Raw genomic sequence first — 55158 nt, forward strand, 5'->3', positions numbered from 1 at the left:
CCTGTGGCCCGCGATGACCCGGCGGGAGCGGGAGCTGGCGGGCCCGTACATCCCGCGCCTGATCTTCGCGTTCCTGGAGCCCGACTACACCAGCGCCGCCCTGGGCCTGCGGGCCTCCGGCCTGACGGGCCAGGAGGTCGAGGAGGTCATGACCGACGTGTACGCGCGCGACGGGATCGTGGCCGACGTGCGCCGGGGCGCCGCGCCCACCCTCCAGTACTTCCTCGAAGCGGGCGCGCTGGAGCACGGCGCGACCCTGGAGGCCTTCCAGGAATCGGGGCTGATCGCATGAGGACGGCCATGGTCCGGTCGGCGCACGCCCTGACGCCGACGGTCAGCCGGTACCTGCTCACCCACCCGTACGGCGGCGAACCGCTCCCGGCCGCCGAGCCCGGCCAGCACGTCACGCTGCGCGTCGGGCCGCGCGTCAAGACCTTCACGGTCGTGGCCACCGGGCCCGAGGGCTACGAACTGGCGGTCCGCAACCGCCACCGGGGCGACCGGCGCGACCACCTCTCGCCCCGCCTGTACGCCGGGGCGACCGTCAAGGTCTCCGCCCCGGCCGGCCGGTTCACCGCCGGACACCCGGCCGCCTTCACGCACTTCCTGGCCGCCGGCGTGGGCGTCAACCCCGTCCTGGCGGTCCTGTCCGGGGGACGGCTGCGCGGCTGGACGCTCGTGTACGTCGACCGGGGCGCGGACGAGTTCCCCTTCCTCGACCGCCTCCGGGAACTGGCCCGGGAGCAGGACGGCACCGTCGTCACCCACGACACCGCGACCGGCGGCCGCCCCGACTGGGCCGCGGTCGTCGCCGGGGTCCCGGCGGGCGGCGTCGTCGGCGTGTGCGGCCCGCCCGCCATGGTCGCGGCCGTGCGCACGGCCGCCGAAGAGGCGCCCGGAGAAAGGCAGTTGATTGCCGACGGGCCCGCCTCCGGCACGGCGGAGGTCGCGGAGACCGTGGAGGTGGAGTGCGTGAAGTCCGGCGTCACCTTCGAGGCCACCCGGCACCAGCCGCTCCTCGACGCGCTCCACCGCAACGGCGTCGCCGTCCCCTCCTCCTGCCGCCAGGGCATCTGCGGCACGTGCGAGATCGGGGTCCGCTCCGGCCGGATCGACCACCGCGACGAGGTGCTGACCGACGAGGAGAAGGCCGAGTCCGGCTACATGCTCCCGTGCGTCAGCAGGTCGATCGACCGCCGGCTCGTCCTCGACGTCTGACGCCGTCCCCGTACGCGCGAGCCCGACGCCTCCGTACGCGTACGCCCGGCACCGCCCTCCGTACGCACCCGCACCCGCACCCGCACCCGCACCCGCACCCGACGGGAAAGACCCCATGAACGCCCCCATGAACGACCTCATGAGCACCCCCACGAACGACCTCATCACCCGCTACACGGACCGGATCGGATACGACGGACCGCTGGAGCCGACCCTCGCCCACCTGCGGCGGATCCACGAGGCGCACCTCTACCGCGTCCCCTTCGAGAACTTCTCCATGCACCGCAACGCCGAGCGCGGCCTCACCGGCGAGGTCCTCCACGAGGTGATCGTGGAGGACCGCCGGGGCGGCATCTGCTTCGAGACGGGGCGGATGATGGAGCGGCTGCTCGACGCGTGCGGATTCGCGTACGGGATCCGGCTCGGCAGCGGCTGCGACCCGCACCCGACCCCGGCCACCCACCAGGTCTTCGTCGTCGAACTCGACGGCGAGCGCCTGCTCTTCGACATCGGCTACGGCGCCAGGGGCCCCCGCGGCGTCCTGCCGCTCGTGGACGGCGCGGAGCTGGCGCACCCCGCCCTCTCCACCCGGGTCCGCCTCGACCGCGCCTCCGGCGCCCCGGTCTGGACGGTCTCGGTCAAGGAGCACGCGGTCGGAGCCGCCGACTGGCAGGACATCTACCGGTTCGCCGACGTCCCCGCCGGCGAACTCGACCTGGAGATGGCGCACTTCTACACCACGTCCTCCCCCCACAGCCTGCTCAACCGGTACAAGGTGGCGAGCATCCCCACCGCCGACGGCCGCGTGAGCGTACGGGACGGACACCTGACGGTCGTCGCGGACGGCCGGAGCACCACCACCCCCATCACCGAGGCCGCGGAGCTCCAGGAGGCGGTGGGCCGTCACTTCGGCCTCGCCGTCTCCCCGCGGGACCTCGGCCTCGAAAGGTAAGGACCATGCACTTCCTGACCGTGCCGGGCTACACCGGCTCCGGACCGGACCACTGGCAGACCCATCTGGAGAACGCCTACGAGGGCTTCTCCCGGGTGGTCCAGGACGACTGGGAGGCCGTCGACCGCGACCGCTGGGTCGCCCGGCTCGACGAGGCCGTGCGCGCCGTCGACGGCGAGGTCTTCCTCGTCGGCCACAGCTGCGGCGCCGTCACCGTCGCCCAGTGGGCCGCGACCCGCTACGACGAGCGGGTCGTCGGCGCCCTCCTGGTCGCCCCGGCCGACGTCGAGGCGCCCGACGCCCCGGACGCCATCCGTCCGCAGGCCCCGCTGCCCGCCTCCGCGCTGCCGCTGCGGACCCACCTCGTGGTCTCCGACGACGACCCGTTCCTGTCCCCGGACCGGGGCGCGGCGCTCGCGGCGGCGTGGGGCGCCACCGTCGAGGTCGTCCCCGGCGGCGGCCACCTGGCCACCCGGGACGGCTACGGGCCGTGGGACCACGTGGCGACCCTGATCGCACGCCACTCGGGAGCCGTACCGAAGCGGCGTCCGGCCGCCCCGGGCACGGCGCCGGAGACGACCGAGGGACGTGTTCCCCTTGCGTAGCAAGCTCGCGGCGGTGCCCCGGCCCGTCTACTTCTACCTGGCCGCCTCGTTCTTCATGGGGCTCGCCAACACCATCTTCGACGTGGTGTTCAACTTCTACCTCGCCGAGCGCGGCATCAGCGAGGGCGACGCGGGCGTGATCTACGCCGTCGCCACCGGCGCCATGGCGGTCGCGGTCGTCCCGCTCCTCCTCCTGGGCCGGTACGTCTCGCAACGGGCCCTGCTCATCGGCGCGTCGGTGCTCTACACCGTGCCCTTCGCGGGCCTGCCGTTCGTGTCCTCGATCGTCACCGCCTCGCTCGTCCTGAGCGCGATCCTCGCGGGGATGCTGGGCCTGCTCTCGGTGGGCAACGCGATCGCCGGCGCGCAGGTCCCCGCGTCCGGCCGCACCCGCCTGTTCAGCACCTTCTTCATCTGCTACCTGGGCGCGGGCGTCATCGGCTCCGCCCTGGTGTCGGGGATCAGCGACCGGCTCGACATGAGCGACCTCGACAAGTACCGCTTCTTCCTGCTGCTGTCCTTCGTCGCGGCCTGCCTGATGCTGCTCCTGCGCCTGCCGTCGGCGCGCGAGGTCCCGCGCCCGGCGGCGAAGTCCGCGCAGGACCCGGCCGGGGCGGCGGGCGAGAAGCGCAACTTCGTCACCCTCTTCGTCGCCTCGGGCTTCCTGGGCGCGTCGATCGCGCTGTTCTTCCGCTTCGCGAACGTCCTGTTCGCCCAGATCTACGACATCTCGGTGAGCGACATCTCGCTGATCCTGGGCACCGACAAGATCGTCAGCATCTTCGGCGCCATCTTCGCGCCGGTCCTGGTCAAGAAGTTCTCGCTGCGCCCGAGCGCGGCCTTCTTCGGCATGTTGGCCGTCGTCGGCCTGGTCCTGCAGACGTTCACGGTCCCGCTGGTCGTCTTCACCGTCCTGTACCTGCTGCGGCTGCTGTTCAACTACTGCCTGATGCCGCTGCTCGACACGGTCGCCATGTCCGGCTTCGCGCCGGCCCGCCAGATCGTCTCGATCGCCCTGCGGCAGTCCTCGTTCTACCTGGGCGGGGCCGTCGCGGCCGCCGTCTACGGCAGCCTCCTCGACGACGGACGCTGGCAGGCGGCCCTGTGGGTCTCGGCGGGCTGCGCCCTGGTCGGCTCCCTGGCGATGACCCTGGTCCGGAACGCGGAACCGGCCCCGAAGACCGAGCGCGAGGGAAAGGTCCTGGAGAATGCCTGAGAACCCGAACTCCGCGCCGGGGGCCCGGGAAACCGGGCCCGGGAACCCGGCAACCGTGCCCGGGACCCCGGTCCTCGTCGTGGTGGATCCGTACTCCAGCGGCTCGGTCTTCGCCCGCCGGGCGAAGGAGCGCTACGGCCTGGACGCGGTCGCCGTCCTCACCTCGGAGACCCTCCCGCCGGCCCTCCTGGCGACGTACCCGCGCGAGGACTTCGCCGCGGAGCTCCGCTTCTCGACCGCCGGGGAGACGGCGGCGGAGGTCGAGCGGCTGTGCGGCGGGCGCCGCCCGGACTTCCTCGTCTGCGGCTCGGAGCCGGGCGTGGAGGCGTACGACGCGCTGGCCGCCCACTGGGGGATGCGCCCCAACGCGGGCCCGTCGGACGTGCGCCGGGACAAGTTCCTGATGCAGGAGCGGCTGCGGGAGGCGGGCGTCCCGCACATCCCGCACCACAAGGCGTCCGACACGGAGTCGGCGGTCGCGTGGGCCGGGGACAGCGGCCTGGCGGAGTTCGTCGTGAAGCCGATGCGGTCCTTCGCCACCGACGGCGTGTTCTTCTGCGCCACGCCGGACGAGGTGCGGGCCGCCTGCGACCGCCTCTTCGGCCGCGTCGACCTGGCCGGCGAGGTCATCACCGAACTCCTCGTCCAGGAACGGCTGGTCGGCCCGGAGTACGTGGTCGACTCGGTGTCCCTGGACGGGTCGCCGTTCGTCGTGAACATGTTCCGCTACACGAAGGAGACGATCGACGGGACCCCGGTCTACCGCGCGATGACGGCGGTGGAGGTCGGCGACCACCCGGAGATCACGGACTACGTGGCGCGGGCCCTCGCCGCCCTCGGCATCGAGAACGGCCCCGCGCACAGCGAGCTCGTCCTCACCGACCGGGGCCCGGTCCTCATCGAGACGGGCGCCCGGATGCACGGCGGCCTGGGCCCGGCCCTGGTCGAGCACGCCTCCACCCACTCCCTGACCGACCTGGCCCTGGCCTCCCGGGTGGCCCCGGAGGAGTTCCTGGAGAGGACCCGGACGGCGCCCGCCCTCCACCGGGGCGTGGTCGAGTGCTTCCTCTCCTCCCCGGCGACGGGCACGGTGACGGCGAACCGCGTCAGGGAGGCCTGCGGGGAACTGGACAGCTACCTGTTCGACACCTGCGCCCAGGCCCCCGGCGACCCCGTGGCGAAGACCACCGACCTGATCACCTCGTACGGCCGCGTGGTCCTCTCCCACGAAGACCCGGACACCCTCTCCCGCGACACGACCCACGTCCTGTCCCTGGACCGCAAGGGCGAACTCCTGGACGTACGACCGCCGGACTGACCCCGGCCGCCGCTGGACTGACCCCGGCCGCCGTCGGCCGGATCGCGCCGTCCCACGGGCCGTTGTCAGTGCGCACCGCCAGTATTTCTCTCCCGGCCCCGTCCGAAGCGGACGGAGGAGCCGAGGGCAAAAGGAGAGGAGACGGACGATGGCGGGCCTTCTGAACGCCCTTGTACAAGCGCGGCGCTCCGGCCGGGCGACGGCGTCGGCGGCGGTGCCGCCGCAGTGGAGCGGGCCCGGAACGGGCGGGCCCGACCCCGGCCCGCCCGACGGCGGCGGCACCCCGGCGAACGGGGCGACCACCGCCGCCACCCAGCGCGTCCGGCTGATCGTCGAGGGGCCGGACGACCCGGACGAGACGGAGCGCGCGGTCGAGGCCCTGGGCTCCCGGCCCGGCTGGAAGACACGGCCCGCGCGGCCGCACGACAGGGTGGCGACGGCGGACGGCCGCGTCGTCCTGGTGGTGGACGCCCTCGCGTACGGGCAGCGCAGGACGGCGGTCGACGCGGTCCGCGCGCAGGTGACCGACCTGCTCGGGAAACCGCCGGTCGACTTCCGGATCCGCGAGGCCAGGCTCGTCCGGCACGAGGAGGAGCGGGGCACCACGCTGGTCCGGGTGGTACGGCGCACCCCGCCGGGCTCGGGAGGGTTCCGCCGCTGGCTCGGACGCCACCTGGAGGCCCTGGGCGGAGCCGACACGGGTCACGTGCTGACCGTTCCGTTCCTCCCCGGCGAGGACGCCGAGCAGCTGAAGGCCCGGGTGAAGGAGCGGTGGGCGGAACTCACCCAGGGGGCCGAGGCCTTCGACGACGACTTCCACGACCTCCGCCTGTCCGTCGGACCGAAGCCGAGGCCGAGGCCGGAGGCGGAGGAGCCGCCGTCGCCGCGCACCGGCCTGCGACGCCTCTGGCCGGTGGCGTCGGCGTTCCTCGCCTTCCCCGTTCCCCTGGCGTGCGCCTGGGTGCTCGCCTCGTTCTCCTCGCCGTGGCGCTTCCTGGCGCTGCTCGCGCCCCTCGCGGCCTTCGGTCCGGTGGGCTACTGGATCACGTCGAACGAGCCCCGGCCCCGGCTGCTGCGCCTCGCGTGCGGGGCGATCGTCGTGGGCGGCTTCACCTGGGTGACGTACGCGTGGCTGGCGAACAGCCCCGCGGGGTTCGGATCCCAGCTCTGGGGGATGGGCCAGGCCCTGCTGATACTGGCGACCGCCGTCGGCTGCTGGCACGCCTTCTCCCGCTCCTGGCTGAGCCGCAACCTGCTGCTGCTCCTGCCCCTGCTCCTCGCCCCGCTCCCGTTCGTCCTCCCCTGGGTCGGCTCCTTCCTCCACACCGCCTACCTGGAAGAGGTGCTGGGGATCCCCGAATCCGCCGTGCACGTCTCCTTCTACTGGCGCTACTTCGTGGCCCTCAAGCCGGTGGCGCTGGCCCTCGCGATCACCCTGGTCTTCGTGGCCCTCTACGGCTGGATCAAGTACTTCAACCCGCACATCGCGCAGAGCGCCATGGTGATCGGCATGTTCCCCCTCCTCGTCCTGGTCGCCGTCCTCAGCACGGCGGACCTGACCCTGAAGGAGGTCCAGGCCGCCGCCGAGCGCACGTACCTGGCCGCGACCAGGGGGGAGCGGCCCCCGTCCTACTTCGGCATCGACGGGCGACTGGTGTGCGTGCGGCCGGTCGAGCCGGACAAACCGTTCTCCGTCCACCCCGGCCCGCCCCCGACGGGCCGACCGGTCCTGGTCTTCCCCCGGGAAGGCGACGACCTGTGGGTCTGGGACCCCTCTCCCGCACGGGGCCGTCTCTCCAGCGATCACGCCGTCCGCATGAGGGCCGAGGACGTCTCCCTCCACCCGGCGACCGGCACGACGTGCCCGTGACGACGGACACCGTTCCTACTGCGTCGCGTCGCAGCTCTCGCACCGGCTCACGGCCACCCGCTCGACGTTCCCCCCGGTGGCGCGGAGCGGATGCGAGGACGCGAGACGACGCCACGCCCCGGGGGACGGCGCGGCCACCCAGCCGTAACGGGGCGCCCGGACGTCGGCCGGCTCGATGTGCCCGCAGCCGGGGAGGTGCGCCTTGCCGCTGGGGTGGATGATGATCGTGGCCGCCGGCCAGTCGCCCCATTCACCGGTGACGGACCCGCCACCACGCGGCGCGCGCGGAGCGCAGTCCGCGCAGTTGTGCATCTCGTGTCGCTCGCAGTACCGCATGGCCCCACCCTGTCAGGCGCCGAGCCGCCGCTCGACACGATCGAGCCAACTCCGGCACCCGGCCGCCTCAATCCCCCCCGGGCGGCATCCCGGTGCGGTCCCGCCACGACCAGCGGCGACGCGCGGCTCCTCGTGACACACCCTCCGGGCCGCGTACGCACGGTGGCCCGGACCCCTCGTCAGGCCGCTTCCCAACCCGAGCAGTCGTGTACGGAGAGCTCGGCCACGGCGGTGCCCCGCACCTGTTCGAGGGCGGCGACGTAGGGCGGGGTGTCCGGCCGGGGCGTGCAGAACGTGACGTAGGCGGTCAGGAGGTCTTCGTCGAGACCGCCGGGCGACAGCGAGACGTACGCCCGCACCGCGTCGTCGCGGAAACGGTCCCGTGCCGCGCACAGACAGGCGGCGGCGTACGCCAGGCACCGGCGCAGCAACGCGTCCGCCCGTTCGTCCGCGGCGGCGGGCCCGGTGGGGAGGTCGTGGTCCGTCATTCCGCGACCGTTGACCGTGGTCTCCTCCGCCAGGCGGTCGAAGGCGGCCACGGCCGGGACGAGGAGCAGAGCGGTCAGCACCCGCGCACCACTCCCCGTCACCGACCAGCCCCGCTCCACGACCTCCCGGAACATCGGGGGAACGTCCGACGGGGAGAGACCGGCCGGGTCCACGCCCTCCAAGAGCTTCCTCATCTGCTGGTTGGTGCGCACGTCCACCCTTCACCGAGTACGGCGAGACCCTTCCCGACGCCCGTGACGAATCCCGGACCGATCGCACCCGGCGCCGCTGTCAGTGTCTCCTCCTAGGGTCACCGCATGACGACATTCCGTTCCGGTTTCACGCTCTGGAAGATGGTCCACGAGGCACGTGAACTCACCGAACACCCGAGCGTGACGGAACGCGTCGACGCGGTGCTGGACATCATGGGCCCCGCCTGGGGTGATCACCGCAGGCGACCTGATCATCAATCGCGCCGAGGCGACATGGCTGTCCTCCTGCCTCGCCGCCTCCCGCCACCTGCGTGAGAAGCGCGGCTGACGCGTCGCCCCGAGGAGGGACGACGAAGAAGGACCGGGCCGGTGACCCGGCAAACGCCTCCGGTGACCTCGTGCGCGCTCGAACCGGTGGTGTCGGACGCGCGTCACGAGGCGACCCCCCGGACCCCGCCGCCGTCGTCGAGCCGGGTGACGCGGCGCTGTGCGGCGAAGGCGGCGGCCGGGTAGCGGGGGTCGGGGTGGAGGGCGTACTCGCGCAGGCAGGCCTCGGTGAACTTGATGACGTGCTCGTCGCCGTGCTCGGCGGCGCGGGCGCCCAGTTCGTCCAGCGGCGGAAGGTCCGGTGAATCCGACCGCCAGGCGTCCGTGCCCTCGTCGCGCCGGTCCGAGGTGAAGACGAGCAGGAACGCCGACTGCACCTGCCAGAGCCGGGCCAGCGTCGGCTCGTGCAGCGCGGGCGGCAGGTGCGGGAGGACGAGGCGGACGGCGGCGGGGGCCGTGACGCCGTGGATCAGCGGGACGGGGTACACCTCGGGGTGGCCGAGGTAGACGTCGGCGAACTGGACCGTCATCTCGCTCAGCAGCCGGGACGCCTGCCGTGGCGCCAGCGCCTCCAAGGAGTCCCCGTAGCCGGGGAGTTCGGCGAGCGTGTCCAGGCGGTGGCGGCCGGTGTCCGGTCCCGCCGGGCCGTCGAGCGGTACGCGGGGCAGCGCGGCGACCGCCTCGGACAGCTCGTGGGTGCCGCGCAGCCGCGGCCGGCCGGGGAGTTCGCGGTAGCGGGCCGCCCAGTAGGCCAGGCCCCGGGCCAGCTCCCCCCGCTGGAGCGCCGTGGCTCCGTCGCCGGCCACGTCCAGGCCGCGTACGGCGTGCGCGGTGCGGATGACCCCGTGCGTCAGGCCCGCGAAGAGCCCCGGGAGCAGGCGGGGCCACCAGCGCGCGAGCACCTCGCGCCAGGGGTCCCCGGCCAGTTCGCGGAGGAAGAGCCGCTCCCAGTCCCCGGCCCGCCGGAAGGCGCCGAGGGCGGGACGCCACGAGGACTCGTCCGCGGGATCCAGGGCGAAGCGGGCGGCGGGGGGCTCGTGGTGCTCCATCGCCTTCCGGTAGCGCCCCACCCACCGGGCGACCTCGTCCGTCTGCCCGAGCAGGGCGAGCGCCTCGGCGCCCATCGGGCCGTGGTTGGCGAGGTCCACCCCCTGCCCCCGCTCGTACCCCAGGTCGTCCAGGCGTTCCAGTGCGTCGTTGAGCGCATCGCTGTAGCTGATCGACGGCATGAGCAAACCCTTCGGAGATACAAACGGTTTGGATATCCGAACCATATACACTTATAGAATGCCGCAGAGTGGGAACGCCGGGAAGATGGCCCCGGAACAGCTTGAAGTCGCCGGTCTCGTACCGCTGTTGGAGCCGTTCTTCCGGGGCTCGGTCGTACGTGACCTGATGCCGGAGCCGCTGCGGGACGCCATGGAGGCGCACGGCCTGACGCCGCGTCACGGCGCCGTACTGCCCCAACTCCTCGCGGGCCGGCCCCTGGTCGTCAGCGAGATCGCCCGCCGGCTCCAGGTGTCTCTCCCCACCGCCAGCGAACTGGTCGGAGCCCTGAGCCGCGCCGGCATCGTCGAGCGCACCGAGGACCCGACGAACCGCCGCCGCGTCCTGGTCACCCTGTCCGAGGAGTACCGCCCACCCCTCGAAACCTTCGTCGTCCGCCGCGTCGCCCCCCTCCTGCGCGCTCTGGAGGGCCTGACCCCCGAGGAGAGGGCGGGCTTCCTGGCGGGACTCACGGCCTGGGTTGGCGAAGTACAGAAGTGACCGCGGCCCCCTCGGCCACCGTCGTACGGGCCACCGGGACCGGGTAACGTCTCCGGCATGTTCTTCCGGACGCCGACGTACGGGGGAGAGCGTGAGGGGCCCCGCCGGCGCCCCGCACCGATGGATCCGCAGATCACCTCACCTCACCACCGGGAGAACCCGTGACCGACAGCAAGAACATCAACAACCCCGTGGGCCAGGGCGGCGGCCAGCGCAAGAAGCTGTCCCGCGCCGAACGCCAGAACAACGGCCCCCACCGCAACCTCGACCGCAAGGGCGCCGCCGACCGCAAGGCGGAGCTGGCACGCAAGATGCGCGAGAAGACCCACGGCACCGAGACCGCCGCCCGGACGGACGACGACACCACCCAGGACTGACGCCCACCGGCGGACTTCCACCTTGGCGGCCCCGGACCGGCCCGAGCAACCCCGACCGACTCCGGCAACGACGAAGCCCCAGGTCGCTGACCTGGGGCTTCGTAGAAGAGCGGATGACGGGAATCGAACCCGCGCTATAAGCTTGGGAAGCTCATGTTCTACCATTAAACTACATCCGCACAGCGGCCCAATGATCCCTGCCGCATCGTTGCACACTGTACCCCATGCGCCACTTGAGGCGAAGCCGCAGGCCCCCCGGGCGTGTGCGGAGTGCCGTCGCGGGAAGAGGGGGGTCGGTCCCCTAGGGTGGCGGTCTCGTTCACCGCATCGGTAGGGGAAGGGACTTGATGGGTTCCGTGGAGCGCACCGTCGTCCGTTGTGCCGAGGGGCACGTGTTCAGTACCGCCTCGTTCCCGCTCCAGCAGCTCGGGGCCGGGCGGATCGGGCCCGGGCGGCTCATCCGGTGTCCGCGGTGTGCGCGGCTGCGGCACGCGGTGCCGGTGGAGCTCGAACGGCGCTGAGCCGGGAGCGCCGGGGCGCGGGCCCCGCCGATTGGGGCAGGTCCGCGCCCCCTGCGTATCGTGGGGGCGTGCTTCTCTCAGACAAGGACATCCGGGCCGAGATCGATGCCGGACGGGTGCGCATCGACCCGTACGACGAATCCATGGTGCAGCCCTCGAGCATCGACGTGAGGCTTGACCGCTTCTTCCGGGTGTTCGAGAACCACCGCCACCCGCACATCGACCCCGCCATCGAGCAGCTCGACCTGACGCGCGAGGTCGAGCCGGAGGGCGACGAGGCGTTCATCCTCCACCCGGGCGAGTTCGTGCTCGCCTCCACCTACGAGGTCATCACCCTCCCGGACGACATCGCGTCCCGCCTCGAGGGGAAGAGTTCCCTCGGGCGGCTCGGGCTCGTGACGCACTCGACCGCCGGGTTCATCGACCCCGGCTTCTCCGGGCACGTGACCCTGGAGCTGTCGAACCTCGCGACCCTGCCGATCAAGCTCTGGCCGGGGATGAAGATCGGCCAGCTGTGCATGTTCCGGCTGAGCTCGCCCGCCGAGTTCCCCTACGGGAGCGAGCGGTACGGCTCGCGGTACCAGGGCCAGCGGGGGCCGACGGCCTCCCGGTCCTTCATGAACTTCCATCGGACCCAGGTGTGAGGCGGTCGCAGGCATGAGTGAAGTACGCGAGAACCTGACGTACGAGGGGTTCGGGCAGGCCGTCCGCGAGCTGGCGCAGACCATCGCCGACGACGGCTACGAGCCCGACGTCGTGCTCTCCATCGCCCGCGGCGGCGTCTTCGTCGCCGGCGGTCTGGCCTACGCCCTCGACTGCAAGAACATCCACCTCGTGAACGTGGAGTTCTACACCGGCGTCGGGACCACCCTGGAGATGCCGGTCATGCTGGCGCCCGTCCCCAACGCGATCGACTTCAGCGACAAGAAGGTGCTCATCGCCGACGACGTCGCGGACACCGGCAAGACCCTGAAGCTCGTCCACGACTTCTGCGTCGACCACGTCGCCGAGGTCCGCTCGGCCGTCATCTACGAGAAGTCCCACTCCCTCGTGAAGTGCGAGTACGTGTGGAAGAAGACCGACGAGTGGATCAACTTCCCCTGGTCGGTCGAGCCGCCCGTCGTCCGCCGCGAGGGTCAGGTGCTCGACGCCTGAGCCGGCAGTGAGCGAACGCGAGAAGGCCCCCGCCGACAACCCGGCGGGGGCCTTCTCCGTGTTCGTACGCGTTACAGCGTGCCCAGCTTGATCAGGCTCAGCAGTGCCGCCAGCTGGATCGCCGAGGCGCCCAGGGCCTTCGGCCAGGGCAGGTCGTGGGAGCGGCTCACCATGAGGGTGAAGAGGGCGCCCGCCGCCAGCCAGGTCAGCCAGCCGACGACCTGGACCAGGCCGTTCTCGCCGCCGAGGAAGAGGGCGAAGACGAGCCGGGGCGCGTCCGTGATCGACATGATCAGCATCGACAGGCCGACGGTCGGCTGCCAGGCGCCGTCGCCGCCCAGCTGGCGGGCCAGGGTGTGGGTGACCGCGCCCAGGATCAGGCCGCCGAGGACGAAGCCGAGGGCGGTCATCAGGACGTACGGGATCGCCGTCGACAGGGTCGCGTTGATCGCCTCGTCGCGGGCCTTGTCGAAGCCGAAGATCGCGAGCAGGCCGTAGAGGAAGGTGACGACCAGCGCCGGGCCCCAGACGGCGTGGTCCCGCGTCCGCAGGAACGTGTCCGCGGGGCGCAGCACGATGCCGCTCAGGAGGGCCTTCCAGTGGAGCCGGGGGCCCGTCGGGACGGGCGCCGCGCCGGAGTGGTGGTCCGTGGCGGGGCCGTACGGGTCGTCCACGCTGAACATCTGGGTGTGGCCCGGGTTGTTCGCCGTGGCGGCGTGCGGGTGCTGGGGCTGCTGCCCGTAGGGGTCGCCGAAGTACTCCGGCTCCCCGTAGGGCTGCTGGCCCTGCTGGCCGCCGCCCTGCTGCCCGTACGGCGGCTGCCCCTGGCCCTGCTGGGGCCACTGCTGCCGTGCGTGGGGCGGCGGGGCCGCGTTGTACCCGTACGGCGCCTGCTGCGGTCGTTGTTGCGGGGGGCGGTTGTCCCGGCCGCGTCCGTTCCTGAATCCAGCCACGTCAATGAACGTACCCGCTTCCGCCGGTCGGGCGCGCCTTTGCGGCTGACCTGTGACATCCCCTAAGGGACGGTACGTACGGGAAAGGCCGCCCCGCGCGGAGGCGGGACGGCCGTTCTCGTGATCGGGTGCTTACGCGGCGGGCTCGGGCTCCGGCGCGGTCTCCTCCGCCGGCTCCGGGTCGACCGGGGTCTTCACCGAGTCCAGGAGGAGCTGGGCGACGTCCACGACGGTCACGGACTCCTTGGCCTTGCCGTCGTTCTTCTTGCCGTTGACCGAGTCGGTCAGCATGACGAGGCAGAAGGGGCAGGCGGTGGAGACGATGTCCGGGTTGAGGGACAGGGCCTCCTCGACGCGCTCGTTGTTGATGCGCTTGCCGATCCGCTCCTCCATCCACATCCGGGCGCCGCCGGCGCCGCAGCAGAAGCCGCGCTCCTTGTGGCGGTGCATCTCCTGCTGGCGCAGGCCGGGGACGGCGGACATGATCTCGCGCGGAGGCGTGTAGACCTTGTTGTGCCGGCCCAGGTAGCAGGGGTCGTGGTAGGTGATGAGGCCCTCGACCGGGGTCACCGGGATCAGCTTGCCCTCGTCGATGAGGTGCTGGAGCAGCTGGGTGTGGTGGATGACCTCGTAGTCGCCGCCGAGCTGCGGGTACTCGTTGGCGATGGTGTTGAAGCAGTGCGGGCAGGTCGAGACGATCTTCTTCGCCGACTTCGGCTTCTTCGTCGACTCGTCCTCGTCGTCCTCGCCGAACGCCATGTTCAGCATGGCGACGTTCTCCTGGCCGAGCTGCTGGAACAGCGGCTCGTTGCCCAGGCGGCGGGGGGAGTCGCCGGTGCACTTCTCCTCGCCGCCCATGATCGCGAACTTGACGCCCGCGATGTGGAGGAGCTCGGCGAAGGCCTTCGTCGTCTTCTTGGCGCGGTCTTCCAGGGCGCCGGCGCAGCCGACCCAGTACAGGTAGTCGACCTCGGAGAGGTCCTCGACGTCCTTGCCGACGATCGGGACCTCGAAGTCGACCTCCTTGGTCCACTCGACGCGCTGCTTCTTCGCCAGGCCCCAGGGGTTGCCCTTCTTCTCCAGGTTCTTGAGCATCGTGCCCGCCTCGGACGGGAACGCGGACTCGATCATCACCTGGTAGCGGCGCATGTCGACGATGTGGTCGATGTGCTCGATGTCGACCGGGCACTGCTCGACGCAGGCGCCGCAGGTGGTGCAGGACCACAGGACGTCCGGGTCGATGACGCCGTTCTCCTCGGCGGTGCCGATGAGGGGGCGCTCGGCCTCGGCCAGGGCGGCCGCGGGGACGTCCTTCAGCTGCTCCTCGGTGGCCTTCTCGTCGCCCTCCACGGTCTTGCCGCCGCCCGCGAGCAGGTAGGGCGCCTTGGCGTGCGCGTGGTCGCGCAGCGACATGATGAGGAGCTTGGGGGAGAGGGGCTTGCCGGTGTTCCAGGCGGGGCACTGCGACTGGCAGCGGCCGCACTCGGTGCAGGTGGAGAAGTCGAGCAGGCCCTTCCAGGAGAACTGCTCGACCTGGGAGACGCCGAAGACGGCGTCCTCGGCCGGGTCCTCCCAGTCGATCTCCTTGCCGGCGGTGGTCATCGGCTGGAGGGCGCCGAGGGCGGTGGAGCCGTCGGCCTTGCGCTTGAACCAGATGTTCGGGAAGCCGAGGAAGCGGTGCCAGGCCACACCCATGTTGGTGTTGAGCGAGACGACGATCATCCAGACGAACGAGGTGCTGATCTTCACCATGGCGGTGAAGTAGATGAGGTTCTGCAGCACCGGCAGGCTCAGGCCCTTGAAGGCCAGGACGAGCGGGTACGAGGCGAAGTACGCGGCCTCGTAGTGCTCGACGTGGTGGATCGCGCCCTCCAGGCCGCGCAGCACGTAGATCGCGAGGCCGATGGTGAGGATGACGTACTCGACGAAGTACGCCTGGCCCGCCTTGGAGCCGGCGAAGCGCGACTTGCGGCCGGCCCGGCCCGGGAGGCTGAGGAGGCGGATCACGATCAGGGCCGCGATGCCGAGGATCGTCATGACGCCGATGAACTCGATGTAGAGCTCGAACGGCAGGAAGCCGCCGATCACCGGCAGCGTCCAGTCGGCCTGGAAGAGCTGGCCGAAGGCCTGCGCCAGGGTCGGCGGCAGGGTCAGGAAGCCGACCGCGACGAACCAGTGGGCGAAGCCGACGATGCCCCAGCGGTTCATGCGCGTGTGGCCGAGGAACTCCCTGACCAGGGTGACGCTGCGCTGGTACGGGTTGTCGGTACGGGTTCCGGCCGGGACGGGCTGGCCCAGCTTGAAGTACCGGACGAACTGGCCGATGGCGCGGGCCAGCAGGGCAACGCCGACCACGGTCAGCGTCAGCGACACGATGATCGCGGCGAGTTGCATGTCGGGCTCCTCGGGCGGGCCCGCTCAGTGCCTGAGCTGAGGCCTACTAAGCGGTAACTTATTTAGTCCGTGCTGAGATTACCCGTTCGGGGCCGGGTGATGCAGGGGCCCTCGCGGTGATCTGTGTCGCTCAGGCAACCCTTGCCGGGCGGCTCGCCGCGCGGCGTCTGCGCACTGCTGGAAGCGTACGCGCCAGGATGAGCAGGTCCGTCCCCAGCCAGTGGTGGTCCACGTAGTGGAGGTCGAGCAGCTCCCGCTCCTCCCACGGCAGGTCCGAACGTCCGCTGATCTGCCACGGCCCGGTCAGCCCCGGCCGTACGGAGAGCCGGCGGCGTCCCTCGCCCGCGCACTCCCGGTGGCCCGGGGTCAGCGGACACGGCCCGACCAGCGACATCCGGCCCGTCACGACGTGCAGCAGCAGGGGCAGCGCGGCCAGCGGGCTCCTGGTCCGGAAGGTCAGCATCGTGAAGACCCGCCCCTCCAGCCCCGCCACGGTCCTGCGACGCAGCACCCCGCGCCCGGGCGCCCCCGACCCGAGCGCGACGGAAAGGGCGACGATGCCGAGCAGCGGCGCGAGAAGGAGGAGCAGCGCGAGCCCACCCAGGAGATCGAACACGCGCTTGGACACGGCGCCCTTGCGGGGGGCTGGTCTTTTGTTGGGTGCCGGGACCCTGCCGGGTGTCGGCTCCTCGCCGGGCGCCGACCTCCTGCCCGGCATCGATCCCTCGCCGGGCGTCGGTCCCCTGCTCGATGTCGGCCCTTCCCCGGGCGCCGGCCCCGTGCTCGGTGTCGGTTCCTCGCCGGCTGTCGGGCTCCTGTCAGGTCCCGGCTTCCTGCTGGGCGCCAGCTCCTCGCCGGAGATCGGCCCTCCGCCGGATGGCGACCGCCTGTCGGGCGTGGGCCCTTCGCCGGGCGCCGGCCTCCTGCCGGTTGCCGGATCCTCGTCGGACATTGGCTCTCTGTCGGGTGTCGGCTCCCCGCTGGACGGCGACCGCCTGTCGGGCGCCAGCCCCTCACCGACCGCTGGACCTCTGCCGGGCCCCGGCCTCCGGTCGGGTGTCGGCTTCTCGCTGGGCGTCGGCCCTCTGCCAGGTACCGGCCTCCTGTCAGGCACTGACCCCCCGCCGGGCGCGGGACCCTCGCCGGGCACCACCTCCTCGCCGGGCGCTGCACCCCTGTCGGGTGCCGGTCTGTCATCGGGGGCGGCGGGCTCTCCGTCAGACGTCAGCCCCTCACCGCGGGCTCGCCCTCCACCGGGCGTCAGCCCCTCGTCGGTCCCAGGCTCCCCGCCGGGGGCCGGAACCCGACCGACCACCGCCCCCTCGGCGGCCGACGCGTCCGAACCGTCCGCCGCGCCTCCGGCGACCAGCGCACCCCCGGCAGACACCGTCTCTCCAGCAGCCACCGCGTCCCGACCGCCGGCCGCGCCCCCGGCAGCCACCGCGTCCCGACCGACCACCGCGCCCTCAGCAGCCACCGCGCCCTCAGCAGCCACCGCGCCCCCGGCAACCATCGGGCCCCCGGCGACCACCGTGCCCCCGGCACCCACCGAGCCGCCCCCGGCGGCCACCGCGGCCGCCTCGCCCGTCGTCCCCCTGTCCGTACCGGCCGTCATTCCCCCACATCCTTCCGCGTGAGAATCATGGGATATTCGTGGGATATGCCTGCTTTGCCCGGGAAGGGGCACCCGGACTCTCTCACGGGTCGCCCCGCGGGGAGGGGGATGACGCGCTTTTCCGCCCGTAGGGGTGGGGGTCTGAGTGGACGGGCGGGTGAAGAGTTGAGTCGGGGCGGCTCAGGTCTGTTGACTCGGGGAGGGGTGTCGTGCATCCTTGAGTCAGTACCACTCAAGTCAGTCAGCTGGAGGAATCGAAATGGCACGTGCGGTCGGCATCGACCTGGGCACGACTAACTCCGTCGTCAGCGTTCTGGAAGGCGGCGAGCCCACCGTCATCACCAACGCCGAGGGCGCCAGGACCACGCCGTCCGTCGTCGCCTTCGCGAAGAACGGCGAGGTGCTCGTCGGCGAGGTGGCCAAGCGTCAGGCCGTCACCAACGTCGACAGGACCATCCGGTCGGTCAAGCGCCACATGGGCACCGACTGGAAGATCGAGATCGACGGCAAGAACTTCAACCCGCAGCAGATGAGCGCCTTCATCCTGCAGAAGCTGAAGCGGGACGCCGAGGCCTACCTGGGCGAGAAGGTCGTCGACGCGGTCATCACCGTCCCGGCGTACTTCAACGACTCCGAGCGCCAGGCCACCAAGGAGGCCGGTGAGATCGCGGGCCTCAACGTCCTGCGCATCGTCAACGAGCCGACCGCCGCCGCCCTGGCCTACGGCCTCGACAAGGACGACCAGACGATCCTCGTCTTCGACCTCGGTGGCGGCACCTTCGACGTGTCCCTCCTGGAGATCGGCGACGGCGTCGTCGAGGTGAAGGCCACCAACGGTGACAACCACCTCGGTGGCGACGACTGGGACCAGCGCGTCGTCGACTACCTGGTGACGCAGTTCCAGAACGGCCACGGCGTGGACCTGGCCAAGGACAAGATGGCCCTCCAGCGCCTCCGCGAGGCGGCCGAGAAGGCCAAGATCGAGCTCTCGTCCTCGACCGAGACCACGATCAACCTGCCCTACATCACGGCCTCCGCCGAGGGCCCGCTGCACCTGGACGAGAAGCTCACGCGCGCCCAGTTCCAGCAGCTGACCTCGGACCTCCTGGAGCGCTGCAAGGTCCCGTTCCACAACGTCATCAAGGACGCGGGCATCGCCCTCTCCGAGATCGACCACGTCGTCCTCGTCGGCGGCTCGACCCGTATGCCCGCCGTCGCCGAGCTCGTCAAGGAGCTGACCGGCGGCCAGGACGCCAACAAGGGCGTCAACCCGGACGAGGTCGTCGCCATCGGCGCCGCCCTCCAGGCCGGTGTCCTCAAGGGCGAGGTCAAGGACGTCCTGCTCCTCGACGTGACCCCGCTGTCCCTCGGCATCGAGACCAAGGGCGGCATCATGACCAAGCTCATCGAGCGCAACACCACGATCCCGACCAAGCGGTCCGAGATCTTCACGACGGCCGAGGACAACCAGCCGTCCGTGCAGATCCAGGTCTACCAGGGCGAGCGCGAGATCGCGGCGTACAACAAGAAGCTCGGCATGTTCGAGCTGACCGGCCTCCCGCCGGCCCCGCGCGGCGTCCCGCAGATCGAGGTCGCCTTCGACATCGACGCCAACGGCATCATGCACGTGACCGCGAAGGACCTGGGCACGGGCAAGGAGCAGAAGATGACCGTCACCGGCGGCTCCTCGCTGCCGAAGGACGAGGTCGACCGGATGCGCCAGGAGGCCGAGCAGTACGCGGACGAGGACCACCGCCGCCGCGAGGCCGCCGAGTCCCGCAACCAGGGCGAGCAGCTCGTCTACCAGACCGAGAAGTTCCTCAAGGACAACGAGGACAAGGTCCCGGGCGACGTCAAGACCGAGGTCGAGGCCGCCCTCGCCGAGCTGAAGGAGAAGCTCAAGGGCGAGGACACCGCCGAGATCCGCACCGCCACCGAGAAGGTCGCGGCCGTCTCGCAGAAGCTCGGCCAGGCGCTCTACGCCGACGCCCAGGGCGCCCAGGCGGCCGGCGGCGACGCGGGTGCCGGTGCCGGTCAGGCGAAGGCCGACGACGACGTCGTCGACGCCGAGATCGTGGACGACGAGCCCAAGAAGGGTGGCCAGGCGTGACCGAGGAGACCCCGGGCTTCGAGGAGAAGCCCGACGTCCCCTCCGGCGCCACCCCTGACGACGCCGCCGAGGCCGTCGAGAACTCCGCCCAGGAGGACGCGACGGCCCCGGCCGGGGACGCAAGCAACCAGAAGCCGGCCGGTGACGCGGGCCTCACGGCCCAGCTGGACCAGGTGCGCTCCGCGCTCGACGAGCGCACCGCGGACCTCCAGCGGCTCCAGGCCGAGTACCAGAACTACCGCCGCCGCGTGGAGCGGGACCGGGTCACGGTCAAGGAGATCGCCGTCGCGAGCCTCCTGTCCGAGCTCCTTCCCGTGCTCGACGACGTCGGCCGGGCCCGGGACCACGGCGAGCTCGTGGGCGGGTTCAAGTCGGTGGCCGAATCGCTGGAGACCGTCGTCGCCAAGATGGGTCTGCAGCAGTTCGGCAAGGAGGGCGAGCCCTTCGACCCGACGATCCACGAGGCCCTGATGCACTCGTACGCGCCGGACGTCACCGAGACGACCTGCGTGGCGATCCTGCAGCCCGGGTATCGGATCGGCGAGCGGACCATCCGGCCCGCGCGCGTGGCCGTCGCCGAGCCCCAGCCGGGCGCGGCCCCGGCCAAGGACGAGAAGAAGTCGGCCGACGAGGAGAGCGGTGCCCCCGACGAGGGGTGACGCAACGATCGTCCGGAAGGAGGGACGTCGATGAGCACGAAGGACTTCGTCGAGAAGGACTACTACAAGGTCCTCGGCGTCCCCAAGGACGCCACCGAGGCCGAGATCAAGAAGGCGTACCGGAAGCTCGCCCGCGAGAACCATCCGGACGCCAACAAGGGCGACACCAAGGCCGAGGAGCGCTTCAAGGAGATCTCCGAGGCGAACGACGTCCTCGGTGACCCCAAGCGGCGCAAGGAGTACGACGACGCCCGCGCGCTCTTCGGGAACGGCGGCCTGCGGGCCGGCGGTCCCGGGGGCGGCGGCTCGTTCAACTTCGACCTGGGCGACCTCTTCGGAGGCGCCCAGGGCGGGGCCGGCGGCTTCGGCGGCGGTGGCGGCGGCATCGGGGACGTCTTCGGCGGCCTCTTCAACCGCGGCGGGGGCGGCGCCCGCACCCAGCCGCGGCGCGGCCAGGACATCGAGTCCGAGGTGACCCTCAGCTTCACCGAGGCCATCGAGGGCGCGACCGTACCGCTGCGGATGTCCAGCCAGCAGCCGTGCACGGCGTGTTCGGGCACCGGCGACAAGAACGGCACGCCCCGGGTGTGCCCGACCTGCGTCGGCACGGGGCAGGTCTCGCGCGGCAGCGGCGGCGGCTTCTCGCTCACCGACCCCTGCGTGGACTGCAAGGGGCGCGGCCTCATCGCCGAGACCCCCTGCGACGTCTGCAAGGGCAGCGGCCGGGCCAAGTCCTCCCGCACCATGCAGGTCCGCATCCCGGCCGGGGTGAGCGACCACCAGAAGATCCGGCTGCGCGGCAAGGGCGCGCCGGGCGAGCGCGGCGGGCCCAACGGCGACCTGTACGTCGTGGTGCACGTCGACGCCCACCCGGTCTTCGGCCGCAAGGACGACAACCTCACCGTCACGGTGCCGGTCTCCTTCACGGAGGCGGCGCTCGGCGGCGAGGTCAAGGTGCCGACCCTCGGCGGCCCCGCGGTCACCCTCAAGCTGCCCGCGGGCACGCCGAACGGCCGGACCATGCGCGCCCGGGGCAAGGGCGCGGTCCGCAAGGACGGCACGCGCGGCGACCTGCTCGTCACGGTCGAGGTCGCCGTGCCGAAGGAGCTCGACGACAAGGCACGCGAGGCCCTGGAGACCTATCGCGAGGCGACGGCCTCCGAGGACCCGCGGGCCGAGCTGTTCCAGGCCGCGAAGGGAGCGTGACCCGGTGGAAGGGCGCCGACGCAATCCGTACGAACTGACCGACGAGTCGCCGGTGTACGTCATCTCGGTGGCGGCCCAGCTGTCCGGTCTGCATCCCCAGACCCTCCGTCAGTACGACCGGCTCGGTCTGGTCTCCCCGGACCGCACGGCGGGCCGGGGGCGGCGCTACTCGGCCCGTGACATCGAACTGCTCCGCCAGGTGCAGCAGTTGTCGCAGGACGAGGGCATCAATCTGGCCGGGATCAAGCGCATCATCGAACTGGAGAACCAGGTCGCGGCGCTCCAGAGCCGGATCGCCGAGCTGTCGGCGGCGGTGGACGGCGCGGCGGCGGCGATGCGGCAGCGCGAGGCCCAGGTGCACGCCTCGTACCGGCGCGACCTCGTGCCGTACCAGGACGTGCAGCAGGCGAGCGCGCTGGTGGTCTGGCGCCCCAAGCGCGGCGAGTAGCCCCGTAGTTCATGCCGTGAGGCCCCCGTCACAGCCGTGGCGGGGGCCTCACGCGCGTCTTCGGAGGATCAGGGGATCAGCTCGGCCACGATGTCGCCGACCGTCTCCCACCAGGGGGCGGCCCCGGTGCCGAAGGCGGCGGCGAGGGCGGTGCCGACGGCGACGTCGAGCGGTTCGGGGGCGCGGTCCGGCAGCCACTCGGGGTCCACCCGCCCGTCCCCACTGGAGATCAGCGTGCCGAGCCGCCGCCCGTTCCGGGTGAGCCGGCTCTCCGCGTACGAGCAGGGGACGAGCCGGTGGCGGACCCCGCCGACGACGGCGTCCACCCGGTAGGAGCGGCGCAGCAGCCGTCCCCGGGCGGGGCGGAGGACGGCCGGGACGCCGTCCACGGTGAGCGCGAGGAGGGCGGCCTTGCGGGTGCCGATCGGCACGTGGTCCGCGGGCGCGGTCCCCGGGGCCCGTACGAGCTCCACGACGGGCAGTCCGGGTCCGGAGACCCGCAGGGTCCCGGCGGGGCCGTCGAGGTCGATCCGCACGTCCCCGTCCATCGATGTGTCCACGGTGGTCAGTCGTCCTGTTCGAGAATGCCCGACTGGGCGATCAGATAGCCGAGTTGGGCCCGGCTTCCGCTGCCGAGGGTGGCGGCGAGCTTGGCGATGTGGGCCCGGCAGGTCCGCACGTTCATCCCGAGCCGGCGGGCGATGGCCTCGTCCACGTACCCCTCGACGAGGAGCCGGGCGATGGAGCGCTGGACGCCGCCGATGCCGTCGGTCTTGATGTCGTACGGGATCTCCTCCCGGATCGGCACCGCCAGGCGCCAGAACTGGTCGAAGACGCCGCCGAGGTAGGCGACCAGGCCGGGGTGGCGCAGCTCCAGGGCGATCTGCCGGTCGCTGCGGGCCGGGATCAGGGCGACCTCGCGGTCCACGATGATCAGCCGGTCGATGATCTCCTCGAGGGTGCGGACCTGGACCTCGGGGCCGACGTGCTCCAGGTAGGTCAGGGTGAGTTCGGTGTGGCGCGCGGTGTGCTGGTAGAGGGTCCGCATGTTGATGCCGCGGCCCAGGAGCGGCGAGACCCGGTGGAGGGCCTCGGTCAGGGCCTGGGCGGGGCGGCCGCCGCCGGGCTGGACGGTGAGCAGTTCGCTGCGGCAGTTGGCGACGATCCGGTCCAGGCTCGCGTTGATGCGGTCGATGCCCTCGAGCACGGTGATGGCGTGTGTGGTCGGTGAGTCGTGGGCGCCGATGGCCATGAAAGGCTCGAAAGCGTCCGACAGGGCGACCGTGCGCCGGCGGCGGTCGAGGATTTCGCGCTCGATCGGCTGGAGCAGCTGGGCGAGGGCGGCCGACGGCGGAACCGGACGGAGCCACCGGGCGTCGTCGGGATCGGGATGGAGCAGGGACAGGTCCAGGAGGCAGGGCGCCTCGACCGTCTCTGACCGGGGTATTCGCCCCGTCCGCAGTGCGGACGCGTACAGCTCGGATCCTGCCGCGCAGAGTTCCGTATGCGAATGAGGGTGACCTGTCTCGTCCGCTTGTTTCCCCATATGTACACCCCCAGGCTCCTGCATCTCAGGAACATGATGCATGGGTTTGGTGGTGCAAGCGGAGAGAGTAAGCCATCGTCTTACTCGCGGGGGTTGGAAAGAGACGTTGCCTTCAAGTGAGGTTGCTCGGTGATGATGAAGAAGCTCATAAGTGCGGTGGCCGGAGTCGCCTTCATCGCGGCTGTCGCAGTGGGGGCCGTGGGCGTGACCCTGGACCCCGGCTGGCACGCGGAGCCGGCCACGGTGCGGGCCGCTGTGAACGACCCGGGCTGGCACCTGGCCCCCGCGAACGACCCGGGCTGGCACCTGGCCTCCACCACCGATCCCGGTTGGCACGTGGTCCCGGCCAACGACCCCGGTTGGCACGCGGAGCCCGCCACCACGGTGCGGGCCCTGGCGAGCGACCCGGGCTGGCACGTCGCCCCCGCCGCCGACCCCGGCTGGAGTTAAGCGGGATCATGAACGTTCCCGATGACCCCAGGTTCCGGCGGGAGATGGCCTCGGCCTACCGATCCGGATGGCACTTCGTCGACCTCGCCACGGCCATCCCCCACCGTGGTGACTCGCTGAAGGTCACGCTCTTCGGAGAGCCGATCGTCGTCGCGCGGGAGCAGGACGAGGACGTCCGCGCCTACCGGTGCCTGCGCCGCCCGCGCGGTGCCCCGCAGCCCATCCGCTGTGCCATCCGGTACGGCATGATCTTCGTCAACCTCGACCAGCGGGACCACCAGCTGATCGAACCCGAGACCATCACCGCCACCCCCCGCAGTGCCTGAGCGATCCCCCCGTCGTTGTAGGTCGCCCAGGTACTTCCCCCACACAGCGGCGCCATCGCGGACCTGAAACGCGATGGCGCCGCTGTGCTGCGCCCGTGTCTCCGCCGGGCGCCCGCGTTTTTTCCGGCCCCCGGTACGCGTCAGGCGCGGCCCATCGCCCGGGTGAGGGCGATCTCGATCACGACCCGGTCCGGGTTCGGGGCCGGCGTGCGGCCGTAGCGCTCCGCGTAGCGGGCGACGGCGTCCCCGACGACCTCCGGCTCCGTACGGATCCGGGCGACGCCCTCCAGGGTGGCCCAGCGCCCCTTGTCGACCTGGCAGACCGCGACCCGCGCGCCGTCTGTGCCCGCCGCCAGGACGTTGGCGACCTTCCGGCTGTTCTTGTTGGTGATCACGCGCGCGTACCCGCCCTCGGGGTCGTACGTGACGCCGACCGCGACCACGTGCGGGGTGCCGTCCGGGCGCGGGGTGGTCAGGGTGCACATGTGGTACTCGCGCCAGAAGCCGAGGTACGAGTCGGAGGGGTTCCTGGGATCCGTTGCCATGCCCGGAAACTACCCGGGGAGGACTCCCTCCGTTAACTTGAGCGGTATCGACTCAACTTTGTGTACTCTTGAGGAGTCACAGAAGTCGTGGAGCGGATCCGGGCGGATCCGCGAGGCACCCGCACGCCGAGGAGGAGCACCGCACATGGACGCCGAACTGACCAACAGGAGCCGGGACGCGATCAACGCGGCCACCAGCCGCGCCGTGTCCGAGGGACACCCGGACCTGACCCCGGCCCATCTGCTGCTCGCCCTCCTCGCCGGCCAGGACAACGAGAACATCACCGACCTGCTCGCCGCCGTCGAGGCCGACCAGGCGGCCGTGCGCGCCGAGGCCGAGCGGCTCCTCGCCGCTCAGCCCAGCGTCGCCGGCTCCACGGTCGCGCCCCCGCAGCCCAACCGCGAGCTGCTCGCGGTCATCGCGGACGCGGCCAAGCGGGCCAAGGAGCTCGGGGACGACTTCCTGTCCACCGAGCACCTCCTCATCGGCACCGCCGCCAAGGGCGGCCGGGCCGGTGAGATCCTCGACCGGCAGGGCGCGAGCGCGAAGAGGCTGCTTGACGCCTTCGAGACGAGCAGGGGAGGACGCCGGGTGACCACACCCGACCCGGAAGGGCAGTACAAGGCGCTGGAGAAGTTCGGCACGGACTTCACCGCCGCCGCGCGCGAGGGCAGGCTGGACCCGGTCATCGGCCGCGACCACGAGATCCGGCGCGTGGTCCAGGTGCTCTCCCGCCGCACCAAGAACAACCCGGTCCTCATCGGCGAGCCCGGCGTCGGCAAGACCGCCGTCGTCGAGGGCCTCGCCCAGCGGATCGTGAAGGGCGACGTCCCCGAGTCCCTGAAGAACAAGCGGCTCGTCTCGCTCGACCTCGGCGCGATGGTCGCCGGCGCGAAGTACCGCGGCGAGTTCGAGGAGCGCCTGAAGACCGTCCTCTCCGAGATCAAGGAGAGCGACGGCCAGATCATCACCTTCATCGACGAGCTGCACACGGTCGTCGGCGCGGGCGCCGGCGGCGACTCCGCCATGGACGCGGGCAACATGCTCAAGCCGATGCTGGCCCGCGGCGAGCTGCGCATGGTCGGCGCGACCACCCTGGACGAGTACCGCGAGCGGATCGAGAAGGACCCCGCCCTGGAGCGCCGCTTCCAGCAGGTCCTGGTCGCCGAGCCCACCGTCGAGGACACCATCGCGATCCTGCGCGGGCTCAAGGGCCGCTACGAGGCCCACCACAAGGTGCAGATCAACGACTCCGCCCTGGTGGCCGCCGCGACCCTCTCCGACCGGTACATCACCTCCCGCTTCCTGCCCGACAAGGCCATCGACCTGGTCGACGAGGCCGCCTCCCGGCTCCGCATGGAGATCGACTCGTCCCCGGTCGAGATCGACGAGCTCCAGCGCTCCGTGGACCGGCTCCGCATGGAGGAGCTGGCCCTCAAGAACGAGACCGACGAGGGCAGCAAGCAGCGCCTGGAGAAGCTGCGGCGCGACCTCGCGGACCGCGAGGAGGAGCTGCGCGGCCTCACCGCCCGCTGGGAGAAGGAGAAGCAGTCCCTCAACCGGGTCGGCGAGCTGAAGGAGCGCCTGGACGAGGCCCGCGGCCGCGCCGAGCGCGCCCAGCGCGACGGCGACTTCGACACCGCCTCCAAGCTGCTCTACGGGGAGATCCCGGCCCTGGAGCGGGAGCTGGAGGAGGCCTCCGAGGCCGAGGCGCAGCAGGAGACCTCGAAGGACACGATGGTCAAGGAGGAGGTCGGCCCCGACGACATCGCGGACGTGGTCGGCTCCTGGACCGGCATCCCCGCCGGCCGCCTCCTGGAGGGCGAGACGCAGAAGCTGCTCCGCATGGAGGACGAGCTCGGCAAGCGGCTCATCGGCCAGTCCGAGGCCGTGCGGGCCGTCTCCGACGCGGTGCGCCGCACCCGCGCCGGGATCGCCGACCCCGACCGGCCCACCGGCTCCTTCCTCTTCCTCGGCCCCACCGGCGTCGGCAAGACCGAGCTGGCGAAGGCGCTCGCGGACTTCCTCTTCGACGACGAGCGGGCCATGATCCGCATCGACATGTCGGAGTACGGCGAGAAGCACTCCGTCGCCCGGCTCGTCGGGGCGCCCCCCGGCTACGTCGGCTACGAGGAGGGCGGCCAGCTCACGGAGGCGGTCCGCCGCCGCCCGTACAGCGTGGTCCTGCTCGACGAGGTGGAGAAGGCGCACCCGGAGGTCTTCGACGTCCTGCTCCAGGTCCTGGACGACGGACGGCTGACCGACGGGCAGGGCCGGACGGTGGACTTCCGCAACACCATCCTGATCCTGACCTCGAACCTCGGCAGTCAGTTCCTGGTCGAGCCGACGACCTCGGAGGAGGTCAAGAAGCAGCAGGTTCTGGAGGTCGTGCGGGCCAGCTTCAAGCCGGAGTTCCTCAACCGGCTGGACGACCTGGTGGTCTTCTCGGCCCTCGACCGGGCCGAGCTGGGCCGGATCGCCCGGCTCCAGATCGACCGGCTCGCCCGGCGGCTCGCCGAGCGGCGCCTCACCCTGGACGTCACCCCGGAGGCCCTGGAGTGGCTGGCCGAGGAGGGCAACGACCCCGCGTACGGCGCCCGGCCGCTGCGCCGCCTGATCCAGACCGCGATCGGCGACCGGCTCGCCCGGGAGATCCTGGCGGGCGAGGTCCAGGACGGCGACACGGTCCGGGTGGACCGGGTCGGGGAGGGGCTGATCGTGGGCCCGGCGGCCCGCTAGGACCGGGGCCGGACGGGCCCCGGCCACAGGTCAGAGGTCGAAGGCCCTGACGCGTACGAGGGCGGTCTCCCCGTCCTCGTACGCGATCGAGACGTCCACGAACAGCACCTCGTCGTACGACGCCCGCACGCACACGTCTACCTCGCAGGAGTACGCGGTCTCCCCGGCCGGGTAGGTCGCGGCCAGCCACGCTCCGGCCCGGTCCGTCCGGAACGCGGCCTCGACCTGGGTGTCCTGGAAGTGCGCCGCCGTGCACCGGGCGTCCCGGGCGTCCGCCGGGAGCGTCCCCCGGGCGAATTCCATGGCCTCGGCGCAGTCGACCTGCTGCGCCCGGCCCATCTCGCTCCAGGCCATCGCGCCCCAGGCCAGCAGGGCCATCGGCCCGCCGCAGAACACGGTCACCACGATCGTGGCCCAGACCCAGGTCCACGGCCGCGCCTTCACCGGACCACGTTTCGCCGTCTGCTCTTCCCCCATGGGGGCAGATCTTGTCAGCCCGCAGCGGATCGCGGGAGCAGGGGTTGCCACGGACCGCCCGGGATGGGAGAGGATGGCGAGCATCCGTACGAAGGGAAATACACGGTGAGCATCGACCCGTCCTCGATTCCGAATTTCGGGGGCCAGCCCCAGCCTCAGGCCGCAGGACCGGCGGGCCCCGTCGTCCCCGACCAGGACCTCGTCAAGCAGCTCCTCGACCAGATGGAGCTGAAGTACGTCGTCGACGACGAGGGCGACCTCGCGGCGCCGTGGGAGGAGTTCCGCACCTACTTCATGTTCCGCGGCGAGGACGAGCAGCAGGTCTTCTCGGTCCGGACGTTCTACGACCGCCCGCACTCGGCCGACGACCGCGCGCGCGTCCTCGACGCGATCGACGACTGGAACCGCCGCACCCTGTGGCCCAAGGTCTACACCCACCTGCACGAGGAGGAGGACGGCTCCGCCACCCTCCGTCTCATCGGTGAGGCCCAGATGCTGATCGGCACCGGCGTCGCCCTGGAGCACTTCGTGTCCTCCACGGTCAGCTGGGTCCGCGCCTCCATCGAGTTCGACAAGTGGATCGTGGAGCAGTTCGGCCTGGAGTCCCCGGAGGACAAGACCGGCGGCGAAGAGGCCTGAGCCTCCCCCGCACCACGCCGAGGGCCCGGCCTCCCCGCACGGGGGAGCCGGGCCCTTCGCGCGTTCTCAGGCCAGCCGCTTGAGCCGGGAGACCGCCTCCTCCAGGACCTCGGTCTTCTTGCAGAAGGCGAAGCGGACGAAGGGGGCGCCCGCGTCGCGGTGGTCGTAGAAGACGGCGTTGGGGATGGCGACCACGCCGGCGCGCTCCGGGAGGGAGCGGCAGAAGGCGAAGCCGTCGGTGGCGCCCAGGGGCCGGATGTCGGTGGTGACGAAGTAGGTGCCGGACGGCCGGTAGACCCCGAAGCCCGCCTGCGCGAGGCCCCCGGCCAGCAGGTCCCGCTTGGCCGCCAGATCGGCGCGCAGGGCGTCGAAGTACGCGTCCGGGAGCCGGAGCGCCTCGGCGACCGCGTACTGGAACGGTCCGGCGGAGACGTAGGTGAGGAACTGCTTGGCCGAGCGGACGGCCGAGGTCAGCTCGGGGCTCGCGGTGATCCAGCCGACCTTCCAGCCGGTGAACGAGAACGTCTTGCCGGCCGAGGAGATGGTGACCGTGCGCTCCCGCATCCCCGGCAGGCTCGCGATCGGCACGTGCTCGGCGCCGTCGAAGACCAGGTGCTCGTAGACCTCGTCCGTGACGACCAGCAGGTCCCGCTCGACCGCCAGCTCGGCCACGGCCGTCAGCTCGGCCCGGGTCAGGACGGTGCCGGTGGGGTTGTGCGGGGTGTTGAGCAGGATCAGCCGCGTCCGGTCGGTGACGGCGGCCCGCAGCTCGTCCGGGTCGAGGACGTAGGCGCCCTCGTGGGGCCGGAGCGTGACCGGGACGCGGGTGCCGCCGGCCATCGCCACGCAGGCCGCGTACGAGTCGTAGTACGGCTCCAGGGCGATCACCTCGTCGCCCGGCTCGACCAGGGCGAGCAGCGCGGCCGCGATCGCCTCGGTGGCGCCCGCCGTGACGAGGACCTCCGCGTCGGGGTCGTACTCCAGGCCGTACCGCTCCCGCTGGTGGTCCGCGATCGCCGTCCGCAGCTCGGGGACGCCCGGACCCGGCGGGTACTGGTTGCCCCGGCCGTCCCGCAGGGCGCGCACCGCCGCCTCCCTGATCTCCTCCGGGCCGTCGGTGTCGGGGAAGCCCTGGCCGAGGTTGATCGCGCCGGTCTCGGCGGCGAGCGCGGACATCTCGGCGAAGATCGTCGTGCCGAACTCGGCGAGGCGGCGGTTGAGCGGCGGTCGTGTCATGCCCGCCATCCTGGGCCCAAGCTCTGGACTTGCTCAAGTGTGCTTTGGGCCGGGAGCGGCATGGGAATCTCCCTCGCACAGAAGAACGGGGGCAGTACTCATGGCACTTTTCATCGGCATCGTCCTGGCGGCCGCGATCGTGGTCGCCGTCGCACTCGTCGCCACCGCGGAGAAGCGGCGCGCGGCCGCCGCGCAGCGCGCCGCCGTCCGCAGGTCCCTCGCCGCCTACCGCGTGGCGGCCGCCCGCTCCGGGACCGGCAAGCGGAACGGGCGGCGGAAGAGCCGGAGCAGCAGTAGCGGTGACAGCGGCGGCTGGATCGACGGGGGAAGTTCCTGTGGTTCCGGCAGTTCCTGCGGCTCCGGCGGCTCCAGCAGTTCCAGCTGCGGGGGCGGCGGCTGCGGCGGCAGCTGAGCGGGCGGGCCGCCGGCCACGGGGGTGTCGGCGGCCCGTCGGTACGCGTGCGCGGGGCCGTCGCCGGGCGCGGTCCCGCGCACGCGGGCGGGGCCCGAGCACACGGGGCCGTCCGCCGGCGTGCGCCCCGGCGGTCGAATCCGGTTGAACAAGTGAACTGTGGGGTCCCCGAAGGGGTTGGAAACCACGGCAAGTTGGGTAAAAACGCTGCGAGTCGTCCGGCGTCCGTGGTTCTCTCGCTCCTGACAGAGACAGCCCTCGGACCGTGTGTGGACCCGAGCCGGCGATTCCCCACTCCCGTTGAAACCCTTCACCGGGGCGCCCCCGGCCCACCCGTCAAACCGTGTTTGCGGAGCCGACCCATGCTCACCTCCCTCAAGACCTCCTACACCGACACGCGCGCGGCCGATCTGGCCTGGGCGCTCGGGCGCGAGCCGCTGCCCGCCCTCGCCGTCCTCGACCTCGAACTCTCGGGCGCCAAGCTCCAGTTGAGGCTGCTCGGCGCCTCCCACCAGGTCCTCCTGGAGGAGGAGGGGCGCACCTGCTCGGAGACCGTGGCCTGTATGCCCGGCAGCAGCACCCCGCTCCCGCTCGGCGTCTCCAAGCGCGTCGGCGGCTGGGAGTACGAATTCGCCGCGCGCGTCGAGACGCTCTCGGACGGCTCCTTCGCGGGCCGCGCGCAGGAGTTGCTCGCGCTCGTCGCCGACCACCCGCACGGGCTCGCCGGCACCTTCCCCGGCTCCCCGCACGCCTTCACCGCGATGCTGGCGCAGCGCCACGAGGGCCAGGTCCGCTGGCGCACCTGGCACGCCTACCCGCAGGAGGGGCAGTTGGTGGTGACCAGGACCAGGATCGGCGCGCGTATGCCCGCCGCACTCTGATGCGCCCCCCGGAAACCCCATGTGCACCCGTGCGGGTGACGAGGGGCACTCGGACCGTGACGTAGCGTTACCGCATGATCGAGCCGATCCTGACCGTGCCACCCGAGGAGCGGGCGCGGCGGGCGCCCGCGCGGCGGCCCGTCCGGCCGCGCGAGGCGGTACGGTTCCCGGTCCTCGCGGTGGTCTTCGTCTGCGCGGCCTGCGGTCTGGTCTACGAGCTCGAACTGGTCGCCCTCTCCTCGTACTTGATCGGAGACTCGGTCACCCAGGCCTCCGTCGTGCTCTCCGTGATGGTGTTCGCGATGGGGGTGGGCTCGCTCCTCGCCAAGCGGCTGCGCTGCCGCGCCGCCGTCGGCTTCGGCCTGGTCGAGGCCGCGCTCGCGCTCGTCGGCGGCTGCTCGGCGATGGTGCTGTACGCGGCCTTCGCCTGGCTCGGCGAGTCGCGGTACGTGGTCGTGGCGTTCTCCCTCGCGATCGGGGTCCTCATCGGCGCGGAGATCCCCCTCCTGATGTCGCTGATGCAGCGCACCGGCCGGAAGGGGGCGCCCGGGGAGGCGGACGACGCGGCCGGGACGGTCGCCGACCTCTTCGCCGCCGACTACGTCGGCGCGCTGGTCGGCGGCCTCGCCTTCCCGTTCCTCCTCCTGCCCTGGCTCGGCCAGCTCACCGGCGCGCTCGTCACCGGCGCGGTGAACGCCGTCGCGGGCGGCGGGCTCGTCCTCTGGGTGTTCCGCCGCGACCTGACCGCCCGCTCCCGGGCCCTGCTCCTCGCCGTGAACCTGGGCGTCCTGGCCGTCCTCGGCACCGCGACCGTCCTCGTCGACGACTTCGAACAGGCCGCGCGCCGGGCCGTGTACGGGGAGCGCGTGCGGGTCGCCGTCCACACCGACCTCCAGGAGATCGTGGTGACCGGGAGTCCGGAGGGGCCGCCCGACCTGTTCCTCGACGGCCGGCTCCGGGTCGCCGGGCAGGACGAGTACCGCTACCACGAGGCGCTCGTCCACCCCGCGATGAACGGCCCGCACGCGCGCGTCCTGATCGTCGGCGGCGGGGACGGGATGGCCGCCCGCGAGGTGCTGCGCCACCCCGGCGTCCGGTCCGTGACCGTCGTGGAGCTCGACCCCGGGGTCGTACGCCTCGCCCGCACCGATCCGGCACTCGCCCGGCTCAACGCGGGGGCGTTCCGCGACCCGCGCGTCCGGGTGGTCCACGAGGACGCCTTCCACTGGCTGCGGGGCGCCGCCGACCGGGTGCGGGAACGTTACGACGTGGTGGTATCCGACCTGCCCGACCCCGGGATCACCTCCAGCACCAAGCTGTACTCGGAGGAGTTCTACGGGCTCGTGGCCCGGGTCCTCGACCGGTCCGGACGGTTCGCCGTCCACGCAGGCTCGCCCACCGACCGGCCCCGCACCTACTGGACGGTCGACGCCACCCTGCGGGCCGCCGGCTTCGCGACCCGGCCCTACAGCGCGGGCGGCCGCACCCCCGGCTTCGCCGCGGGCCCCGACCGCGCCGACCGCGTCGCCGGTACGGGCCCGGGGCCCTGCGACTGGGGCTTCCTCCTGGCGGTCCCGGGCGACCGGCCGCCCGCCCTCGGCCTCGACCCCGCCGGGCCCCGGCCGCGCTCGCTCGACGGGGACGCGCTCGCGGCCGCCGCCCGCCGCGTCGAGCGGCCCCCGGGCGACGGACCGCCCTCCTCGACGCTGGTGCACCCGAGGTACGGCGACTGAGCGGCGGGAGCACCCGGTGCGGGGCGAACAGGCGACGCGGCGCCCCGGCCTGAGTAGGCTCGGCTCCCATGGAGCATGAGGTGTTCGTCCCGGTACCGGCCGAGGCCCTGCGCGCGACGCTGACGGACCCGGCCCGCGTGGTGCGCTGCGTGCCCGGTCTCCAGCGGGACGCGGGCGCGGACCCCCTCGCGGGCCGGCTCAGGGTCCGGGTCGGCGGCCACACCATCACCTACCGGGGCGCGCTGCGGATCGTCGAGCGGGACGGCGCCATCACCTACGAGGGCGAGGGCGCCGAGGTCCGGGGCAAGGGCGGGGCGGAGCTGTCGCTCACCGTCGTCCTCACCCCGGTGGCCGAGGGCACGAACCTGAGCTTCACGGGCGCCCTGACGACGACCGGCCGGCTCGCCGGGGAGACGGACGCGACCAGGACGGCAGCGGGCACGCGCCTGCTCGACCGGTTCGTGGAGACGCTGACGGAGGTGGCGGGGGAGTCCTCGGGGGACGGCGCCGATGCAGACCGTGGTGCCGATGCAGACCGTGGTGCGGGTGCGGGTGCGGGTGCGGGTGCGGGTTTCGGTGCCGGTGCCGAGGGCGCTCCCGACGGCGAGGGCGACGAGAGCTCCCAGGCCGCTGAGGGTGCTGAGGGCGACGGCGCCGACGACGACGGTGTCGACGACGGCGTGGAGGAGCCCTCCGACCGCGGCGTCGTCTTCGACGCCCCGCCCCCCGCCCTCGACCCCCTCCCCGGCGAGGCCTTCGGGGACGCGCCGATCGAGTTCCCCGCCCCGCAGCCCGCCGCCGAGGCCGCCCACGCGCGCCGGACCATGATCGGGCGCAGCGCCGAGGAGGTCGACCACGCCCCGCCGCGCGGCCGGTACGCCCCCGTCCCCGCCCCCGAGACGATCAGCGCCGGGGCCACCCTGCGCTGGATCGCCCCGGCCGCGGCCCTCGCGCTCGCCTCCGCCGTCGTCGTCGGCCGCGCCCTGCGCCGGCGCCGCTGAGGACACCCCGGGACGCCGCCGAAACGGTCGGCCGCGTTCCGTGCCCCGCAGGCTTAGGGTCGGGGGGTGAGCATGAAGACGCGACTGACGGCGGGCGACGCCGAGTTGACCATCAACCCCGACAACGGCTGCCGCATCGAGGGCCTGCGCATCGGCGGCACCGAGGTGCTGCGCCAGGGCGAGCGGTACGGGTGCTTCCCGATGGTGCCCTGGTGCGGGCGGACCGAGGACGGGCGCTTCCGCACCGGCGACACCACCCACCAGCTCCCGGTCAACGCGCCCCCGCACGCCATCCACGGCACCGTCCGCGACCTCGCCTGGAAGACCGCCCGCACCTCCGCGACCGAGGCCGTCTTCGTCTGCGAGCTCGGCGACCCCTGGCCGTACGGGGGCCGGGTCACCCAGGTCTTCGAGCTGGCCGAGGACTCCCTCACGCTCCGCTTCGGCGTCGAGACCTACGACGACTCGTTCCCGGCCCAGGCCGGCTGGCACCCCTGGTTCCTGCGCAACCTGGGGCGGGGCGGTCAGGACGTACGGGTCGACTTCGCGCCCGCCTGGCAGGAGGAGCGCGGCGAGGACCACCTCCCCACCGGCCGCCGGATCGACCCCCTTCCCGGCCCCTGGGACGACTGCTTCGGAATGCCCGGTGGCGTCGACGTCACCCTCACCTGGCCGGAGGAGCTGGAGCTGAAGGTCACCAGCCGCGCCGAGTGGGTCGTGATCTACGACGAGCAGGCGGAGGCGGTCTGCGTCGAGCCCCAGTCCGGTCCCCCGAACGGCCTCAACACCCACCCGCGCCTGGTCACCCCGATCGACCCCCTGGAGGTCGAGAGCACCTGGAGCTGGCGCCGCCCCTGACCCGGAGGCCCCTTAAGCTCGTGACCATGACTGACGTACGCGCTGAGCTGCTCCAGCAGATCAAGGACAAGGCCGTGGTGCACGGCAAGGTGACCCTCTCCTCGGGTCTGGAAGCCGACTACTACATCGACCTGCGCCGGATCACGCTGGACGGCGAGGCCGCCCCGATGGTGGGTCAGGTCATGCTCGACCTCACGGCCGATCTGGACTTCGACTGCGTCGGCGGTCTGACCCTGGGCGCCGACCCGGTCGCCACCTCGATGCTGCACGCCTCCGCCGCGCGCGGACAGCGCCTCGACGCCTTCGTCGTGCGGAAGGCGCAGAAGGCGCACGGAATGCAGCGCCGCATCGAGGGGACGGACGTCAAGGGCCGTCGCTGCCTCGTCGTCGAGGACACCTCGACCACCGGCGGCTCGCCGCTCACCGCCGTCGAGGCCGTCCGCGAGGCGGGCGGCGAGGTCGTCGCCGTGGCGACGATCGTGGACCGGGGCGCGGCCGGCGCCATCGCGGAGGCGGGGCTGCCGTACCTCACCGGCTACCGGCTCGGCGACCTCGGCCTGGCGTAACTGCCGCGAAGTCGTGACGTAGGTCCCGGGACAGGGCGAGAACGGTCCTGACCTGCACTTTTGGCCAGGGGCGGGGTGTTTCACGTGAAACACCCCGCCCCTCGGCGTGCCGGGCCCATGGGAGCCCGCACCAGAGTCTGGAAGGATGGGGGCGACGATGACGTCGCCCCCAGGTCAGGGACAGCAACAGCACACACCCCGCACATCACAAGGAGCGGACGAATGCCCATCGCAACCCCCGAGGTCTACAACGAGATGCTCGACCGGGCGAAGGCAGGCAAGTTCGCCTACCCGGCCATCAACGTGACCTCGTCCCAGACCCTGCACGCTGCTCTGCGCGGCTTCGCGGAGGCCGAGAGCGACGGCATCATCCAGATCTCGACCGGCGGTGCCGAGTTCCTGGGCGGTCAGTACAACAAGGACATGGTCACGGGCGCCGTCGCCCTGGCCGAGTTCGCGCACATCGTCGCCGCGAAGTACGACATCACGGTCGCCCTCCACACCGACCACTGCCCGAAGGACAAGCTGGACGGCTACGTCCGTCCGCTGCTGGAGGTCTCCGCCGAGCGCGTCGCCCGGGGCGAGAACCCGCTGTTCCAGTCGCACATGTGGGACGGCTCCGCCGAGACCCTCGCGGACAACCTGGCCATCGGCCAGGAGCTGCTCGCGAAGGCCGCCGCCGCCAAGATCATCCTTGAGGTCGAGATCACCCCGACCGGTGGCGAGGAGGACGGCGTCACCCACGAGATCAACGACGAGCTGTACACCACCGTCGACGACGCGATCCGCACCGCCGAGGCCCTGGGCCTGGGCGAGAAGGGCCGCTACCTGCTCGCCGCGTCCTTCGGCAACGTGCACGGCGTCTACAAGCCGGGCAACGTCGTGCTCCGCCCCGAGCTCCTCAAGGACCTCCAGGCGGGCGTCGCCGCGAAGTTCGGCAAGGCCGACCCGTTCGACTTCGTCTTCCACGGCGGTTCGGGCTCCACGGCCGAGGAGATCGCCACCGCGCTGGAGAACGGCGTCGTGAAGATGAACCTCGACACCGACACCCAGTACGCCTTCACCCGTCCTGTCGTGGACCACATGTTCCGCAACTACGACGGCGTCCTGAAGGTCGACGGCGAGGTCGGCAAGAAGTCCACCTACGACCCGCGCACCTGGGGCAAGCTGGCCGAGGCCGGCATGGCCGTCCGCGTCACCGAGGCGTGTGCCGCGCTGCGCTCGACCGGCACCAAGCTGAAGTAAGCACGTCATGAGCGAAGGGCCCGGCACCCCCGAACGGGGAGGCCGGGCCCTTCGTCCGTCGGGGAGAGAGGGCGAGAGGGCCTGATGTACGACTTCGACCGGGAGATCGACCGGCGCGGCACCTGGTCCGTCCAGTGGGACGGGATCGCGGACCGCTTCGGCGTGCCCGACCTGCTGCCCTTCACCATCTCCGACATGGACTTCGCCTCCCCGCCGGAGGTGCTCGCCGCCCTGCGCGAGCGCGTCGACCACGGGGTCTTCGGCTACACGGACTGGCGGCTCGGCGACTTCCGCGAGGCGATACGCCACTGGTACGCGAGCCGCTACGACGCCGCGATCGACCCGGAGTCGCTGGTGTACGCGCCCTCCGTGCTCAACCAGCTCTCGCAGCTGCTGCGGATGTGGACGGAGCCCGGCGACGGCGTGGTCGTCCACACCCCCACGTACGACGGCTTCCGCAAGGCCGTGACCGGGCTCGGGCGCGAGCTGCGCGGGGTCCCGGTCGGGGACGCGGAGGCGCTGGAGCGCGAGCTGGCCCGGCCGGACAGCCGGATGCTGCTGCTCTGCTCCCCGCACAACCCGACCGGCCGGGTGTGGACGGAGGCGGAGCTGACCGCCTTCGCGGAGCTGGCCGAGCGGCACGGCGCGAGCGTCGTCAGCGACGAGATCCACGCGGACCTGACCACCGAGGGCCACCGGCACGTGCCGTGGACCCGGATCGCGGAGCGCGGCCGGGGCCGCCGCTGGGCGCTGGTCACCTCGGGCACCAAGGCCTTCAACTTCCCCGCGCTCTCCGGTTCGTACGGGATCGTCGGCGACCCCGACGAGCGCGCGGCCTTCGTGCGGCGGATGGAGACCGGCGAGGGCCTCGCCTCGCCCGCCGTGCTCTCGCTGACCGCCCACATCGCCGCGTACCGGCACGGCGCGGCCTGGCTGGACGAGCTGCGCGGCTACGTCGCGGGCACGATGGAGCTGGTCCGGGAGCGCCTTGCCGAGGGCCTGCCCGGGGTGGTCTGGGAGCCCCCGCAGGCCGGGTATCTGGCCTGGATCGACCTGCGGCCCCTCGGGATCGAGGAGACCCGGCTCCAGGAGGAGCTGGTCACGGCGGAGAAGGTCGCGATCATGCCGGGCGGCACGTACGGCACGCCGGGCTTCGTCCGGCTGAACGTGGGCTGCCCCCGGAAGAAGGCCGAGCGGGGTGTGGAGGCCCTGGTCAGGGCGGCGAACCGGCTGCGGACCGGCTGAGGCCGCCGCGCGCGACAGGACGACCACCGGGGGCCGGTGCCGTGACGGGCGCGCCCTGAGCCGTCGCGCGCGCGGCGGGACGTTTCGCGAGACCATGCGGACATGGGCGAGCGGGACGTGCGGATGGCCTCCGGGGCCGGGCGGTGGATCGTCTTCACCACGGTCCTGGGCTCCGGGATGGCGCTGCTCGACTCCACCGTCGTCAACGTCGCCCTGCCGCACATCGGCGAGGACCTCGGCGCCGACCTCGCCGTCCTCCAGTGGACGGTCAACGCCTACATGCTGACCCTGGCCGGGCTCATCCTGCTCGGCGGTTCGCTGGGCGACCGGTTCGGACGGCGCCGGGTCTTCGTGACCGGGGTGGTGTGGTTCGCCGCCGCCTCGCTGCTCTGCGGCCTCGCCCCGAACGCCGGGGTGCTGATCGCGGCCCGCGCGCTCCAGGGCGTGGGCGGGGCGCTGCTCACGCCCGGGTCGCTCGCGCTGATCCAGGCGAGCTTCCACGAGGACGACCGGGCCAGGGCCGTCGGGCTCTGGTCGGGCTTCGGCGGGGTGGGCGCGGCGATCGGGCCGTTCGTCGGCGGCTGGCTGGTGGACGGACCCGGCTGGCGGTGGGTGTTCCTCCTGAACGTGCCGCTCGCGCTGGTCTGCGTCCCGGTCGCCCTCCGGCACGTGCCCGAGTCGCGGGACGAGGCCGCGCACGGCCGCTTCGACGTGCTCGGCGCGTTCCTGGGCGCGGCGGCGCTCGCGCTGGTGACGTACGCGCTGATCGGGGCGGCCTGGTGGGCCGGAGCGGCCGGGATCGTGGTCGGAGCCTGCTTCGTGGGGGTGGAGCGGCGGCGCGGGGAGGCGGCGATGGTGCCGCCGTCGATCTTCCGCTCGAAGACCTTCACGGCCGTCAACCTGGTCACCCTCTGCGTGTACGCCGCTTTCGGCGGGTTCTTCTTCCTGGCGGCGCTCCAGCTCCAGGTGGTCTCCGGCTACTCGGCGCTCGCCGCCGGCACGGCCCTGCTGCCGACGACCGTGCTCATGCTGCTGTTCTCGGCGAAGTCCGGGGAGCTGGGGGAGCGGATCGGCCCCCGGATCCCGCTCACGGTCGGGCCGCTGCTGTGCGCCGCCGGGATGCTGCTGATGCTGCGGGTGGGCGAGGACCCCTCGTACGTACGGGACGTGCTGCCCGCGCTGCTGGTCCTCGGGCTCGGCATGACGGCCCTGGTCGCCCCGCTGACCGCGACCGTCCTCGCCTCGGTGGACGTGTCCCGGGCGGGCCTGGCGAGCGGGATCAACAACGCGGCGGCGCGGGCGGCCGGGCTGCTCGCGGTGGCCGCGCTGCCGATGCTGGCCGGGATGGGGCCGGAGGCGTACCGCTCGGCGGCCGAGTTCGGGGAGACGTTCCGGCGCGCGATGCCGATGTGCGCGGGGATCCTGGCGGCGGGCGCGGTCCTGGCCTGGACGACGATGCGGGGCGCGGCCGCCGGGGCCGGTGCGGGTGCGGAGGCCGGTGCCGGCGCGGGGGCCGGTGCCGGGGCCCGCTGCCATCCGGAGTGCCGGGTGCACTGCGGGGTGCAGGCCCCGCCGCTGGACCCGGGCGGCCGGGCCCGGGGCGGTTCGGGGCGTCCGTCCTGAGGCAGACTGGGCCCATGGCCATCCACGAGAACCTCCTGGGGGGACCCGCCCCCACCCACCTGCCCGACGAACCGGGTCCGCGCGAGCTGCTCGCGAGCGGTACGGCTCCGGCGGAGGTCGCCGCGAAGTACCCGACCTCCTCGCTCGCCTGGGCGCGCCTCGCCGACGACGCCTTCGAGGGCGGCCGGGTCGTCGAGTCGTACGCCTACGCCCGTACCGGCTACCACCGGGGCCTGGACGCCCTGCGCCGCAGCGGCTGGAAGGGCCACGGCCCGGTCCCGTGGGAGCACGAGCCGAACCGCGGCTTCCTGCGCGCGCTGCACGCCCTGGCCCGGGCGGCCGGCGAGATCGGCGAGAAGGAGGAGTACGAGCGCTGCACGTCCTTCCTGCGCGACTCCTCGGAGACGGCGGCGGAGACGCTCGGCTGACACGGGCGCGACTCCCCGGGGCGGCGGCCGGCGAACGGCCGCCGCCCCGACGCCTTTTCGGCCTCGTGCGCCTCAGCGGAACCGACCGCGCGCTTTTCGAGTCTGTTCGAGCGGGACCGGTACGATCCCCGGAACCGCAGCACCGACGAACGCCGGTACCGAGGCCCCGTTTCCTCTTCCCCCACACCGGCCGGAAGCAGGGGAGAAGTCTGTCGTGGGCAAACGTGCCGCACCCGCAGGACGGCGACGCGCACAGGGCCGCCGACGGGGCGGAGGCGGACGCGGCCCCGTGCGCCGGCTCGCCCTCCCCGCCCTGGTCCTGGCGACCCTCGCGCTCGGCGGCGGCGCGGCCCTCGCCCACTTCAACGGCGGAACGGCCGACGGGAGGGCCTTCCCGGCCCTCCCCGTGCCCGGCCCCGAGGCCGTGCGCGCGGAACCGGCGCCCGCCCCGCCCGCGCCCCGGCCCACCACGGCGGCACCGACCCGGGCCCCGGCCCCGGCTCCGACCCCGACGCCGGCCGCGCGACCGAAGCGGACGCCGGCGCCCGGCCCCACCACGCCCGGGGCGAGCCCGAAGACGACGCCCGCTCCGACGCCCGAGGCCGTCCCGGAGAAGCCCGTGGTGCCCCGGGCCGGCTCCGGGACCTTCACCACCGCGCGGGCCTCCGGCGCCCCCACCGGCACCGGCGGCGTCCTGCGCCGCTACCGGGTCCTGGTCGAGGACGGCATCGAGCTCCGGGCGGACGGAACGGCCGCCGAGATCCAGCGGATCCTGGCCCATCCGCAGGGCTGGGCCGCACACGGCCGGGGCCGCTTCCAGCTGGTCTCCGAGGGCGAGGAGGCCGACTTCGTCATCCGGATCGCCACCCCGGACACGGCGGACGCGCTCTGCCTCCGCGAGGGCCTCGACACCGGCGGCGAGCTGAACTGCGAGACCACCGAGGGCGTCGTCGTGAACCTCCGGCGGTGGATGCTCGGCTCCCCGACCTTCGCGGGGGAGCCCGCCGAGTACCGGCACCTGATCATCAACCACGAGGTCGGCCACGAGATCGGCATCCGGCAGCACATGGCCTGCCCGGGTCCGGGAAAACCCGCCCCCGCGATGATGCAGCAGATCAAGGGCCTGGACGGCTGCGTTTCGAACGCTTATCCGTATGACGAAGACGGGAGCTACATCACGGGGCCGATCGTGCCATGATGCGTTTGGGACGGCGCGCGACGGAGCGCGCCTCCCGAGGGGACCGGAGCTCCCGTGCCGCACGAGGTGCCGCACGGTGCGAGCGGACCGCTACCCGGTAGAACGTACCGAGGAGACAGAAATGTCCACCTTCCCGGGTTCTCCCGATGCCTCCGGGACTTCTCCCGACACCTCCGGAGCCCCTTCCGGAGCCTCCGGCGCGGCCGGGGCCGACGCGGCCGTCGAGGCCCCGAACCTCGACTTCGCGGGCACGACGCCGTACGAGGACTACGTCCAGGCGGACGTCCTCACCCACCTCCAGCACCTCCGCTCGGACGACCCCGGCGAGATGGTCTTCCTGGTCACCACCCAGGTCATGGAGCTGTGGTTCACGGTGATCGTGCACGAGTGGGAGACCGCGAGCCGCGCCCTGCGCGAGGACCGGATCCCCGTCGCCATGGACGCGCTCAAGCGCTCCGTGCGCGAGCTGGAGGCCCTGAACCACTCCTGGCGGCCGCTCGCCCACCTCACCCCCGCCCAGTTCAACTCCTACCGGGGCGCGCTCGGCGAGGGCTCCGGGTTCCAGTCGGCGATGTACCGCCGGATGGAGTTCCTGCTCGGCGAGAAGTCCGCGTCCATGCTCGTCCCGCACCGGGGCGCGCCCCGCGTCCACGCCGAGCTGGAGAAGGCGCTCCACGAGCCGAGCCTGTACGACGAGGTCCTCGGCCTGCTCGCCCGGCGCGGCCTGCCCGTCCCGGCCGCCGTCCTGAACCGCGACCTCGCGAAGCGGTACGACTCCTCGCCCGAGGTCGAGGCGGTCTGGGCCGGGATCTACGCCGACCCCGACCAGAACGGCGAGCTGGTCCGGCTCGGCGAGGCCCTGAGCGACGTGGCCGAACTGGTCTGGCGCTGGCGCAACGACCACCTGGTGGCGACCCGGCGCGCGATGGGCGCCAAGACCGGCACCGGCGGTTCGGCCGGCGTGGCCTGGCTGGAGAAGCGGGCCCAGAAGAACGTGTTCCCCGAGCTCTGGACGGCCCGCAGCCATGTCTGATCTCCTCAAGGGCCGTCTCAAGGACCAGCTCAAGGACCGCCTCAAGAGCCGTCGCGAGGACCACCTCGAAACCCGGGCCCGGGACCTCGACGCGGCCGACGCACTGGCCGGACACCGCGAGAAGTTCGCCCTCGACGCGGACACCGTCTACCTCGACGGCAACTCGCTCGGCGCGCTGCCCGCCCACGTCCCGGCCCGGATGGCCGACGTCATCACCCGCGAGTGGGGCGAGCTGCGCATCCGCTCCTGGGACGAGTCCGGCTGGTGGACCGCGCCCGAGCGGGTCGGCGAGCGGATCGCGCCGATCGTCGGCGCCGCCCCCGGACAGGTCGTGGTCGGCGACTCGACCAGCGTGAACGTCTTCAAGGCGGTCGTCGCCGCCGCCCGTCTCGCGGGCGACGGACGCGACGAGATCCTGGTGGACGCCACGACCTTTCCCACGGACGGGTACATCGCGCGGTCGGCCGCGCGGATGACGGGTCACCGGATCGTGCCCCTCGACCCGGCCGCGATGGCGGAGGCGGCGGGCCCCCGCACGGCCGCCGCCCTCGTCAACCACGTCGACTACCGCAGCGGCCGGCTCCACGACCTGCCGGGCGTCACCGCCGCCCTGCACGCGGCGGGCGCGCTCGCCGTCTGGGACCTGTGCCACAGCGCGGGCGCCCTGCCCGTCGGCCTGGACGCCCACGGGGTCGACCTGGCCGTCGGCTGCACGTACAAGTACCTGAACGGCGGCCCCGGTTCGCCCGCCTACCTGTACGTCGCCGAGCGCCACCAGGCCGCCTTCGACTCGCCGCTGCCCGGCTGGAACTCGCACGCCGACCCGTTCGCCATGACCCCCGGGTACGAGGCGGCGGCCGGCGCCGTGCGGGGCCGGGTCGGCACGCCCGACATCCTCTCCCTCCTCGCGCTGGAAGCGGCCCTCGACGTGTGGGACGGGGTCGCGGTCGAGGACGTGCGGGCCAAGTCCCTCGCCCTGACGGACTTCTTCCTGGAGTGCGTGCGGGCGTACGTCCCCGAGGGCCGGGTCGCGTCGGTCACGCCGGAGGCGCACGGCGAGCGCGGCAGCCAGATCGCGCTGCGCTGCGCGGAGGCCCCGGCGGTGATGGCCGAGCTGATCCGGCGCGGGGTCGTGGGCGACCTGCGCCGCCCCGACGTCCTGCGGTTCGGCTTCACGCCGCTGTACGTCGGGTTCGCGGACGCGGAGCGCGCGGCGCGGGTCCTCGCGGAGGTCCTGGCGGACGTGCCCGCCGCGTAACGAGCGCGTGGCGAGCGCGCGGCGGTCGCACGGCCTCCGACCGGTCGCACGGTCCGATGATCAACCTGATCCGCGGGGCTCCGGTCCTGGTACCGTCCCCGCAGGTCAGGCCAATTCGGCCCCGTACCAGAGAGGTTGGAACAGCCATGGATCCCGCCGCGCGCGACGCCGCCGAAGAGGCGTCGGCCTTCTCGCACCCGGCCGTCGCCCCGGACGCCACCGCCGCGTACGGCGACCACCCGGACCAGGTGGTGGACTTCTACGCCCCGCGCGACGGGCGCGACCGGGCCCCGCTCGTCGTGGCCCTGCACGGCGGCGCCTGGCGGGCGCCGTACGACCGGGCGCACCTGTCGCCGTTCGCCGATTTCCTGGCCCGGCGCGGCTTCGCCGTCGCCAGCGTCGAGTACCGGCGCGGCGGCGGCCTGCCCCGCCAGGGCGGCACGGCCCCGGTCGCCGGGCGCTGGCCCGAGACCTTCGACGACGTGGCCGCCGCCCTGGACGCCGTACCGGAGCTGGCCGCCGCGCACCTGCCGCAGGCCGACACGGGCCGGATCGTGCTCACCGGGCACTCGGCCGGCGGGCAGCTCGCCCTGTGGGCCGCCGCCCGGCACGTGCTGCCCGCCGGGTCCCCGTGGCGGCTGCCGGCCCCGCCGCCGCTGCGCGGGGTCGTCGCCCTCGCCCCGATCGCCCACTTCGCGCGCTCGGTCGAGCTCGGGGTGTGCGGCGGGGCGGTCACCGAGCTGCTCGGCGGCCCGGAGGCGTACGGGGAGCGCGCGGCCTCCACCGACCCGGCCCTCCTCCTGCCGACCGGCATCGCGACCACCGTCGTACAGGGCCGCGAGGACGTCGTCGTGCCGTACGCGGTGGCCGACGCGTACGCGGAGGCGGCGGCGAAGGCGGGCGAGGCGGTCGGCCTGACGCTCCTGGAGGAGACCGGCCACTTCCCGCCGATCGACCCGGCGACGGACGCGTGCGCGGTGGTGGCGGAGGAGATCGCCCAGCTGGCCTGGTGACGGAGCCCGGGGCCCTTCGTAGTACTCAGGACGGACGGGGGAGGATCCGTACGGAGCGGGACGACCCGCCCCGGCGGCCCCCGTACCGTAATCGGCGTGACTCAGACACAGACCCCCGAGACGAGCCGCGCCCCCGAGTTCCGCCTGGTGCAGGCGGCCCTCGGGGGCCTGCGGCAGGAACTCTTCCACGACGCCTTCGCCTACCGGCCGCTGCCCCGCATGGACGTGGAGCGCGGCCCGACCCGCTTCCTGCCGAGGCGGATACGGGTGTACGCGGGGCTGCTGCCGCACGCGTTCGTCGCGTTCTGGGCGCTGATCGTCTTCGCCATGGGGTACGAGCGCATCTACTACCACTTCGGCGTGCTGGCGTTCGTGACCGCCACCGTGCCCGCCGTGATCGTGCTCCTCACCCTGGTCCGGCCGGTGCTCGCCTTCTGGGCCTCGCTGTGCGTGACGCCCTTCGTCGGCTACATCACGGGCTACGAGGGCGGCTGGCCCTGGTCGGACACGACGCTCACCATGCACCTGGTGGTCCTCGCCGTGGTCGCCGTCCGCACCCGTCCCCGTACCGCGGCGTGGATGTGGCTCGCGACGGCCGGCTTCTGCCTCTTCACGGAGATGTTCCTCGGCGTCGGGCGCGGCTCCAACTCCGTCCCGCTGCTCTTCGTCTCCGCCCTGGTCCTGCTCGCCGTCACCGTCTTCCAGGTCCGCCGCCAGGCCGACCGCGAGGTTATCGCCCAGCAGACGGTCACCGAGCAGGAGCGGTCGAAGCGGACCCTCCTGGAGGAGCGGACCACGATCGCCCGCGAGCTGCACGACGTCGTCGCCCACCACATGTCGGTGGTCGCCATCCAGGCGGAGGCCGCGCCGTACCGGGTGGAGAACCCGCCGCCGGAGCTGGAGCAGGCCTTCCTCACCATCCGGGAGAACGCGGTCGCGGCCCTGACCGAGCTGCGCCGCATCCTCGGGGTCGTCCGGGCCGAGGACTACGAGGCGCCCGACGCCCCGCAGCCCACCCTGGCCGATCTGGAGGCGCTCGTCGCCAACGTCCGCGAGGCCGGCCTCGACATCGAGAAGACGGTGACCGGCGCGGTCCGCGAGCTGCCGCAGGGCGTGGAGCTGTCCGCGTACCGGATCGTCCAGGAGGCCCTGTCGAACGTGCTGCGGCACGCGCCGGGCGCGGCGGCGAAGGTCGAGGTGTCGTACGTGCTCGGCGGCCTGGGCCTGCGCATCGCGAACGGTCCGGCGCGGGGGCTGGTGAAGCCGTCGCCGGGGGCGGGTCACGGCATCACCGGGATGCGGGAGCGTGTGACGATGCTGGGCGGGGAGATGACGGCCGAGGCGACCGAGGACGGTGGCTACGAGGTGACGGCCTTCGTCCCCGTGAGCCGCGAGGAGGCCGAGAAGTGATCCGGGTGCTGATCGTCGACGACCAGATGATGGTCCGGGAGGGCTTCTCGGTGCTGCTCGGCGCGATGCCGGACATCGAGGTCGTCGGCGAGGCGGTCAACGGCCGGGAGGCGATCGCCCAGGTGGCGGCGCTCCGCCCGGACGTGGTCCTGATGGACATCCGGATGCCGGAGCTGAACGGCATCGAGGCCACGCGGGAGATCGTCGCGGCCGACGCGGACGCGAAGGTGCTGGTCCTGACCACCTTCGACCTGGACGAGTACGTGTACCAGGCGCTGCGCGCCGGGGCGTCCGGCTTCCTGCTCAAGGACGCCTCGGCCCGGCAGCTCGCGGACGGCGTCCGGGTCGTCGCGGCGGGCGAGGCGCTGCTCGCGCCGACCGTCACCAAGCGCCTGATCACCGAGTTCGCGAAGGCGCCGGGGTCCTCGCCGCGCCCGCCGGCGATGGCGCAGATCGGGGAGCTGACCGAGCGCGAGACGGAGGTCCTGGTGCTGATCGCGCAGGGCCTGTCGAACGCGGAGATCGCGGACCACCTGGTCGTGGCGGAGTCCACGATCAAGACGCACGTGAGCCGGATCCTGGTGAAGCTGGGCCTGCGGGACCGGACGCAGGCGGCGGTGTTCGCGTACGAGGCGGGGCTGGTGCGGGTGGGCGGCTAACGTCCGTCCATGGACACCACCGCGTACGACCCCTGGTCGCCGGAGTTCGTGGCGAACCCCTACCCGGCCTACGCCGCACTGCGGGCGGGGGGCCGCGTCCACTGGCACGAGCCGACCCGTCAGTGGCTGGTCCCGCACCACGAGGACGTGTCGGCGCTGCTCCGGGACCGGCGCCTGGGCCGTACGTACACGCACCGCTTCACGCACGAGGAGTTCGGCCGGGAGGCCCCGGACCCGGCGCACGAGCCCTTCCACACCCTGAACGACCACGGGCTCCTGGACCTGGAGGGCGCGGACCACGCCCGGATCCGCCGTCTGGTCTCGAAGGCGTTCACCCCGAGGACGGTGGAGAACCTGGCCCCGACGGTACGGCGCCTCGCCGCCGGCCTGGTCGGGGACCTGCTGGCGGCGGGCGGCGGCGACCTCCAGGCCCTGGTGGCGGAACCGCTGCCGGTCGCGGTGATCGCGGAGATGCTGGGGATCCCGGAGGAGGACGAGGAGCGGGGGCGGCTGCGGCCCTGGTCGGCGGCGATCTGCGGGATGTTCGAGCTGAACCCGTCGGAGGAGACGGCGAGGTGGGCGGTGGAGGCGTCGATCGAGTTCTCCTCGTACCTCCGCGAACTGCTCGCGAAACGCCGCACGGACCCCGGCCCGGACCTGATCTCGGCCCTCCTCGCCGTCCCGGAGCTGACGGAACAGGAAATGATCTCGACCTGCGTCCTGCTCCTGAACGCGGGCCACGAGGCGACGGTGAACACCACGGTCAACGGCTGGCGGATCCTCCTCCAGGAGGGCGTCCGCCCGTGCCTCGAAAACTTGTCCACAGCTGTGGAAGAACTCCTGCGCTACGACACCCCGCTCCAGATGTTCGAGCGCTGGGTCCTCGACGACATCGAACTCGACGGCCGCGTGATCCCCCGGGGCTCGGAGGTCGCCCTCCTCCTCGGCTCGGCCAACCACGACCCGTCCCGCTTCGGCCCCACCTCCGACACCCTCGACCTCACCCGCCCCGACAACCCCCACCTCACCTTCGGCGCAGGCATCCACTACTGCCTGGGCGCCCCCCTGGCCCGCCTGGAACTGACCGCCCTCTTCGGGGAACTGCTGCGGCGGGCCCCGGGGATGCGGCTGGTGTCGGAGCCGGTGCGGAGGGAGGGGTATGTGATCAGGGGGTTCGAGGAGCTGGTGGTGGAGGTGTGAGGGGCGGCTCGCTCGACGAGGCCTTCCGGCCGTCCCGCGTCACCCGCTCGCACCCGTGGAGCACGCCGGTCGTCGCGGAATTCCCGGGCTAGGCCGGGGTGCAGCAGGCGGAGGGCGTGTCCGCGGCCTTGGCGAGGGTGTCGGCGTCCGCCTTGACCGTGTAGACCTCCCACGGCTCCCCGCCGGGGCCCGTGACCCAGACCTTGTCCTGGAGGGCGTAGCAGCAGGACGTGTCGTTCTCCTCGGCGGTGGTGAGGCCGGCGTCCTTGAGGCGGGTGGTGGCCGCAGTGACCCCGGCTGTGGTCTCCACCTCGACGCCGAGGTGGTCGAGGCGGGTGTCCTCGCCGGCCCCGCCCTCGATCAGGACGAGCTTGAGCGGCGGTTCGGTGACGGCGAAGTTGGCGTAGCCGGGGCGGCGCTTGGCGGGTTCCACGCCGAAGAGCTTGGAGTAGAAGGCGACCGAGCCTTCGAGGTCGGCGACGCGCAGGGCGAGCTGGACGCGGGACATGGCTGTCTCCTTGTTTCGACAGTTGTCGATACAGCTTGGCGAGGTCGAGGTTGCCACCGGGATAGATGGCTGTCAATATCGACGCATGTCGAAATGGGAACTGCCCCTGGCCGAGCCGGACGAGACGGCGGTCTGCTGCTCGCCGATGGTCCGGGAGCCGCTGGACGAGGCCTCCGCCGTCGACCTGGCCAAGGCGTTCAAGGCCCTGTCCGACCCGGTGCGGCTGCGCCTGCTCTCGCTGATCGCCTCGCACGAGGGCGGCGAGGCGTGCGTCTGCGACCTCACCGGCCCGTTCGACGTCTCGCAGCCGACGATCTCCCACCACCTGAAGGTGCTCCGCGACGCCGGCCTGGTCGGCTCCGAGCGCCGGGGCACCTGGGTCTACTACTGGATCCTGCCCGCCGCCCTCGCCCGGCTCTCCTCCCTCCTCCGGGCCCCGGCCGACGCCGTGCCCGCCGGAACGCCCTGATGGAAGCGCCGCTGCGGCGCCGCGCGCTCGCCGAGCTGGTGGGCACGGCCGCCCTCGTGGCCGTCGTCGTGGGCTCCGGGATCCAGGCCGCCGGGCTGACCCAGGACGTCGCCGTCCGGCTGCTCGCCAACGCGCTGGCCACCGTCCTCGGCCTCGCCGTGCTGATCGCCCTGCTCGGTCCGGTCTCCGGTGCCCACTTCAACCCGGCGGTCACCCTGGCCCTGTGGTGGACCGGGCGCCGCGACGGCACCGGGCCGGCGCCGCGCGACGTTGCGGCCTACCTGCCCGCGCAGACGCTCGGGGCCGTCGGCGGCGCGGTCCTGGCCCACGCCATGTTCGCCGGCCCCCTCGTCTCCCCCTCCGCCCACGACCGGTCCGCCGGCCACCTCTGGCTGGCCGAGACCGTCGCGACCGGGGGCCTCGTCCTCCTGGTCCTCGGCCTCGGCCGGACCGGGCGGCGGCACCTCGCCCCGATGCTGGTGGCCTCCTACGTCGGCACGGCCTACTGGGCCACCTCGTCCACCGGCTTCGCCAACCCGGCCGTCACCGTCGGCCGGGCCTTCTCCGACACCTTCGCGGGCATCGCCCCGGCCTCCGTACCGCCCTTCGTCGCGTCCCAGCTCCTGGGAGCCGGAGCGGGAGTCGTCCTGGCCACCGCCCTCTTCGGCCGCGCTCCGGAAACCGGCCGCGCCCCCCAGCCAGGGCCCGCACCCGCACCCGCTCCGCCCCGGAAAGTACCCACATGACCATGTCCCCCGCCCCGCCCCCCTCCGTCCTCTTCGTCTGCGTCCACAACGCCGGACGGTCCCAGATGGCCGCCGCCTTCCTCGCCCGCCTCGGCGGCGACCGCGTCGAGGTCCGGTCCGCCGGATCCGCCCCCGCCGACGCGGTGAACCCGGCCGTCGTGGCGGCCATGGCCGAGGTGGGCGTCGACATCGCCGCCGCGATCCCCAAGGTGCTCACCGCCGAGGCCGTACGGGCCTCCGACGTGGTCGTCACCATGGGCTGCGGCGACGCCTGCCCGTACTTCCCCGGCAAGCGCTACCTCGACTGGACGCTCGACGACCCCGCGGGCCGGGGCGTGGAAGCGGTCCGGCCCATCCGCGACGCCATCGAGCGGCACGTCCGCGACCTGCTCGCGGAGCTGGGCGTCGAGGCCCGCGCATGAGCGGCGCCGTACGCCTCGCCGCGATGCGCCCCGAGCACGCCGACCGGGTCCTGGAGATCTACCGGCTCGGCATCGCGACCGGGGACGCGACCTTCGAGACCACCGCGCCCGCCTGGCCCGAGTTCGACGCCGCCCGCCTGCCGGACCACCGCTTCGTCGCCTTGGACCGGGCGGACGGCGTCGTCGGCTGGACCGCCGTCACCCCCGTCTCGGACCGCTGCGCCTACGCGGGCGTCGTCGAGCACTCCGTCTACGTGCACCCCGACGCCCGGGGCCGGGGCGTCGGCCTCGCCCTGCTCACCGCCCTGCTCGCCTCCACCGACGCGGCCGGCGTCTGGACCGTCCAGTCCGGGGTCTTCCCCGAGAACACCGCCAGCCTGGCCCTCCACCACCGCGCGGGCTTCCGCACCGTCGGCACCCGAGAACGCCTCGGCCGCCACCACGGCACCTGGCGCGACGTCGTCCTGCTCGAACGGCGCAGCCCGGTCGTCGAATAGGCCACCGGCAGGCGTTACGGAAGCGTCTGGGGGGCGGACAGCAGCGGGGGCGCGAGCCGGTTCAGCAGGGACGCGGCCTCCGCCGTGCCCGCTTCCCGGTACGGGCCCGCCGGCCACAGGGGACGGTCCTCGATCCACGGCACCACGACCGGCTGCCCGTCGTCGGAGCGGTCCAGCCAGCCGCGCAGGTCCGCTGTTCCGGTGGGGGCCGTCGGCAGGCCGAGGCGGGGCTTCTTCTGCGGGCCGGGCGGCAGCAGGGACAGGACCGCCTCCGGCAGGTCGTCCGGGCCGCCGTGGGCCGGGAAGAGGACGAGCACGGGAGAGTCGTCCCGCGGGTCGTACAGCAGCGCGTACCGGCGGACGACGGGTACGGGGGCGGTCGCCGCCCTGACCAGGAGCCGGGCGGCCCCCGCCCCGCCCGTCAGGACCCGGAAGGTCCAGAGGGCCAGGAGGAACAGGGAGACGGCGCCCAGTCCGAAGAGGTAGACGCGCTGGAACCCCTCCAGGGGCAGCAGCAGGACGCCGCCCGCGAACGCGCAGCAAGCCGCTGCGGACAGCACCTCGCTCAGACCGGAGGCCCGCCGCAGGCCCCGCACCCGCCACCACGGAGCCGACCGCACGTCCGCCTCGGGGCGGCGCGGCCCCGGCGCGGGCTGCCGCCCGGCGAGGGCGACCAGGCGTTCGTACGTCGGGGAGGGCGGAGTTCCGGAGGGCGTCGCGGCGGCCGGAACCGGGGCCGGAACCGGGACTGGGATCGGGATCGGGATCGGGGCGTTCGGTCCGCGTCGCCTTCGCCACAGGCTCACGCCGCCGCCGACCAGTCCCACGAGGAGACCGAGGACGCCGGCCGCCGCGAGGCCGTCGGTCACGTCCCGGGCCGGGGAGCCGTGCGGTTCGCCGTCGACCCAGCCGTAGAGCTCGCCCTTCCAGGGGCCGTACGACACGGCGAAGGCCGTCTCCCACCGCGCGAGCAGCGGGTCCCGGTCGGGGTCGCACCTGAACGGGCCGGTGCGTTCCCGCCCGTCCCACGGGTCCTTCCAGCGGACCACGCAGTCGCCGTCGGGCTCCTCGCTCAGCACGGTCAGGTCGATCTGCGGGTCGGCGTCCGACGCGAGGGTCCAGGGGACGGCGGGGGCGAGGACCAGGACCGAGGCCAGGACCAGCCAGCGCCAGCGGCCCCGGCGGCGGGCCTTCGGCGGGGAAGCGGTTCCCTTTCCGGACGGTCGCGGACCGGGCGGGGCCACCAGGGCCGGCAGCCCCCGCTCCTCCGCTCGCCGTACGACCCGGCGCCGCGCGCCCCCGCCCCGTACCGGCTTCGCCCAGAACAGTTCACCGCTGTGGGGACGCATGAGCACCCCGCCCGTGCGCGGGTCGCCGCACCACCACAGCACGCCGCCCGGGCCCGGCCGGGCCGCGTCCTGGCGCCACCGCACGGCCGTGACGGTGAGCGGCCACCGTTCGCCGGTCGCGGGGGAGTGCAGGACGACCACCGGGGAGTGCAGGCGGCGGGCCACCGGCACGGCGGTGTGCGCCGACCACTCCCCGGCGGCGAGCACGGCCCGCATCCTGCGGGCGATCACCAGGGCCCCGGCCCCGACGAGGACGAGCGCGACGCCGAAGCAGACGGCCCACGCCACCACGTCACCGGTCCAGGCGGGCCCCGACAGGACCCCGACGACCACACCCCCGACGAGCGCGACGACGCCCCCGGCCAGCGTCTGCCCGGCCCGCTCCCGGTACCGGTCCAGCGCCTCGGCGGTCCCCGCCGTGTCCAACGCGCGCGTCATCACGCCCCCCCTCGGTCTCCCCGCCCGTGACGCTATCCGCCGCCCGCGCGGAGTTCCCTTCACGCTCCCGGCAACCTCACCCCCTCCCCGGCGTCACACCCTCGGCAGCCTCAACCCCCACGCCCCCTCCCGCACCGTCCACGTCCGTCTCCGTACCGGTCCCGAGAGGCGGCCGTCCGCGCGGTAGTGGAAGTCCGGGCCCGAGACGGTGAGGGTGCGGGCGGTGGCGCGGCGGGGCGGGGAGGACGGGGGGTGGACGGTCACCTCGGCCGTGCCGGCGACCGAGCGGGCCGTCAGGGCCTCCAGCGGGGCGTCGACGTCCGCGAGCAGGACGCCGTCCGCCTCCACCCGCAGGGGATGCGTGCGGACCGCCGGGGGCACCAGGGTGCGGACCAGCGAGCGGCAGGTGTCCCAGACCGACGCGGCCGCCGGGGCCGGGACGGGGACGGCCGGGACCAGGAGGTCGCCGAGGACGACGCCGTCGCTGTCGTCCACCAGGAGGTCCAGCCGGCGCACCGCCCCCTCCAGGGCCGCCCGCGCCGCCGTCGGCGTGGAGCGCGGCACGCCGAGCGCGTACGCCACCTCCAGGGACTCCGGAGCCCCGATCGGGACCAGTGCCAGGGCCCCCTCCGCCAGCTCCCGCTCGCGGTGCAGCAGCGCCACCGTGCGCAGCAGGGCCCGGTCGTCCCCGAGCAGCACGGGGCGCCGGGAGCCGCGCCTGGCCAGGGCCCGGGAGAATTCCTCCGGGCCGTCCGGCAGGCAGATCTTCGCCTCCGCGCCCGCGGACAGCACATCCTTCGCGATCCGTACGGACTCGCCGTCACTTCGGCGGGCGACCGGGTCGACGATGACCAGCAGCTGGTCGTGATCCGACACCTCGGTCCTTCCTCGGGTAGCATCTTTGTGCAAGAGCCCCTTGCGCTATTGCGCCAGGGGCTTCGTCTATTCCGGGGCACACCGGTGAGGCGGCGTACGCCCCCTGACCTTGGACATGCCCCACCCGGAAGGGGTGTACGCCTGTGCCCGCACTTGTGCTGCTCGGTGCTCAGTGGGGTGACGAGGGCAAGGGAAAGGCCACCGACCTGCTCGGTGGATCCGTTGACTATGTGGTGCGCTACCAGGGCGGCAACAACGCCGGCCACACGGTCGTCGTGGGCGACCAGAAGTACGCGCTGCATCTTCTCCCTTCCGGAATCCTCTCGCCGGGGTGTACCCCGGTGATCGGAAACGGTGTCGTCGTCGACCCGGCGGTCCTGCTCTCCGAGCTGAGCGGACTGAACGAGCGAGGCGTCGACACGTCGAAGCTCCTGATCAGTGGCAACGCCCACCTGATCACCCCGTACAACGTCACCCTCGACAAGGTGACGGAACGGTTCCTCGGCAAGCGCAAGATCGGGACCACGGGCCGTGGCATCGGTCCGACCTACGCCGACAAGATCAACCGCGTCGGCATCCGGGTCCAGGACCTGTACGACGAGTCGATCCTCACCCAGAAGGTCGAAGCGGCCCTGGAGGGGAAGAACCAGCTCCTCGCCAAGCTGTACAACCGGCGGGCCATCGAGGCCGGGCAGATCGTCGAGGAGATGCTCCAGTACGCGGAGCAGATCAAGCCGTACGTCGCCGACACCACCCTGATCCTCAACAACGCGCTCGACGAGGACAAGGTCGTGCTCTTCGAGGGCGGCCAGGGCACCCTGCTCGACGTCGACCACGGCACGTACCCCTTCGTCACCTCGTCGAACCCGACCGCGGGCGGCGCCTGCACCGGCGCCGGCGTGGGCCCGACGAAGATCTCCCGGGTCATCGGCATCCTCAAGGCCTACACGACCCGCGTCGGCGCCGGTCCGTTCCCGACCGAGCTCTTCGACAAGGACGGCGAGGACCTGCGCCGCATCGGCGGCGAGCGCGGCGTCACCACCGGCCGCGACCGCCGCTGCGGCTGGTTCGACGCGGTCATCGCCCGCTACGCGACCCGCGTCAACGGCCTGACCGACTTCTTCCTCACCAAGCTCGACGTGCTGACGGGCTGGGAGCAGATCCCGGTCTGCGTCGCGTACGAGATCGACGGCAAGCGCGTCGAGGAGCTGCCCTACTCGCAGACCGACTTCCACCACGCGAAGCCGGTCTACGAGATGCTGCCGGGCTGGTCCGAGGACATCACCAAGGCCAAGACCTTCGCCGACCTGCCGAAGAACGCGCAGGCGTACGTGAAGGCCCTGGAGGAGATGTCGGGCGCCCCGATCTCCGCCATCGGCGTCGGCCCCGGCCGCACCGAGACGATCGAGATCAACTCCTTCCTCTGACGGGAGTGCGTGCGAGGGCCCGCCCTCCGGTCACCGACCGGGGCGCGGGCCCTCGCCCGTTCTAGGACCGCCGCTGGTACTCGCCCGGCTCCGCGTCCACCATCGGGTAGACCAGGAGCCGGTCCGCGCCCTTCCACTTCACGATCTGGAGGTAGCCGGAGCCGTTCTCGGCGCATTCGGAGTCCCAGGCGGCCGGGTCCCGCACCTGGGGGCCGATCACCAGGAGGTTTCCGGTGCCGCCGAGGACGGCGGTGGAGCCGCAGGAGATCGTCTCGGGGGTGGGGGCGCCGTCCTCGTCCGTGCGCGGGAAGACGTCCCGGAAGCGGATCACCCGGGTGCCGACCGGCCCCTGGGTGACCGTCACCCACGTGCCGTACCGGCCGTCCTGGTCGCCGTAGACCTCCGGCCGGGGGACGTTCTGCCACTCGCCGAGGAAGCGGGCGGGGACGACGGACGTGCCGGTGGGGGCCTTGCGGAAGGTGGCCTTCGCGGCGCCCGAGGTCCACTCCAGGACGTCGGGGGAGCGCAGGGCGAGGGTCTGGTGGGCGGCCGGGGTGCAGCGCGCGGCGGGCACGCTGGTCGTCACGTCGGACTCGCCGTACACGACCTTGTCCTCGTCGGCCGAGACGAGCCGGGAGCGGCCCATGCACAGGCGGCTCTCGGACACCTGGACGTAGACGGCGCTCTTGGCGCCGGCCGGGCCCTGGGTGATCTCGATGCGGGCGGTCTCCCTCGGGTGGTCCTCCCCGCCCTGGAGCACGCCCTCCCAGGCGCCGAGGAAGGCCGCCGGGACGATTCCGGCGGGGGCGGGGGAGGTGCCGCCCGTCCGCCCCTTCCCCTGTCCCCGCTCCTTCCCGTCGGCGCCGGTGCCGGGCCAGACGGCGTACGTGACGGTGGCGGCGGCCGCCACCGCGAGGACCGTGACGGCGGCGAGCAGGGTCCGTCGGCGCCGGGGG

At 72.8% G+C, this 55158-nt stretch carries 57 protein-coding genes and 1 tRNA gene (2 of these 58 cut by a window edge); 42 read left to right on the forward strand and 16 right to left on the reverse strand.

The features are described 5' to 3' along the window. The 7 genes from ACIQVI_RS24150 to ACIQVI_RS24180 form a co-directional block, all read left to right on the forward strand. Positions 1-292, forward strand: partial view of a diiron oxygenase gene (locus ACIQVI_RS24150; protein ID WP_403599269.1) — the 3' end only. The gene continues 785 nt to the left of window position 1, outside the view; only the last 292 of its 1077 coding nucleotides appear in the window; its start codon lies beyond the left edge, outside the window; its stop codon occupies positions 290-292. Beyond that, the gene (locus ACIQVI_RS24155; protein ID WP_351969370.1) at positions 289-1218 is read left to right on the forward strand and encodes an iron-sulfur cluster-binding domain-containing protein; all 930 of its coding nucleotides are present in this window, start codon (positions 289-291) and stop codon (positions 1216-1218) included. The genes ACIQVI_RS24150 and ACIQVI_RS24155 overlap by 4 nt, the downstream gene beginning before the upstream one ends. A gap of 115 nt (positions 1219-1333) precedes the next feature. Next, positions 1334-2170, forward strand: a complete 837-nt coding sequence (locus ACIQVI_RS24160) for an arylamine N-acetyltransferase (RefSeq protein ID WP_403599272.1) — start codon at positions 1334-1336, stop codon at positions 2168-2170. A gap of 5 nt (positions 2171-2175) precedes the next feature. Beyond that, the gene (locus ACIQVI_RS24165) at positions 2176-2775 is read left to right on the forward strand and encodes an RBBP9/YdeN family alpha/beta hydrolase (protein WP_403599275.1); all 600 of its coding nucleotides are present in this window, start codon (positions 2176-2178) and stop codon (positions 2773-2775) included. Beyond that, a complete protein-coding gene (locus tag ACIQVI_RS24170) occupies positions 2768-3991 on the forward strand; it encodes an MFS transporter (RefSeq protein WP_351969367.1) in 1224 nt (407 codons plus the stop codon). Before ACIQVI_RS24165 ends, ACIQVI_RS24170 begins: the two co-directional genes overlap by 8 nt. Positions 3992-4046: 55 nt before the next feature. After that, a complete protein-coding gene (locus tag ACIQVI_RS24175) occupies positions 4047-5309 on the forward strand; it encodes an ATP-grasp domain-containing protein (protein ID WP_403599279.1) in 1263 nt (420 codons plus the stop codon). A 148-nt stretch (positions 5310-5457) separates the two neighbouring features. Continuing rightward, positions 5458-7179 carry a hypothetical protein gene (locus ACIQVI_RS24180; protein ID WP_403599282.1) on the forward strand — a complete coding sequence of 574 codons (1722 nt, stop codon included), beginning with the start codon at positions 5458-5460 and terminating at the stop codon, positions 7177-7179. 15 nt (positions 7180-7194) lie between these two features. Here ACIQVI_RS24180 and ACIQVI_RS24185 read toward each other — a convergent pair whose 3' ends face one another. Continuing rightward, positions 7195-7515, reverse strand: a complete 321-nt coding sequence (locus ACIQVI_RS24185) for a hypothetical protein (RefSeq protein ID WP_351969364.1) — start codon at positions 7513-7515, stop codon at positions 7195-7197. Between the two features lie 179 nt (positions 7516-7694). Beyond that, positions 7695-8216: a hypothetical protein gene (locus tag ACIQVI_RS24190; protein WP_403599286.1), complete on the reverse strand. Its 522-nt coding sequence runs from the start codon at positions 8214-8216 to the stop codon at positions 7695-7697. A gap of 105 nt (positions 8217-8321) precedes the next feature. On the opposite strand from ACIQVI_RS24190, the gene ACIQVI_RS24195 reads away from it, so the two are divergent. Continuing rightward, positions 8322-8531 carry a hypothetical protein gene (locus tag ACIQVI_RS24195; protein WP_403599289.1) on the forward strand — a complete coding sequence of 70 codons (210 nt, stop codon included), beginning with the start codon at positions 8322-8324 and terminating at the stop codon, positions 8529-8531. A 116-nt stretch (positions 8532-8647) separates the two neighbouring features. On the opposite strand, the gene ACIQVI_RS24200 is transcribed toward ACIQVI_RS24195, so the two are convergent. Continuing rightward, positions 8648-9772 carry a questin oxidase family protein gene (locus ACIQVI_RS24200; RefSeq protein WP_403599292.1) on the reverse strand — a complete coding sequence of 375 codons (1125 nt, stop codon included), beginning with the start codon at positions 9770-9772 and terminating at the stop codon, positions 8648-8650. A 58-nt stretch (positions 9773-9830) separates the two neighbouring features. Between ACIQVI_RS24200 and ACIQVI_RS24205 the strand changes: the two genes are divergently transcribed. Both ACIQVI_RS24205 and ACIQVI_RS24210 read left to right on the forward strand, forming a co-directional pair. After that, positions 9831-10310 (forward strand): MarR family winged helix-turn-helix transcriptional regulator, encoded by a 480-nt coding sequence (locus ACIQVI_RS24205; protein WP_403599295.1) that lies wholly within the window; start codon positions 9831-9833, stop codon positions 10308-10310. Positions 10311-10471: 161 nt separating this feature from the next. Continuing rightward, positions 10472-10687, forward strand: a complete 216-nt coding sequence (locus tag ACIQVI_RS24210) for a DUF6243 family protein (protein WP_403599298.1) — start codon at positions 10472-10474, stop codon at positions 10685-10687. 108 nt (positions 10688-10795) lie between these two features. On the opposite strand, the gene ACIQVI_RS24215 is transcribed toward ACIQVI_RS24210, so the two are convergent. Then, positions 10796-10866, reverse strand: a tRNA-Gly gene (locus tag ACIQVI_RS24215). A gap of 410 nt (positions 10867-11276) precedes the next feature. On the opposite strand from ACIQVI_RS24215, the gene dcd reads away from it, so the two are divergent. Further along, positions 11277-11852: a dCTP deaminase gene (gene dcd, locus ACIQVI_RS24220; protein ID WP_351969340.1), complete on the forward strand. Its 576-nt coding sequence runs from the start codon at positions 11277-11279 to the stop codon at positions 11850-11852. A gap of 13 nt (positions 11853-11865) precedes the next feature. Beyond that, positions 11866-12363 carry a phosphoribosyltransferase gene (locus ACIQVI_RS24225; RefSeq protein ID WP_121830310.1) on the forward strand — a complete coding sequence of 166 codons (498 nt, stop codon included), beginning with the start codon at positions 11866-11868 and terminating at the stop codon, positions 12361-12363. 71 nt (positions 12364-12434) lie between these two features. Here ACIQVI_RS24225 and ACIQVI_RS24230 read toward each other — a convergent pair whose 3' ends face one another. The 3 genes from ACIQVI_RS24230 to ACIQVI_RS24240 all read right to left on the reverse strand — a co-directional run bounded on the left by ACIQVI_RS24230 (position 12435) and on the right by ACIQVI_RS24240 (position 16338). Continuing rightward, positions 12435-13316, reverse strand: coding sequence for a Yip1 family protein (locus ACIQVI_RS24230; protein WP_403599302.1), 882 nt, complete (start codon positions 13314-13316; stop codon positions 12435-12437). A gap of 132 nt (positions 13317-13448) precedes the next feature. After that, entirely contained in the window at positions 13449-15710 is a 2262-nt protein-coding gene (locus ACIQVI_RS24235) for a (Fe-S)-binding protein (RefSeq protein WP_351969338.1), read from the reverse strand. A gap of 130 nt (positions 15711-15840) precedes the next feature. Then, positions 15841-16338, reverse strand: a complete 498-nt coding sequence (locus ACIQVI_RS24240; protein ID WP_403599305.1) for a sugar transferase — start codon at positions 16336-16338, stop codon at positions 15841-15843. 1246 nt (positions 16339-17584) lie between these two features. On the opposite strand from ACIQVI_RS24240, the gene dnaK reads away from it, so the two are divergent. The 4 genes from dnaK to ACIQVI_RS24260 are packed head-to-tail and all read left to right on the forward strand — an operon-like array spanning position 17585 to position 21748. Continuing rightward, entirely contained in the window at positions 17585-19435 is a 1851-nt protein-coding gene (gene dnaK / locus ACIQVI_RS24245; RefSeq protein WP_403599308.1) for a molecular chaperone DnaK, read from the forward strand. Continuing rightward, on the forward strand, positions 19432-20094 hold the full coding sequence (gene grpE, locus ACIQVI_RS24250) for a nucleotide exchange factor GrpE (RefSeq protein WP_351969336.1): 663 nt from the start codon (positions 19432-19434) through the stop codon (positions 20092-20094). Before dnaK ends, grpE begins: the two co-directional genes overlap by 4 nt. A 30-nt stretch (positions 20095-20124) precedes the next feature. Continuing rightward, the gene (gene dnaJ, locus ACIQVI_RS24255; RefSeq protein ID WP_121830305.1) at positions 20125-21300 is read left to right on the forward strand and encodes a molecular chaperone DnaJ; all 1176 of its coding nucleotides are present in this window, start codon (positions 20125-20127) and stop codon (positions 21298-21300) included. Between the two features lie 4 nt (positions 21301-21304). Continuing rightward, positions 21305-21748 carry a heat shock protein transcriptional repressor HspR gene (locus tag ACIQVI_RS24260; RefSeq protein ID WP_121830304.1) on the forward strand — a complete coding sequence of 148 codons (444 nt, stop codon included), beginning with the start codon at positions 21305-21307 and terminating at the stop codon, positions 21746-21748. A gap of 68 nt (positions 21749-21816) precedes the next feature. Here ACIQVI_RS24260 and ACIQVI_RS24265 read toward each other — a convergent pair whose 3' ends face one another. Together ACIQVI_RS24265 and ACIQVI_RS24270 are read right to left on the reverse strand one after the other, a co-directional pair. Next, entirely contained in the window at positions 21817-22296 is a 480-nt protein-coding gene (locus tag ACIQVI_RS24265) for a hypothetical protein (protein WP_403599799.1), read from the reverse strand. 17 nt (positions 22297-22313) lie between these two features. After that, positions 22314-23294, reverse strand: coding sequence for a helix-turn-helix transcriptional regulator (locus ACIQVI_RS24270; protein ID WP_121830302.1), 981 nt, complete (start codon positions 23292-23294; stop codon positions 22314-22316). 132 nt (positions 23295-23426) lie between these two features. Here ACIQVI_RS24270 and ACIQVI_RS24275 point away from each other — a divergent pair, with 132 nt between their 5' ends. Continuing rightward, the gene (locus tag ACIQVI_RS24275; protein WP_403599313.1) at positions 23427-23744 is read left to right on the forward strand and encodes a hypothetical protein; all 318 of its coding nucleotides are present in this window, start codon (positions 23427-23429) and stop codon (positions 23742-23744) included. An 8-nt stretch (positions 23745-23752) separates the two neighbouring features. Further along, on the forward strand, positions 23753-24070 hold the full coding sequence (locus ACIQVI_RS24280) for a (2Fe-2S)-binding protein (RefSeq protein WP_053649837.1): 318 nt from the start codon (positions 23753-23755) through the stop codon (positions 24068-24070). Positions 24071-24210: 140 nt separating this feature from the next. Here ACIQVI_RS24280 and ACIQVI_RS24285 read toward each other — a convergent pair whose 3' ends face one another. Next, positions 24211-24615 (reverse strand): pyridoxamine 5'-phosphate oxidase family protein, encoded by a 405-nt coding sequence (locus ACIQVI_RS24285; RefSeq protein WP_403599316.1) that lies wholly within the window; start codon positions 24613-24615, stop codon positions 24211-24213. Positions 24616-24760: 145 nt separating this feature from the next. On the opposite strand from ACIQVI_RS24285, the gene clpB reads away from it, so the two are divergent. Continuing rightward, positions 24761-27355 carry an ATP-dependent chaperone ClpB gene (gene clpB / locus ACIQVI_RS24290; RefSeq protein WP_403599319.1) on the forward strand — a complete coding sequence of 865 codons (2595 nt, stop codon included), beginning with the start codon at positions 24761-24763 and terminating at the stop codon, positions 27353-27355. Between the two features lie 30 nt (positions 27356-27385). Here clpB and ACIQVI_RS24295 read toward each other — a convergent pair whose 3' ends face one another. Beyond that, a complete protein-coding gene (locus ACIQVI_RS24295) occupies positions 27386-27832 on the reverse strand; it encodes a hypothetical protein (protein ID WP_403599322.1) in 447 nt (148 codons plus the stop codon). Positions 27833-27937: 105 nt separating this feature from the next. On the opposite strand from ACIQVI_RS24295, the gene ACIQVI_RS24300 reads away from it, so the two are divergent. Further along, a complete protein-coding gene (locus ACIQVI_RS24300) occupies positions 27938-28471 on the forward strand; it encodes a YbjN domain-containing protein (protein ID WP_121830297.1) in 534 nt (177 codons plus the stop codon). Between the two features lie 66 nt (positions 28472-28537). Here the strand turns inward: ACIQVI_RS24300 and ACIQVI_RS24305 are convergent, their stop codons facing one another. Further along, the gene (locus ACIQVI_RS24305) at positions 28538-29707 is read right to left on the reverse strand and encodes a pyridoxal phosphate-dependent aminotransferase (protein ID WP_351969331.1); all 1170 of its coding nucleotides are present in this window, start codon (positions 29705-29707) and stop codon (positions 28538-28540) included. Between the two features lie 100 nt (positions 29708-29807). Here ACIQVI_RS24305 and ACIQVI_RS24310 point away from each other — a divergent pair, with 100 nt between their 5' ends. The 17 genes from ACIQVI_RS24310 (at position 29808) to ACIQVI_RS24390 (ending at position 47470) form a co-directional block, all read left to right on the forward strand. Further along, a complete protein-coding gene (locus tag ACIQVI_RS24310) occupies positions 29808-30119 on the forward strand; it encodes a hypothetical protein (RefSeq protein ID WP_403599326.1) in 312 nt (103 codons plus the stop codon). A 362-nt stretch (positions 30120-30481) separates the two neighbouring features. Further along, positions 30482-31000 carry a DUF2617 family protein gene (locus ACIQVI_RS24315; protein ID WP_053649848.1) on the forward strand — a complete coding sequence of 173 codons (519 nt, stop codon included), beginning with the start codon at positions 30482-30484 and terminating at the stop codon, positions 30998-31000. 74 nt (positions 31001-31074) lie between these two features. Next, complete coding sequence (locus tag ACIQVI_RS24320) at positions 31075-32733, forward strand: polyamine aminopropyltransferase (RefSeq protein WP_403599329.1); 1659 nt, start codon at positions 31075-31077, stop codon at positions 32731-32733. A 68-nt stretch (positions 32734-32801) separates the two neighbouring features. Further along, the gene (locus tag ACIQVI_RS24325) at positions 32802-33734 is read left to right on the forward strand and encodes an SRPBCC family protein (protein ID WP_403599332.1); all 933 of its coding nucleotides are present in this window, start codon (positions 32802-32804) and stop codon (positions 33732-33734) included. A gap of 72 nt (positions 33735-33806) precedes the next feature. After that, positions 33807-34592: an aldose 1-epimerase gene (locus tag ACIQVI_RS24330; RefSeq protein WP_403599802.1), complete on the forward strand. Its 786-nt coding sequence runs from the start codon at positions 33807-33809 to the stop codon at positions 34590-34592. A 26-nt stretch (positions 34593-34618) separates the two neighbouring features. Then, on the forward strand, positions 34619-35158 hold the full coding sequence (gene pyrE / locus ACIQVI_RS24335) for an orotate phosphoribosyltransferase (RefSeq protein WP_383417073.1): 540 nt from the start codon (positions 34619-34621) through the stop codon (positions 35156-35158). A gap of 222 nt (positions 35159-35380) precedes the next feature. Beyond that, on the forward strand, positions 35381-36403 hold the full coding sequence (fbaA, locus tag ACIQVI_RS24340; protein WP_062754101.1) for a class II fructose-bisphosphate aldolase: 1023 nt from the start codon (positions 35381-35383) through the stop codon (positions 36401-36403). Between the two features lie 84 nt (positions 36404-36487). Further along, positions 36488-37648: a MalY/PatB family protein gene (locus ACIQVI_RS24345; RefSeq protein ID WP_403599337.1), complete on the forward strand. Its 1161-nt coding sequence runs from the start codon at positions 36488-36490 to the stop codon at positions 37646-37648. 102 nt (positions 37649-37750) lie between these two features. Continuing rightward, complete coding sequence (locus ACIQVI_RS24350; protein ID WP_403599340.1) at positions 37751-39271, forward strand: MFS transporter; 1521 nt, start codon at positions 37751-37753, stop codon at positions 39269-39271. 14 nt (positions 39272-39285) lie between these two features. Next, the gene (locus ACIQVI_RS24355) at positions 39286-39699 is read left to right on the forward strand and encodes a DUF3151 domain-containing protein (protein ID WP_351973491.1); all 414 of its coding nucleotides are present in this window, start codon (positions 39286-39288) and stop codon (positions 39697-39699) included. Positions 39700-39913: 214 nt separating this feature from the next. Beyond that, on the forward strand, positions 39914-40897 hold the full coding sequence (locus tag ACIQVI_RS24360) for a DUF3152 domain-containing protein (RefSeq protein WP_403599343.1): 984 nt from the start codon (positions 39914-39916) through the stop codon (positions 40895-40897). Positions 40898-41018: 121 nt separating this feature from the next. Then, positions 41019-41930 (forward strand): tryptophan 2,3-dioxygenase, encoded by a 912-nt coding sequence (locus tag ACIQVI_RS24365; RefSeq protein ID WP_403599346.1) that lies wholly within the window; start codon positions 41019-41021, stop codon positions 41928-41930. Continuing rightward, positions 41923-43188: a kynureninase gene (gene kynU, locus ACIQVI_RS24370; RefSeq protein WP_403599349.1), complete on the forward strand. Its 1266-nt coding sequence runs from the start codon at positions 41923-41925 to the stop codon at positions 43186-43188. The genes ACIQVI_RS24365 and kynU overlap by 8 nt, the downstream gene beginning before the upstream one ends. A gap of 146 nt (positions 43189-43334) precedes the next feature. Further along, positions 43335-44201, forward strand: a complete 867-nt coding sequence (locus ACIQVI_RS24375) for an alpha/beta hydrolase (RefSeq protein ID WP_403599352.1) — start codon at positions 43335-43337, stop codon at positions 44199-44201. 96 nt (positions 44202-44297) lie between these two features. Next, complete coding sequence (locus ACIQVI_RS24380) at positions 44298-45611, forward strand: sensor histidine kinase (protein ID WP_403599355.1); 1314 nt, start codon at positions 44298-44300, stop codon at positions 45609-45611. Further along, positions 45608-46270, forward strand: a complete 663-nt coding sequence (locus ACIQVI_RS24385) for a response regulator transcription factor (RefSeq protein WP_351973453.1) — start codon at positions 45608-45610, stop codon at positions 46268-46270. The genes ACIQVI_RS24380 and ACIQVI_RS24385 overlap by 4 nt, the downstream gene beginning before the upstream one ends. 9 nt (positions 46271-46279) lie before the next feature. Further along, positions 46280-47470, forward strand: coding sequence for a cytochrome P450 (locus ACIQVI_RS24390; RefSeq protein WP_403599360.1), 1191 nt, complete (start codon positions 46280-46282; stop codon positions 47468-47470). An 88-nt stretch (positions 47471-47558) separates the two neighbouring features. Here the strand turns inward: ACIQVI_RS24390 and ACIQVI_RS24395 are convergent, their stop codons facing one another. After that, a complete protein-coding gene (locus ACIQVI_RS24395) occupies positions 47559-47978 on the reverse strand; it encodes an ArsI/CadI family heavy metal resistance metalloenzyme (RefSeq protein ID WP_403599362.1) in 420 nt (139 codons plus the stop codon). 85 nt (positions 47979-48063) lie between these two features. Between ACIQVI_RS24395 and ACIQVI_RS24400 the strand changes: the two genes are divergently transcribed. Genes ACIQVI_RS24400 through ACIQVI_RS24415 form a run of 4 tightly spaced genes read left to right on the forward strand, consistent with a single transcriptional unit; the run spans position 48064 to position 50112 of the window. Next, positions 48064-48447, forward strand: coding sequence for an ArsR/SmtB family transcription factor (locus ACIQVI_RS24400; protein ID WP_403599365.1), 384 nt, complete (start codon positions 48064-48066; stop codon positions 48445-48447). Next, positions 48447-49193: an aquaporin gene (locus ACIQVI_RS24405; protein WP_403599368.1), complete on the forward strand. Its 747-nt coding sequence runs from the start codon at positions 48447-48449 to the stop codon at positions 49191-49193. Before ACIQVI_RS24400 ends, ACIQVI_RS24405 begins: the two co-directional genes overlap by 1 nt. Positions 49194-49195: 2 nt before the next feature. After that, entirely contained in the window at positions 49196-49615 is a 420-nt protein-coding gene (locus tag ACIQVI_RS24410; protein ID WP_403599805.1) for an arsenate reductase ArsC, read from the forward strand. Beyond that, positions 49612-50112 (forward strand): GNAT family N-acetyltransferase, encoded by a 501-nt coding sequence (locus ACIQVI_RS24415; protein ID WP_403599371.1) that lies wholly within the window; start codon positions 49612-49614, stop codon positions 50110-50112. The genes ACIQVI_RS24410 and ACIQVI_RS24415 overlap by 4 nt, the downstream gene beginning before the upstream one ends. A gap of 14 nt (positions 50113-50126) precedes the next feature. Here the strand turns inward: ACIQVI_RS24415 and ACIQVI_RS24420 are convergent, their stop codons facing one another. Both ACIQVI_RS24420 and ACIQVI_RS24425 read right to left on the reverse strand, forming a co-directional pair. Further along, on the reverse strand, positions 50127-51899 hold the full coding sequence (locus ACIQVI_RS24420; RefSeq protein ID WP_403599374.1) for a hypothetical protein: 1773 nt from the start codon (positions 51897-51899) through the stop codon (positions 50127-50129). Positions 51900-51992: 93 nt separating this feature from the next. Further along, positions 51993-52808: a diacylglycerol kinase gene (locus ACIQVI_RS24425; protein ID WP_351973459.1), complete on the reverse strand. Its 816-nt coding sequence runs from the start codon at positions 52806-52808 to the stop codon at positions 51993-51995. 110 nt (positions 52809-52918) lie between these two features. Here ACIQVI_RS24425 and ACIQVI_RS24430 point away from each other — a divergent pair, with 110 nt between their 5' ends. Continuing rightward, on the forward strand, positions 52919-54202 hold the full coding sequence (locus ACIQVI_RS24430; protein ID WP_351973460.1) for an adenylosuccinate synthase: 1284 nt from the start codon (positions 52919-52921) through the stop codon (positions 54200-54202). A 61-nt stretch (positions 54203-54263) separates the two neighbouring features. Here the strand turns inward: ACIQVI_RS24430 and ACIQVI_RS24435 are convergent, their stop codons facing one another. After that, positions 54264-55158, reverse strand: the 3' end of a protein-coding gene (locus tag ACIQVI_RS24435) for a serine/threonine-protein kinase (protein WP_403599378.1). 974 nt of this gene lie beyond the right edge of the window; the window shows 895 of its 1869 coding nt (coding positions 975-1869); its start codon lies off the right edge, out of view; it ends in the stop codon at positions 54264-54266.

It is taken from the genome of Streptomyces sp. NPDC098101 (assembly GCF_044760185.1).
GTDB lineage: Bacteria > Actinomycetota > Actinomycetes > Streptomycetales > Streptomycetaceae > Streptomyces.

Coding starts and splice junctions, on each gene's coding strand:
- ACIQVI_RS24155 (WP_351969370.1), top strand. CDS start 289: ATGAGGACGGCCATGGTCCGGTCGGCGCACGCCCTGACGCCGACGGTC.
- ACIQVI_RS24160 (WP_403599272.1), top strand. CDS start 1,334: ATGAACGCCCCCATGAACGACCTCATGAGCACCCCCACGAACGACCTC.
- ACIQVI_RS24165 (WP_403599275.1), top strand. CDS start 2,176: ATGCACTTCCTGACCGTGCCGGGCTACACCGGCTCCGGACCGGACCAC.
- ACIQVI_RS24180 (WP_403599282.1), top strand. CDS start 5,458: ATGGCGGGCCTTCTGAACGCCCTTGTACAAGCGCGGCGCTCCGGCCGG.
- ACIQVI_RS24185 (WP_351969364.1), bottom strand. CDS start 7,515: ATGCGGTACTGCGAGCGACACGAGATGCACAACTGCGCGGACTGCGCT.
- ACIQVI_RS24195 (WP_403599289.1), top strand. CDS start 8,322: ATGACGACATTCCGTTCCGGTTTCACGCTCTGGAAGATGGTCCACGAG.
- ACIQVI_RS24200 (WP_403599292.1), bottom strand. CDS start 9,772: ATGCCGTCGATCAGCTACAGCGATGCGCTCAACGACGCACTGGAACGC.
- ACIQVI_RS24205 (WP_403599295.1), top strand. CDS start 9,831: ATGCCGCAGAGTGGGAACGCCGGGAAGATGGCCCCGGAACAGCTTGAA.
- ACIQVI_RS24225 (WP_121830310.1), top strand. CDS start 11,866: ATGAGTGAAGTACGCGAGAACCTGACGTACGAGGGGTTCGGGCAGGCC.
- ACIQVI_RS24235 (WP_351969338.1), bottom strand. CDS start 15,710: ATGCAACTCGCCGCGATCATCGTGTCGCTGACGCTGACCGTGGTCGGC.
- dnaK (WP_403599308.1), top strand. CDS start 17,585: ATGGCACGTGCGGTCGGCATCGACCTGGGCACGACTAACTCCGTCGTC.
- dnaJ (WP_121830305.1), top strand. CDS start 20,125: ATGAGCACGAAGGACTTCGTCGAGAAGGACTACTACAAGGTCCTCGGC.
- ACIQVI_RS24265 (WP_403599799.1), bottom strand. CDS start 22,296: ATGGACGGGGACGTGCGGATCGACCTCGACGGCCCCGCCGGGACCCTG.
- ACIQVI_RS24270 (WP_121830302.1), bottom strand. CDS start 23,294: ATGGGGAAACAAGCGGACGAGACAGGTCACCCTCATTCGCATACGGAA.
- ACIQVI_RS24275 (WP_403599313.1), top strand. CDS start 23,427: ATGATGAAGAAGCTCATAAGTGCGGTGGCCGGAGTCGCCTTCATCGCG.
- ACIQVI_RS24280 (WP_053649837.1), top strand. CDS start 23,753: ATGAACGTTCCCGATGACCCCAGGTTCCGGCGGGAGATGGCCTCGGCC.
- ACIQVI_RS24285 (WP_403599316.1), bottom strand. CDS start 24,615: ATGGCAACGGATCCCAGGAACCCCTCCGACTCGTACCTCGGCTTCTGG.
- clpB (WP_403599319.1), top strand. CDS start 24,761: ATGGACGCCGAACTGACCAACAGGAGCCGGGACGCGATCAACGCGGCC.
- ACIQVI_RS24295 (WP_403599322.1), bottom strand. CDS start 27,832: ATGGGGGAAGAGCAGACGGCGAAACGTGGTCCGGTGAAGGCGCGGCCG.
- ACIQVI_RS24305 (WP_351969331.1), bottom strand. CDS start 29,707: ATGACACGACCGCCGCTCAACCGCCGCCTCGCCGAGTTCGGCACGACG.
- ACIQVI_RS24310 (WP_403599326.1), top strand. CDS start 29,808: ATGGCACTTTTCATCGGCATCGTCCTGGCGGCCGCGATCGTGGTCGCC.
- ACIQVI_RS24315 (WP_053649848.1), top strand. CDS start 30,482: ATGCTCACCTCCCTCAAGACCTCCTACACCGACACGCGCGCGGCCGAT.
- ACIQVI_RS24320 (WP_403599329.1), top strand. CDS start 31,075: ATGATCGAGCCGATCCTGACCGTGCCACCCGAGGAGCGGGCGCGGCGG.
- ACIQVI_RS24325 (WP_403599332.1), top strand. CDS start 32,802: ATGGAGCATGAGGTGTTCGTCCCGGTACCGGCCGAGGCCCTGCGCGCG.
- ACIQVI_RS24330 (WP_403599802.1), top strand. CDS start 33,807: ATGAAGACGCGACTGACGGCGGGCGACGCCGAGTTGACCATCAACCCC.
- pyrE (WP_383417073.1), top strand. CDS start 34,619: ATGACTGACGTACGCGCTGAGCTGCTCCAGCAGATCAAGGACAAGGCC.
- fbaA (WP_062754101.1), top strand. CDS start 35,381: ATGCCCATCGCAACCCCCGAGGTCTACAACGAGATGCTCGACCGGGCG.
- ACIQVI_RS24345 (WP_403599337.1), top strand. CDS start 36,488: ATGTACGACTTCGACCGGGAGATCGACCGGCGCGGCACCTGGTCCGTC.
- ACIQVI_RS24350 (WP_403599340.1), top strand. CDS start 37,751: ATGGGCGAGCGGGACGTGCGGATGGCCTCCGGGGCCGGGCGGTGGATC.
- ACIQVI_RS24355 (WP_351973491.1), top strand. CDS start 39,286: ATGGCCATCCACGAGAACCTCCTGGGGGGACCCGCCCCCACCCACCTG.
- ACIQVI_RS24365 (WP_403599346.1), top strand. CDS start 41,019: ATGTCCACCTTCCCGGGTTCTCCCGATGCCTCCGGGACTTCTCCCGAC.
- kynU (WP_403599349.1), top strand. CDS start 41,923: ATGTCTGATCTCCTCAAGGGCCGTCTCAAGGACCAGCTCAAGGACCGC.
- ACIQVI_RS24375 (WP_403599352.1), top strand. CDS start 43,335: ATGGATCCCGCCGCGCGCGACGCCGCCGAAGAGGCGTCGGCCTTCTCG.
- ACIQVI_RS24390 (WP_403599360.1), top strand. CDS start 46,280: ATGGACACCACCGCGTACGACCCCTGGTCGCCGGAGTTCGTGGCGAAC.
- ACIQVI_RS24395 (WP_403599362.1), bottom strand. CDS start 47,978: ATGTCCCGCGTCCAGCTCGCCCTGCGCGTCGCCGACCTCGAAGGCTCG.
- ACIQVI_RS24400 (WP_403599365.1), top strand. CDS start 48,064: ATGTCGAAATGGGAACTGCCCCTGGCCGAGCCGGACGAGACGGCGGTC.
- ACIQVI_RS24405 (WP_403599368.1), top strand. CDS start 48,447: ATGGAAGCGCCGCTGCGGCGCCGCGCGCTCGCCGAGCTGGTGGGCACG.
- ACIQVI_RS24410 (WP_403599805.1), top strand. CDS start 49,196: ATGTCCCCCGCCCCGCCCCCCTCCGTCCTCTTCGTCTGCGTCCACAAC.
- ACIQVI_RS24415 (WP_403599371.1), top strand. CDS start 49,612: ATGAGCGGCGCCGTACGCCTCGCCGCGATGCGCCCCGAGCACGCCGAC.
- ACIQVI_RS24420 (WP_403599374.1), bottom strand. CDS start 51,899: ATGACGCGCGCGTTGGACACGGCGGGGACCGCCGAGGCGCTGGACCGG.